The sequence below is a fragment of the Microbacterium maritypicum genome (genome assembly GCF_041529975.1).
Taxonomy (GTDB): domain Bacteria; phylum Actinomycetota; class Actinomycetes; order Actinomycetales; family Microbacteriaceae; genus Microbacterium.
Genome location: NZ_CP168030.1, coordinates 672,978 through 728,864 on the forward strand (window position 1 = coordinate 672,978; position 55,887 = coordinate 728,864).

55 protein-coding genes and 4 tRNA genes (2 of these 59 running past the window's edge) are annotated in these 55,887 nt (G+C 68.3%); 40 read left to right on the top strand and 19 right to left on the bottom strand.

Annotated elements, in window-relative coordinates; genetic code table 11:
- Positions 1–951: the 3' portion of an FG-GAP-like repeat-containing protein gene (locus ACCO44_RS03180; protein WP_372468326.1), read on the top strand. The gene continues 375 nt to the left of window position 1, outside the view; only the last 951 of its 1,326 coding nucleotides appear in the window; its start codon lies beyond the left edge, outside the window; the stop codon is at positions 949–951.
- Between the two features lie 51 nt (positions 952–1,002).
- Positions 1,003–1,848, top strand: coding sequence for a transposase (locus tag ACCO44_RS03185; RefSeq protein ID WP_372468328.1), 846 nt, complete (start codon positions 1,003–1,005; stop codon positions 1,846–1,848).
- 18 nt (positions 1,849–1,866) lie between these two features.
- Here the strand turns inward: ACCO44_RS03185 and ACCO44_RS03190 are convergent, their stop codons facing one another.
- The 4 genes from ACCO44_RS03190 to ACCO44_RS03205 all read right to left on the bottom strand — a co-directional run bounded on the left by ACCO44_RS03190 (position 1,867) and on the right by ACCO44_RS03205 (position 2,606).
- A complete protein-coding gene (locus ACCO44_RS03190) occupies positions 1,867–2,199 on the bottom strand; it encodes a hypothetical protein (protein WP_231481841.1) in 333 nt (110 codons plus the stop codon).
- 89 nt (positions 2,200–2,288) lie between these two features.
- Positions 2,289–2,361: transfer RNA gene (locus ACCO44_RS03195), tRNA-Phe, on the bottom strand.
- A gap of 69 nt (positions 2,362–2,430) precedes the next feature.
- Positions 2,431–2,504: transfer RNA gene (locus ACCO44_RS03200), tRNA-Asp, on the bottom strand.
- 29 nt (positions 2,505–2,533) lie between these two features.
- Positions 2,534–2,606 (bottom strand) — tRNA-Glu (locus tag ACCO44_RS03205).
- A 210-nt stretch (positions 2,607–2,816) separates the two neighbouring features.
- On the opposite strand from ACCO44_RS03205, the gene ACCO44_RS03210 reads away from it, so the two are divergent.
- On the top strand, positions 2,817–4,193 hold the full coding sequence (locus ACCO44_RS03210) for a peptidoglycan DD-metalloendopeptidase family protein (RefSeq protein ID WP_372468330.1): 1,377 nt from the start codon (positions 2,817–2,819) through the stop codon (positions 4,191–4,193).
- 80 nt (positions 4,194–4,273) lie between these two features.
- Here the strand turns inward: ACCO44_RS03210 and ppa are convergent, their stop codons facing one another.
- Together ppa and ACCO44_RS03220 are read right to left on the bottom strand one after the other, a co-directional pair.
- A complete protein-coding gene (gene ppa / locus ACCO44_RS03215) occupies positions 4,274–4,765 on the bottom strand; it encodes an inorganic diphosphatase (protein WP_372468332.1) in 492 nt (163 codons plus the stop codon).
- Between the two features lie 40 nt (positions 4,766–4,805).
- Positions 4,806–5,453 carry a TMEM175 family protein gene (locus ACCO44_RS03220; protein WP_372468334.1) on the bottom strand — a complete coding sequence of 216 codons (648 nt, stop codon included), beginning with the start codon at positions 5,451–5,453 and terminating at the stop codon, positions 4,806–4,808.
- 65 nt (positions 5,454–5,518) lie between these two features.
- Between ACCO44_RS03220 and tilS the strand changes: the two genes are divergently transcribed.
- Entirely contained in the window at positions 5,519–6,511 is a 993-nt protein-coding gene (gene tilS, locus ACCO44_RS03225; RefSeq protein ID WP_372468336.1) for a tRNA lysidine(34) synthetase TilS, read from the top strand.
- A gap of 51 nt (positions 6,512–6,562) precedes the next feature.
- Here the strand turns inward: tilS and ACCO44_RS03230 are convergent, their stop codons facing one another.
- Positions 6,563–7,165, bottom strand: coding sequence for a DUF937 domain-containing protein (locus tag ACCO44_RS03230; RefSeq protein WP_372468338.1), 603 nt, complete (start codon positions 7,163–7,165; stop codon positions 6,563–6,565).
- 139 nt (positions 7,166–7,304) lie between these two features.
- Here ACCO44_RS03230 and ACCO44_RS03235 point away from each other — a divergent pair, with 139 nt between their 5' ends.
- The 15 genes from ACCO44_RS03235 (at position 7,305) to ACCO44_RS03305 (ending at position 19,937) form a co-directional block, all read left to right on the top strand.
- On the top strand, positions 7,305–7,574 hold the full coding sequence (locus ACCO44_RS03235) for a hypothetical protein (RefSeq protein WP_372468340.1): 270 nt from the start codon (positions 7,305–7,307) through the stop codon (positions 7,572–7,574).
- On the top strand, positions 7,571–9,466 hold the full coding sequence (locus ACCO44_RS03240; protein WP_372468342.1) for an alpha/beta hydrolase: 1,896 nt from the start codon (positions 7,571–7,573) through the stop codon (positions 9,464–9,466). Before ACCO44_RS03235 ends, ACCO44_RS03240 begins: the two co-directional genes overlap by 4 nt.
- Before the next feature lie 62 nt (positions 9,467–9,528).
- On the top strand, positions 9,529–9,972 hold the full coding sequence (locus ACCO44_RS03245; RefSeq protein WP_136025628.1) for a hypothetical protein: 444 nt from the start codon (positions 9,529–9,531) through the stop codon (positions 9,970–9,972).
- A gap of 26 nt (positions 9,973–9,998) precedes the next feature.
- Positions 9,999–10,502 carry a hypothetical protein gene (locus ACCO44_RS03250; RefSeq protein ID WP_372468344.1) on the top strand — a complete coding sequence of 168 codons (504 nt, stop codon included), beginning with the start codon at positions 9,999–10,001 and terminating at the stop codon, positions 10,500–10,502.
- A 151-nt stretch (positions 10,503–10,653) separates the two neighbouring features.
- On the top strand, positions 10,654–11,106 hold the full coding sequence (locus ACCO44_RS03255) for a hypothetical protein (protein WP_372468346.1): 453 nt from the start codon (positions 10,654–10,656) through the stop codon (positions 11,104–11,106).
- Between the two features lie 55 nt (positions 11,107–11,161).
- Positions 11,162–11,713, top strand: a complete 552-nt coding sequence (gene hpt, locus ACCO44_RS03260; RefSeq protein ID WP_029262844.1) for a hypoxanthine phosphoribosyltransferase — start codon at positions 11,162–11,164, stop codon at positions 11,711–11,713.
- Positions 11,714–11,784: 71 nt separating this feature from the next.
- Positions 11,785–13,785, top strand: a complete 2,001-nt coding sequence (ftsH, locus tag ACCO44_RS03265) for an ATP-dependent zinc metalloprotease FtsH (RefSeq protein WP_372468348.1) — start codon at positions 11,785–11,787, stop codon at positions 13,783–13,785.
- A gap of 1 nt (position 13,786) precedes the next feature.
- Entirely contained in the window at positions 13,787–14,392 is a 606-nt protein-coding gene (gene folE, locus ACCO44_RS03270) for a GTP cyclohydrolase I (protein WP_105711034.1), read from the top strand.
- Positions 14,392–15,201, top strand: coding sequence for a dihydropteroate synthase (gene folP, locus ACCO44_RS03275; RefSeq protein ID WP_372468350.1), 810 nt, complete (start codon positions 14,392–14,394; stop codon positions 15,199–15,201). Before folE ends, folP begins: the two co-directional genes overlap by 1 nt.
- Before the next feature lie 44 nt (positions 15,202–15,245).
- On the top strand, positions 15,246–15,641 hold the full coding sequence (gene folB, locus ACCO44_RS03280) for a dihydroneopterin aldolase (protein ID WP_372468351.1): 396 nt from the start codon (positions 15,246–15,248) through the stop codon (positions 15,639–15,641).
- Positions 15,638–16,177, top strand: a complete 540-nt coding sequence (gene folK / locus ACCO44_RS03285) for a 2-amino-4-hydroxy-6-hydroxymethyldihydropteridine diphosphokinase (protein ID WP_105711036.1) — start codon at positions 15,638–15,640, stop codon at positions 16,175–16,177. The genes folB and folK overlap by 4 nt, the downstream gene beginning before the upstream one ends.
- Positions 16,174–16,656: a DUF3180 domain-containing protein gene (locus ACCO44_RS03290; RefSeq protein WP_029262838.1), complete on the top strand. Its 483-nt coding sequence runs from the start codon at positions 16,174–16,176 to the stop codon at positions 16,654–16,656. Before folK ends, ACCO44_RS03290 begins: the two co-directional genes overlap by 4 nt.
- Positions 16,607–17,188 carry a PH domain-containing protein gene (locus ACCO44_RS03295; RefSeq protein WP_029262837.1) on the top strand — a complete coding sequence of 194 codons (582 nt, stop codon included), beginning with the start codon at positions 16,607–16,609 and terminating at the stop codon, positions 17,186–17,188. The genes ACCO44_RS03290 and ACCO44_RS03295 overlap by 50 nt, the downstream gene beginning before the upstream one ends.
- Positions 17,185–19,242, top strand: coding sequence for a PH domain-containing protein (locus ACCO44_RS03300; protein WP_262002176.1), 2,058 nt, complete (start codon positions 17,185–17,187; stop codon positions 19,240–19,242). The genes ACCO44_RS03295 and ACCO44_RS03300 overlap by 4 nt, the downstream gene beginning before the upstream one ends.
- Before the next feature lie 2 nt (positions 19,243–19,244).
- Positions 19,245–19,937 (top strand): DUF2520 domain-containing protein, encoded by a 693-nt coding sequence (locus ACCO44_RS03305; protein ID WP_029263726.1) that lies wholly within the window; start codon positions 19,245–19,247, stop codon positions 19,935–19,937.
- Between the two features lie 13 nt (positions 19,938–19,950).
- Here the strand turns inward: ACCO44_RS03305 and ACCO44_RS03310 are convergent, their stop codons facing one another.
- A complete protein-coding gene (locus tag ACCO44_RS03310) occupies positions 19,951–21,819 on the bottom strand; it encodes a DUF2207 domain-containing protein (protein ID WP_372468354.1) in 1,869 nt (622 codons plus the stop codon).
- 80 nt (positions 21,820–21,899) lie between these two features.
- Between ACCO44_RS03310 and lysS the strand changes: the two genes are divergently transcribed.
- Entirely contained in the window at positions 21,900–23,432 is a 1,533-nt protein-coding gene (gene lysS, locus ACCO44_RS03315) for a lysine--tRNA ligase (RefSeq protein ID WP_105711039.1), read from the top strand.
- A gap of 16 nt (positions 23,433–23,448) precedes the next feature.
- Here the strand turns inward: lysS and ACCO44_RS03320 are convergent, their stop codons facing one another.
- Positions 23,449–24,573, bottom strand: coding sequence for a DUF4192 family protein (locus ACCO44_RS03320; protein WP_372468356.1), 1,125 nt, complete (start codon positions 24,571–24,573; stop codon positions 23,449–23,451).
- Positions 24,574–24,685: 112 nt separating this feature from the next.
- On the opposite strand from ACCO44_RS03320, the gene ACCO44_RS03325 reads away from it, so the two are divergent.
- The 3 genes from ACCO44_RS03325 to ACCO44_RS03335 all read left to right on the top strand — a co-directional run bounded on the left by ACCO44_RS03325 (position 24,686) and on the right by ACCO44_RS03335 (position 27,191).
- Positions 24,686–24,859, top strand: coding sequence for a hypothetical protein (locus tag ACCO44_RS03325; RefSeq protein WP_168380830.1), 174 nt, complete (start codon positions 24,686–24,688; stop codon positions 24,857–24,859).
- A gap of 86 nt (positions 24,860–24,945) precedes the next feature.
- The gene (cls, locus tag ACCO44_RS03330; RefSeq protein ID WP_105711041.1) at positions 24,946–26,406 is read left to right on the top strand and encodes a cardiolipin synthase; all 1,461 of its coding nucleotides are present in this window, start codon (positions 24,946–24,948) and stop codon (positions 26,404–26,406) included.
- A 56-nt stretch (positions 26,407–26,462) separates the two neighbouring features.
- Positions 26,463–27,191, top strand: a complete 729-nt coding sequence (locus ACCO44_RS03335; RefSeq protein WP_262002179.1) for a hypothetical protein — start codon at positions 26,463–26,465, stop codon at positions 27,189–27,191.
- Between the two features lie 109 nt (positions 27,192–27,300).
- Here ACCO44_RS03335 and ACCO44_RS03340 read toward each other — a convergent pair whose 3' ends face one another.
- Positions 27,301–28,299 (bottom strand): diacylglycerol kinase family protein, encoded by a 999-nt coding sequence (locus ACCO44_RS03340; RefSeq protein WP_372468358.1) that lies wholly within the window; start codon positions 28,297–28,299, stop codon positions 27,301–27,303.
- An 82-nt stretch (positions 28,300–28,381) separates the two neighbouring features.
- Between ACCO44_RS03340 and ACCO44_RS03345 the strand changes: the two genes are divergently transcribed.
- Positions 28,382–28,912 carry an RNA polymerase sigma factor gene (locus ACCO44_RS03345; RefSeq protein WP_372468359.1) on the top strand — a complete coding sequence of 177 codons (531 nt, stop codon included), beginning with the start codon at positions 28,382–28,384 and terminating at the stop codon, positions 28,910–28,912.
- Positions 28,913–28,946: 34 nt separating this feature from the next.
- Here the strand turns inward: ACCO44_RS03345 and ACCO44_RS03350 are convergent, their stop codons facing one another.
- Positions 28,947–29,327, bottom strand: coding sequence for a nuclear transport factor 2 family protein (locus tag ACCO44_RS03350; protein ID WP_029263734.1), 381 nt, complete (start codon positions 29,325–29,327; stop codon positions 28,947–28,949).
- Between the two features lie 111 nt (positions 29,328–29,438).
- Here ACCO44_RS03350 and serS point away from each other — a divergent pair, with 111 nt between their 5' ends.
- The 9 genes from serS to ACCO44_RS03395 all read left to right on the top strand — a co-directional run bounded on the left by serS (position 29,439) and on the right by ACCO44_RS03395 (position 39,210).
- Positions 29,439–30,755: a serine--tRNA ligase gene (serS, locus tag ACCO44_RS03355; protein WP_372468360.1), complete on the top strand. Its 1,317-nt coding sequence runs from the start codon at positions 29,439–29,441 to the stop codon at positions 30,753–30,755.
- Entirely contained in the window at positions 30,752–31,573 is an 822-nt protein-coding gene (locus ACCO44_RS03360) for an HAD family hydrolase (RefSeq protein WP_029263736.1), read from the top strand. The genes serS and ACCO44_RS03360 overlap by 4 nt, the downstream gene beginning before the upstream one ends.
- 43 nt (positions 31,574–31,616) lie before the next feature.
- A tRNA-Ser gene (locus ACCO44_RS03365) sits at positions 31,617–31,701 on the top strand.
- 50 nt (positions 31,702–31,751) lie between these two features.
- Positions 31,752–32,990, top strand: coding sequence for an LCP family protein (locus tag ACCO44_RS03370; RefSeq protein WP_029263737.1), 1,239 nt, complete (start codon positions 31,752–31,754; stop codon positions 32,988–32,990).
- 63 nt (positions 32,991–33,053) lie between these two features.
- The gene (locus ACCO44_RS03375; protein ID WP_372468361.1) at positions 33,054–34,058 is read left to right on the top strand and encodes a LacI family DNA-binding transcriptional regulator; all 1,005 of its coding nucleotides are present in this window, start codon (positions 33,054–33,056) and stop codon (positions 34,056–34,058) included.
- Between the two features lie 179 nt (positions 34,059–34,237).
- Complete coding sequence (locus ACCO44_RS03380) at positions 34,238–35,881, top strand: glycoside hydrolase family 13 protein (RefSeq protein WP_372469444.1); 1,644 nt, start codon at positions 34,238–34,240, stop codon at positions 35,879–35,881.
- Positions 35,882–35,923: 42 nt separating this feature from the next.
- On the top strand, positions 35,924–37,294 hold the full coding sequence (locus ACCO44_RS03385) for an ABC transporter substrate-binding protein (protein WP_372468363.1): 1,371 nt from the start codon (positions 35,924–35,926) through the stop codon (positions 37,292–37,294).
- A 6-nt stretch (positions 37,295–37,300) separates the two neighbouring features.
- Positions 37,301–38,266 (top strand): carbohydrate ABC transporter permease, encoded by a 966-nt coding sequence (locus tag ACCO44_RS03390; RefSeq protein ID WP_372468364.1) that lies wholly within the window; start codon positions 37,301–37,303, stop codon positions 38,264–38,266.
- Positions 38,263–39,210, top strand: coding sequence for a carbohydrate ABC transporter permease (locus ACCO44_RS03395; RefSeq protein ID WP_091035694.1), 948 nt, complete (start codon positions 38,263–38,265; stop codon positions 39,208–39,210). Before ACCO44_RS03390 ends, ACCO44_RS03395 begins: the two co-directional genes overlap by 4 nt.
- Before the next feature lie 5 nt (positions 39,211–39,215).
- Here ACCO44_RS03395 and ACCO44_RS03400 read toward each other — a convergent pair whose 3' ends face one another.
- On the bottom strand, positions 39,216–40,223 hold the full coding sequence (locus ACCO44_RS03400) for a LacI family DNA-binding transcriptional regulator (RefSeq protein ID WP_029263743.1): 1,008 nt from the start codon (positions 40,221–40,223) through the stop codon (positions 39,216–39,218).
- A 149-nt stretch (positions 40,224–40,372) separates the two neighbouring features.
- Here ACCO44_RS03400 and ACCO44_RS03405 point away from each other — a divergent pair, with 149 nt between their 5' ends.
- The 4 genes from ACCO44_RS03405 to rhaS are packed head-to-tail and all read left to right on the top strand — an operon-like array spanning position 40,373 to position 45,075.
- A complete protein-coding gene (locus tag ACCO44_RS03405) occupies positions 40,373–41,902 on the top strand; it encodes a sugar ABC transporter ATP-binding protein (RefSeq protein ID WP_372468366.1) in 1,530 nt (509 codons plus the stop codon).
- Positions 41,899–42,927 (top strand): ABC transporter permease, encoded by a 1,029-nt coding sequence (locus ACCO44_RS03410; protein ID WP_091035687.1) that lies wholly within the window; start codon positions 41,899–41,901, stop codon positions 42,925–42,927. Before ACCO44_RS03405 ends, ACCO44_RS03410 begins: the two co-directional genes overlap by 4 nt.
- Positions 42,924–43,976 (top strand): ABC transporter permease, encoded by a 1,053-nt coding sequence (locus ACCO44_RS03415; RefSeq protein WP_372468367.1) that lies wholly within the window; start codon positions 42,924–42,926, stop codon positions 43,974–43,976. Before ACCO44_RS03410 ends, ACCO44_RS03415 begins: the two co-directional genes overlap by 4 nt.
- A gap of 55 nt (positions 43,977–44,031) precedes the next feature.
- Complete coding sequence (gene rhaS, locus ACCO44_RS03420) at positions 44,032–45,075, top strand: rhamnose ABC transporter substrate-binding protein (protein WP_029263747.1); 1,044 nt, start codon at positions 44,032–44,034, stop codon at positions 45,073–45,075.
- A gap of 196 nt (positions 45,076–45,271) precedes the next feature.
- Here rhaS and ACCO44_RS03425 read toward each other — a convergent pair whose 3' ends face one another.
- The 6 genes from ACCO44_RS03425 to ACCO44_RS03450 all read right to left on the bottom strand — a co-directional run bounded on the left by ACCO44_RS03425 (position 45,272) and on the right by ACCO44_RS03450 (position 52,719).
- Entirely contained in the window at positions 45,272–46,669 is a 1,398-nt protein-coding gene (locus ACCO44_RS03425) for a rhamnulokinase family protein (RefSeq protein ID WP_372468370.1), read from the bottom strand.
- A 106-nt stretch (positions 46,670–46,775) separates the two neighbouring features.
- Positions 46,776–48,812: a bifunctional aldolase/short-chain dehydrogenase gene (locus ACCO44_RS03430; protein WP_372468372.1), complete on the bottom strand. Its 2,037-nt coding sequence runs from the start codon at positions 48,810–48,812 to the stop codon at positions 46,776–46,778.
- A gap of 94 nt (positions 48,813–48,906) precedes the next feature.
- Complete coding sequence (locus ACCO44_RS03435; RefSeq protein WP_372468374.1) at positions 48,907–49,668, bottom strand: DeoR/GlpR family DNA-binding transcription regulator; 762 nt, start codon at positions 49,666–49,668, stop codon at positions 48,907–48,909.
- 34 nt (positions 49,669–49,702) lie between these two features.
- On the bottom strand, positions 49,703–51,112 hold the full coding sequence (locus ACCO44_RS03440; protein ID WP_372468376.1) for a hypothetical protein: 1,410 nt from the start codon (positions 51,110–51,112) through the stop codon (positions 49,703–49,705).
- 45 nt (positions 51,113–51,157) lie between these two features.
- Complete coding sequence (rhaI, locus tag ACCO44_RS03445) at positions 51,158–52,324, bottom strand: L-rhamnose isomerase (RefSeq protein ID WP_262002198.1); 1,167 nt, start codon at positions 52,322–52,324, stop codon at positions 51,158–51,160.
- Positions 52,321–52,719: an L-rhamnose mutarotase gene (locus ACCO44_RS03450; RefSeq protein ID WP_105711058.1), complete on the bottom strand. Its 399-nt coding sequence runs from the start codon at positions 52,717–52,719 to the stop codon at positions 52,321–52,323. Before ACCO44_RS03450 ends, rhaI begins: the two co-directional genes overlap by 4 nt.
- A gap of 142 nt (positions 52,720–52,861) precedes the next feature.
- Between ACCO44_RS03450 and ACCO44_RS03455 the strand changes: the two genes are divergently transcribed.
- The 3 genes from ACCO44_RS03455 to ACCO44_RS03465 all read left to right on the top strand — a co-directional run bounded on the left by ACCO44_RS03455 (position 52,862) and on the right by ACCO44_RS03465 (position 54,708).
- On the top strand, positions 52,862–53,869 hold the full coding sequence (locus ACCO44_RS03455; protein WP_372468379.1) for a LacI family DNA-binding transcriptional regulator: 1,008 nt from the start codon (positions 52,862–52,864) through the stop codon (positions 53,867–53,869).
- A gap of 117 nt (positions 53,870–53,986) precedes the next feature.
- The gene (locus ACCO44_RS03460; protein WP_262002200.1) at positions 53,987–54,328 is read left to right on the top strand and encodes a type II toxin-antitoxin system RelE/ParE family toxin; all 342 of its coding nucleotides are present in this window, start codon (positions 53,987–53,989) and stop codon (positions 54,326–54,328) included.
- Positions 54,325–54,708: a helix-turn-helix domain-containing protein gene (locus ACCO44_RS03465; protein ID WP_105711059.1), complete on the top strand. Its 384-nt coding sequence runs from the start codon at positions 54,325–54,327 to the stop codon at positions 54,706–54,708. Before ACCO44_RS03460 ends, ACCO44_RS03465 begins: the two co-directional genes overlap by 4 nt.
- An 87-nt stretch (positions 54,709–54,795) precedes the next feature.
- On the opposite strand, the gene ACCO44_RS03470 is transcribed toward ACCO44_RS03465, so the two are convergent.
- Positions 54,796–55,887, bottom strand: the final stretch of a protein-coding gene (locus tag ACCO44_RS03470; protein WP_372468381.1) for a family 78 glycoside hydrolase catalytic domain. Its footprint extends 1,503 nt past the window's final position; the window shows 1,092 of its 2,595 coding nt (coding positions 1,504–2,595); its start codon lies beyond the right edge, outside the window; its stop codon occupies positions 54,796–54,798.

Here is a 55,887-nt window from a genome sequence, read left to right on the forward strand (position 1 = left end):
CGGGTCGCCCGCGGGCAGCAGATCGGTGTCGTCGGCAACACCGGGAACTCTCCCGCGTACCACCTGCACTTCGAGGTGCGGCTGAACGGTGCGGTGTACACCGCGATCAACAACGGGTTCACGTGCCTGTCGAACGTCACCCGCGGCGGGATTCTCCCGTTGAACTTTCCCGGACTCGGTTCCGGTCAGCCGCCGGGCGTCGCTTCGGCCGACTACTCCGGTGACAAGAAAGCCGATCTGCTGACGATCGCCGGGAACGGTGATCTTCGGCTGCGCACCGGCACCGGCTCGGGCGGCTTCTCGGCGGCGAAGACGCTCTTCGGCGGCTGGGGTGGGACCCGCAGACACCTCACCCACTCGGATTTCAACAACGATGGCAAGGCCGACATCCTCGTGACCAGATCCGATGGTGATCTGGAGTTCTACGCCGGCAACGGCGCAGGGGGATTCGCGCCGGCCGTCAGCATCGGCAAGGTCTGGTACGACCTGCTCCACGTGACGTCGGGCGCCGACTACACCGGAGACGGCAAACAGGACGTGATCGGCGTCTCCGCGACCGGTCTTCTGACGATCTACCGGGGAAACGGTGCCGGTGCCTTCAGTGGACCGCACATCACCCTCGGCGGCGGATGGCAAGGGTTCCACTTCCTCGTCGGCGGCGACTTCGACAACGACGGCAGTGGCGACATCATGGCGATCGATACCGACGGCGCTCTCCGGTTCTATTCGGGAGTGCCCGGAGGCTTCCGCGCGATGCGCGTGGTCGGATCCGGATGGGGAGAGTTCACCGCACTGACCGGAGGGGTCGACTACAACGGCGACGGTCATGCCGACCTGCTCGCTCGCACCGCGTCCGGGCAGCTCTACCTGTATCCGGGCCTCGGAAACGGCACGTTCGGCGGACGCACCCTGATCAGCGCCGATTGGGCGGACCACCTGGCCATCGAGTAGCGGCGGCCCTCCCGCAGCCCCGCCGGACGGCGCACGGCGTATCGTGGGCGCATGGCCGGCCCGACGTTCGAAGAGATCGCCGCAGCCCTGTACGCCGGTCCGCCGGAGTCGTTCGTATCGTCGCGAAAGACCCACGCGGAGAGTGTCGAGGACCGCGTGCTCGCGGCACGTATCCGCGCGTTGCGAAAGCCGTCGGTCGCCGCCTGGGTGGTGAACCTGTTCGCCCAGGAGCGCGCCGGGCAGCTGGGGGAGGCGCTGCAACTGGCCGCAGAGCTTCGCGAAGCGCAGGAGGACCTGGATGCGCCGGCGCTGGCGAAGCTCGGCAGGGAGCGCCGTGCGCTCACGAGACGCCTCGCGGAGATGGCGGCCGAGTTGGCGGGATCCCGTGGTGAGAAGATCACGTCTGCGACACGGGAGGCAGTGGAGGGCAGCATCTCGGCCGCCTTCTTCGACCCCGCAGCGGCGGGCGCCGTCGCCTCCGGGCGGCTGATGCGGGCGATCGAGGCCTCGGCGTCATCCGACGACATCCGGGATGCCGTGGTGGGGGAGATCCCGGAGCTGGAGTCGGTGCCGCAGCGGCCGCCGGATGAGCTGCAGGCGCGACGCCTCCGCCGCGACGCGCAGCGCCTGCTTGCGAGCGCGGAGAAGGAGCGCAAGGCTGCGGAGCGCGCGCTCGCCAAGCAAGACGCGGCTCTGCAGGATCTGCAGACCAAGGCGGCGGAGCTCGCCAAGGGCGTGGCCGAGCTCGAGGCTCAGCTCGCGCGCACCCGCGCGGAGGCGGAGCGCGTGGATAAGGACCTGCAGCAGGCGAAGGACCGACAGTCCGATGCGAGGCAGCAGTCGGAGGCTGCGGCGGGCGCCGTCACGCGCGCCCAGAAAGCGCTGGAGGAGCTGTAGGGCGATCGGGCGGCCCGGTCAGCCGCGGCTGTGGCCGAGGCGCCCGGGCAGGAATGGCAGCATCGGCGCCCGGTACTCCCACGCGGCGCCATCCTCCGGATCGAGGGTGGCCTCCGCTCGGCCGAAGCGCCACACGCGGTTGAAGAGGTAGACGCCGATGGCGACCGGCTGGTCGGACGGAACCTGCCACGTACCTCGACCCCACTGCGTGGGCTGCCCACGCTCGCCGATGACGAGAGTCGGCTTGATCCCCGCATAGAGCGTGAACCGCGGGCGTCGCATCGTGAGCTCGATCCGGCGGCTGTTCATCCCGGTCTGTCGCTCGGGCGCAGGTCGGGCGGAGTCATCCATGATGACCGAAGCCTAGCTGGGAAAGGCAAAACCCCCGCCATGTAGAAGCTAGGCGAGGGTTTCTGGAGTGATTGTAATGATCACTCGTGTGGCTCCGACGGGCGTCGATCCCGTGACCTCTCGATTTTCAGTCGAACGCTCTACCAACTGAGCTACAGAGCCGCGCGACCGGCGAACCTGTCGCGTCCTAGACGAAGAGCCCTCTCCGAAGAAAGAGCTCAACGCACGGAGCGACCCTGACGGGACTTGAACCCGCGACCTCCGCCGTGACAGGGCGGCACGCTAACCAACTGCGCTACAGGGCCATACTTGTTTTCAATTGTATCGGAAGGTGTGACCCCAACGGGATTCGAACCCGTGCTACCGCCGTGAAAGGGCGGCGTCCTAGGCCGCTAAACGATGGGGCCGAGTCAGTCCCGGGGGACTTCCTTGCCGACGCTCAAGCATAAGGGATGTTCTGGGCAAATCGCGAATCGAGGGCGCGGCGCCTTCCCCCGGGCGTGTTTCAGGAGGACGATGGACCCGTCAGGCGTGCGCTGGCGACCGCATGCTCGGCCTGGTGCAGATGTGACGGTTGTTGTTAGTGTGGCATTTGTGAAACCGGCGGAAGGGGCCGTGTGAACGACGACCAGAACACTCTGGACGCTGCGGTTGCCGCGGCTTCAGATGATTGCGGCTGCGCGCCCAGCCCGACCGAACGCCGTGCGTTCAGCAAAGACGGCCTCAGCCGCCGTGGTGCACTCGGTCTCGGCGTGCTCAGCGTCGTGGCGCTCAGCGCCTTCGGCATCTCGAACGGGGTCTCCGCCGCCTATGCCGCCTCGTACCCGAGCTGGGACGACGTGCAGCGCGCGAAGAACAGCGAAGCCGCCAAGGCCGCCGAGGTCACCCGCATCGAGGGACTCATCCAGTCGCTGACCCAGAAGGTCGCCGAGACGCAGGCAGTCGCGAAGGCCACCGCAGACGAGTTCTACGACGCGCAGCAGAAGTACTTCGCTGCAGCCACCGAAGCCGATTCCCTGCAGGCGAAGGCCGACGAGCAGTCGGCGAAGGCCGACGAGTCCGCGAAGAAGGCCGGGCAGGTCGCCGCGCAGCTGTACCGCAACGGCGGTGACGACACCTCTCTCGAACTCCTCTTCACCGGTTCTGCCGACAACGCAGACGAGTTGCTCGCGCGGCTCGGCACGATGGACAAGCTCTTCGAGTACAACCAGTCGGTGTACGACGATGCCGTCGCCGCCCGGAACTCCGCGCAGTCGATGAGCGACCAGGCCGTGGTCGCCCGCGACGAGCGCGATCGGCTGCAGAAGATCGCCGAAGAGAAGATGGTCGTGGCACAGCAGGCTGCCGACGCCGCTCAGGCCGCGCTCGACGAGCAGTCCGCCAACCTCGCCACCATGCAGGCGCAGCTCGCAGCGCTGAAGGACGCGACGGCGAAGACCGTCGAAGGCTACAAGGCCGGCGTCGCCCTCGAGGAGAAGAAGCGCAAGGAACGCGAGGCCCGCGAGGCCGCAGCGGCTGCCGCCGGTAACGGCGGCGGAGGCGGTGGCGGCGGAGGCGGTGGAGGATCCCAGGGCAGCGGCGGCTGGTGCCGTCCGCACGGTGGGGGCAAGCGCTCGGGCTACGGTCCGCGTTCGCAGCAGTGCGGTCCGCAGGGCTGCTCCTCGAGCTTCCACTACGGCACCGACTTCGCGAACGGCTGTGGCGCCGCGATCTACGCCGCGCAGTCCGGCACCGTCGACTACGCGGGCTACAACGGCGGCTACGGCAACTACATCCGTATCCAGCACGGCGGCGGGATCGGCACCGGCTACGCACACATCCGCAACGGCGGCATCATCGTCAGGTCCGGCCAGTGGGTCCGCTCCGGGCAGGTCATCGCCTACGCCGGCAACACGGGTCGCTCGTTCGGATGCCACCTGCACTTCGAGGTCTACGACCGCGGCAACGCCATCAACCCGGTGCAGTTCCTGGCCCGGCACGGCGTCTCCGCCTGATCGCAGGCCCACCGAAACCGAAAAGACCCCCGGGCCGCTTCTGCGGCCCGGGGGTCTTTCGTGTCTGGCGACTCAGCGAGTCAGTGACCCTGCTCGCCGAAACGGACGATCGCCTCGTCGAGGATGCGCTGCGCCTCGGCGGCGTTCCCCCACTCGTCGACCTTGACCCACTTGTTGGGCTCGAGGTCCTTGTAGTGCTCGAAGAAGTGCGAGATCTCCTTCTTCGTGTAGTCGGCGATGTCGTCGATGTCCTGGATGTGTGCCCAGCGCGGGTCCTTCGACAGCACGGCGACGAGCTTGTCGTCCCCGCCGGCCTCATCGCTCATCTTCAGCACGGCGACGGGACGCACCTCGACGACGACGCCCGGGTAGATGGGGTGGTCGAGGAGCACGAGCACGTCGAGCGGGTCGCCGTCCTCGCCGAGCGTGTTGTCGAAGTAGCCGTAGTCGGCGGGGTAGCCGAAGGTCGTGTAGAGCACGCGGTCGAGGTGCACTCGTCCGGTCTCGTGGTCGACCTCGTACTTCACGCGGCTGCCGCGCGGGATCTCGATGACGGCGTCGTGTGCGCCCATGCGTGTGCTCCTCAGGAAAAGTTCGGTTGGATGCCGCGGACTAGCCTACCTGCGGCTCGCTCCGGCGCTTTCGGAGGAGACGATTCAGCAGACGGCTCATCGGGTCGCTCAGGAGCAGCAGGAACAGCCCCGTGTATCCGTTCGGCGAAGCCGCGACGGCGATCGCGAGTGCAGCGGCGAACAGGATGATCGCGGCGACGTCGCCGATCGCCCCCAGGCGGATGGTCTCGGTCGACACGGCGCCGAGCTCGCGATGGCGCGCCAGGTAGAGCCATCCGGCGAGGGTGGTCACCTGCGTCATGATCAGCGTGCCGATGTAGACCACGGCCTGGAGCGGGTCGGTGTCCATCTGCCCGATCATCGCGGTCGGAACCGGGAGCCACACGATCGTCGCCATCCACGCGACGTTGATCCACAGCAGGGGACCGGTGACGAACTCCACGTCACGGTACTGGCGGTGGTGTCCCATCCAGAACGTCGCGATCAGGAGGAAACTCAGCCCGAAGCTCAGCAGCTGACCCGAGTGCTCGTCGAAGAACTCGGCTGTGCTCTTATGGTCGGATGCGGCCTCGGACACCGACTCCATGAGGGGAAGGATGAGCAGCGTCATGGCGATCGCGACCACGGCATCGACGAACGCCTTGAAGCGTTCGGTCCGGAAAGGCTGAGTGCGCGGGTGATCGTTCACGGCGTCAGGATAGACCCGTGGTCGTGCCGCCCGCATGGGGTGCGACCGTGCCCTACCGTGGAACCGTGCCATCACTCTCTCCCGCCATCGCCGAGATCCGCCTGGCCGTGCGCACCGCGCTCGTCGACCTTCCCGAAGGTTCGACCGTGATCGTCGCGCTCTCCGGGGGCGCCGATTCTCTCGCGCTCGCCGCGGCGACGGCCTTCGAAGCGTCGAAGCTGGGTCTCCGTGCGGCATCACTGACCGTCGACCACGGCCTGCAGGATGACTCCGCCGAGGTCGCGTCGACGGCGGCACAGGCGGCAGCGGCGCTCGGACTCGACCCGCTGATCGTGCGCGTGCAGGTGGATGGCGAAGGCGGACCTGAGGCCGCAGCGCGCGACGCGCGGTACCGTGTGCTCCGTGACGCGGCGGCGGATGTCCGCGCCGCTGCCGTGCTGCTCGGCCACACTCTCGACGATCAGGCCGAGACCGTGCTCCTGGGGCTCGCGCGGGGCTCGGGCGCCACCAGCCTGCAGGGTATGGCTCCCTCGCGGGAAGACGACGACGGGCTCCGCTGGGTCCGTCCGCTGCTCGGCGTGCGGCGGGAGACGACACGGGCGTTCTGCGCCGCATCCGATCTCGAGGTCTGGGACGACCCTCACAATGTCGATGACCGCTACGCGCGGGTGCGGGCGCGGGAGCGCGTGTTGCCGGTGCTCGAGGCCGAGCTCGGCCCGGGCATCGCCGAGGCCCTCGTCCGCACCGCGGAGCAGCTGCGGGAGGACGCCGAGGCCTTCGACGAGATGATCCACGAGACGATCGAGGACATCGTCGAGCATGCGGAGGCGGGGATCTCGGTGAGCGTCGCGGCGCTCGCCGCCAACCCCGCAGCACTGCGCAACCGCATCATCCGCCTGGTCGTCGACAGCGAGTTCGGGGTGAGCCTCACGAGGACGCAGACCATCGAGGTCGCGCGGCTCGTCACCGATTGGCGCGGTCAGGGGCCGATCGACCTGCCCGGGTGCGCGGCTGTGCGCCAGGGCGGCCGCATCGTCTTCACCGCATCCGGTCGCTGAGGACCCTCCGCCGAAGCGCCTTCGCCTCGCGACCGGAAGTGCGGGGTGTGACTACTTCTTGCCGCCGAAGAGTCCGCCGAGGATGCCGCCGAGGTCGATGCCTCCGCCGGAGCCGCCGCTCTGGCCACCGCCGAGCAGTCCCCCGATCACGTCGCCGATTCCGCCTCCGCCCGCCGAGCCGCCGCTGTTGCCACCGCCGAGGATCCCGCCGATGACGTCGCCGATGCCGCCCGAGCTCTCGGCTCCGGCATCCGCCTTCGCCGTCTTGTCCTTCGTCGCGTTCGCGATGAGGCCCATCACGATGGGGGCGAGGATCGGGAGGAGCTTGCCGAAGTCGATGCCGGGAGTCGCCTTCGACTCGGTGAGCTCCTTCGTGACCTCCGTCTTCTTGGAGCCGAGGATGTGCGCGACGATCTTGTCGCCGTCGGCCTGATCGATGTCGTCGACCTTCGAAGCGCCGGCCGTGCCCTCGTGCTTCTTCAGCGCGTTCTGGATGGCCGCGGAGCCCTCGTCGGTCTCTGCGTTCTTCGCGAGCCCGCCCAACAGCACGGCGCCGCCCTGCTCGACAGCAACCTTCGCCTCGTCTCGCGAGACACCCAGTTTCTCGGCGATGTCGTCGATCGGAACCTGCTTGAGGATGTCGTCAAGAGCCATGGTGAATCCTTCCGTCCGGGGCGTCCGCCCACATCACCGCTCACAGTAGTGCGGATGCGGTGGGCATGGGGAGATCTGCCCATCGGCAGCGTCGGAGGCGTGACGTAGGGTAGACGCGTCCGGGGGGAAAGGGGCATCGGTGACCGATATCGATGTTCAGAAAGAAGCGCTCGATGCAGCGCAGGCACGGCTCACTGCGGGGGCCGCGCCGATCATCACGTCGTGCCTGTCGTTCGGAGGCACCGGGTCGTCTTCGGTCGAAGGCGCGCTGGGCGAGGCCGAGTCGCTGGTGACGCAGATCCTGTCGGCCCTCGCGCAGACGGCGACCAACTCTGCGACCGATGCGGCATCCGTGGCATCGACCTTCACCGCCAACGACGAGGCGCTCGCGCAGCAGGCGGCGCAATGAGTCTGCCAGGCCTGATCGACGATCCGGCTCGCGGAGATGCGGGCGCCGTGAGCGGGTACGCGACCACGTTCTCCACGCGGGCGGGGGCATCGCGGGAGCGCAAGGGCGATGCGGATGCGGCTCTGGCGAGCATCACGTCGATGACGGCATCTGCCGCGGATGCCCTCGGGGCGCGGATCGTGCTCCTGTCGCAGCGCATGGGCGAGGCGGCTGAGGGGCTCGACGGCATCTCGACCGCGGTGTCGGCGTATGCGGCCGATCTGGAGGGGCTGAAGAGCGAGGCTGCCCGTCGGCTGCGGGCCGCGCAGAACGCCTATGACCACATCTTCGTGCGTCGGGCCGAGGCCTTGAGCGCGGCGAGCGAGTTCGTCACGGGCTGGGCGCTGCCGTGGGACGCGGTGCTGCCGTCGTGGATGTACGTCGACGACCCGAGCTACCTGCGTCGCTGGCAGGACGCGATCGACGACTATTACACGGCGCGGGCGTCGTACAACGCGCTGGCGGAGGAGCGCACTGCGATCGACCAGCGTGCCGTGAACGCGATCGCCGCCGTGCCGCTCATCTCCGCCGTCTCGCAGGGCGGGAAGGTCGGCGGTGCAGGGTTCGCGGCAGCCAGCCTCGCGTGGGCCGGCAACGTCAACGCGATCACGGCCGAGTCCCTGGCCGGCCTCGGGGATCCGGACATCATCCGTGAGACGTGGAACTCGATGGATCAGGCGACGCGGGATGCGCTGCTCGCCGCATCCCCGATGATCCTCGGGAACCTCAACGGCATCCCGATCCGTGACCGGGTCACCGCGAACCACACCAATATCCGCGACGAGATCGCACGCAGGGAAGCCGAGATCGCCCGGCTGCAGGAGAAGCTCGACGGGATGACGGCGCGGAACCACTGGAGCGCCCAGCGACGGAAGAGCCTGAGCGACGAGATCGCCGAGCTGCGGGAGCCGATCGGTGCGTGGAAGGATCTGCTCGATGAGCAGCCAGTCTGGTACGACGAGTCCGGCCGCGAACACAAGCACAGTGGAGCTCAGGTCGTCGTCTTCAATGCTGATGCGAATGCCATTGCGACCTATCACGGAGCAATCGACCCCGTCACCGGCGACATCCCGGTCTGGGTGCAGAACGTGGCGGTCTCCGTGCCGGGAACGACGACCACAATCAGTGAATTCGGTCACGGAACCGGAGCAAGTCTCTATTCCGCGGCTATCGATGCGAACGGCCCGGGGAGCGCAGTGTTCCAATGGGCTGGCGGTAGCTTTCCGCAGCTGGAAGTCCCCGGCCCCACGGATGCTTCGTACTCCCATGATCTCGCTCCGAAGCTGGTCGATTTCGTCGCGGGCATCGAACGCCCGGCCGATTCCACTCTCACCGTTATGGGACACAGTTACGGCGGCGCGACCGTGGGGTTGGCGGAGCAGGCCGGTTTGAAGGCCGACCGTATTCTCTACGTCTCTGCGGCCGGCATGGGGGCTGGGGTGGCCGGCGTCGAAGATTTCCCGTACACATCCGGCGTTCCGCACTACTCGATGATGGCTAGGAACGACGCCGTGGTGGGGATGATTCAGGGTGATCACGACGATTGGTATGCGATCCACGGCCAGTCCCCGTTGTTGGCCGACGACGTTACGCGTCTGGAGACTGGATGGATCGACCATGCAGATCCCGATAGCGCCGACCTCGAGGACTACGGCTTCCCGAATGGGATTGAGAGTCACAGCTCCGTGCTCAATCCGCGGTCGACCGCGTTTCACAACATCGTCGAGGTCATCACCGGCGGCGAGGCGATCAGTTGGGCTCCGAATGAGTACGTCACGGGTGGATACTCCAGCATTGCGATCGATGGGATCGATGCTTCGGACTATGAGCCGCACTATGTGAGGATCGACTGATGCGGAGATGGTGGGGAATCGTTGCACTGCTCGCGTCGGTGGGCTTGATCGGAGGGTGTGCCGTGTCGGCTGACAGTCGGTTGGATGAGTTTCGAGCTGAAGGCGAGGCGATCTCGCAGCAGGTCGTGGAGTCCATTCCCGCAGCAGTGATTGCGGATGAAGCCCCGGATAGTGCCTCCGCCGGGCGGCTGGCGCAGAGCATGGGAGACACCCCTCAAACGCCCGCCTGGTGGGAAGTGAAGACCTCGGTGGTCATGCTCGACGAGCCTGCGGCGTCCGAGACCGCGGCCACAGCAATCGAAACCGCGCTCGTTGACGACGGATGGAAGAAGGCTGAAGAGTCGGGCTCCCCGGATCCGGTCTACAAGACGGATGAGTACCGACGGGACGGATGGTATGTGCGTGTCGCATGGGTACGCTCTACTCCGAAAACGATCGAGAGCTTGAGGGTCCTCGTGGTGAGCCCTGACACGATCCGTGGCGATCACGACGAGATCCATTCCTGAGCCGAATGGTGCGAAGACTGACGGGAATGATGATCGCGCTCGTCTGCGTGCTGATTCTGGGAGGATGCGCGGTGCCACCGACACCGGAGAGTCGACTCGACGAGTACAAGGCGGAGAGTGAGACGCTCGCGATGAGTGTCGTCGAGCTCATCCCCGTTGACCTGGAGCCGGCGCTCGATACTGAGCTGGAGTCGCGGGGGCAGGCGCCGCAGAACGGTGTCACCGCCGAGAAACGTCCGGGCGATCCCGCCTGGTGGCAGGCTCGGGCCTACGTCAGCCTTGTGGAGTGGGAGGGTGCAGCGGCTGAGGCGATTGCCGCCGTCACGGAGGCCATGAAGTCGGATGGTTGGACGGTGGAGCGCGTCCGCGAGACAGGCGAAGGCCGCACGATCACGGACGGCTTCCGACGGGACGATTGGTACGTGGAGATCGCGTGGGTGAAGTCTGAACCAGGCAAGGTCGAACGGTTCGACATCTCGGTTGTCAGCCCCACGACTGTGCGTGGAGACCATGAGGGCATCTCGTCTTGACCGAGGCAGAGCAGGGAGCCAGCGCGTCCTCGTGGCGATCCCGGAGAAGGTGCGCGTCGACAACAGCGACGAGCTGTCGTCCTGACGCATGAGGCGTCTCTGGGGTGCGTTGGCGGTGCTTGCTGCGGCATGCATCGTGGGAGGGTGTGCGATGACGGCCGACAGTCAACTCGATGAGTATCAGGTGAAGGCAGAGACGCTGGCGGAGGAGATCGTGGGGATGATCCCGGCGGACCTCGCGCCGTCGACGCCGCCTGATGTGGAGTCCCGAGGGCGGATGCTCCAGAACCCGGTCTCCGCCGAACCGTCTGTCGAGGACTCGGTCTGGTGGCAGGTCGACACCTACGTCGAGCCGGTTCAGCGCGACGGGGCGTCTGAAGAGGCGGCGAAGGCGATCGCGGCGCAACTACTCGCAGACGGGTGGGAGCACACGGACGCTCGTGAGACCTCGGAAGGGCGGCGTACCGCAGACGCCTACGGCAAGAACGACTGGTATGTCGAGGTGACCTGGGTCCGCTCCGAGGAGGGTAAGTACGAGACCATCGAGATCGGCGTGCTCAGCCCGAAGACCACCCGCGGCGATCACGACGAGATCCATTCTTGATCGCAACGGAGAACCCTGAACCGGAGCACCCGGTTCCGTCACCTAAAATCGATCCATGCGCGCCGCGGAGATCCAGGACGACCTTGCTCAGATCCTCGTCACAGAGGAGGAGATCCTCGCCAAGCTCGATGAGCTGGCGACGCAGGTCGCCCAGGACTACGAGGGCAAGGACCTCGTGCTCGTCGGCGTCCTCAAGGGTGCCGTCATGGTCATGGCCGACTTCGCCCGGGCTCTGCCGTTCCACGCCCCGATGGACTGGATGGCGGTGTCGAGCTACGGCGCCAGCACCAAGTCGAGCGGTGTCGTGCAGATCCGCAAAGACCTCGACACCGACCTCAACGGCAAGCACGTCCTGATCGTCGAAGACATCATCGACTCGGGGCTGACCCTCAGCTGGCTGCTCGAGAACTTCGGATCCCGCGGTGCCGAGTCGATCGAGGTGCTCGCCCTGCTGCGCAAGCCCGAGGCCGCGAAGGTCCACATCGACTGCAAGTACGTCGGCTTCGACATCCCCACCGACTTCGTCGTCGGATACGGCCTCGACTACGACGAGCGCTACCGCAACCTGCGCGACGTCGCGGTGCTCGCCCCGCACGTGTACTCCTGACGCGCGGCACGCTACGCCGTGGGTGAACGTACAGCGACCCCCTAGGGCGCGCGCGATACGCTGATCCGATCATGGATGTGAAGAAGCTCACCCGGAATCCGCTGATCTACGTCGCGCTGATCGGCCTGCTGCTGTTCGGCGGCTTCCTGCTGATCTCGAATCTGGGTGCGCCCAAGCAGATCACGACGCAGGAGGGGCTCAAGCTCCTCTCCGGCACCACGGTCACCGAGGTCGTCAACACCGACGGCGACCAGCGCGTCGACATGACCCTCTCCAAGGCGTTCGAGGGCTCCGAGAACGTGCAGTTCTACTACGTCGACGCCCGCGCCGACGAGGTCGTCACCGCGATCAACAAAGCCGCTCCGAAGGACGGCTTCAACGACGCCGTGCCGCGTGCGACCTGGTTCGACGGCTTCCTCTCGCTCCTCCTCCCGCTCGTGCTGCTGGGCCTCCTGTTCTGGTGGCTGCTGTCGTCGATGCAGGGCGGCGGCGGCAAGGTCATGCAGTTCGGCAAGTCCAAGGCCAAGCTCGTCAACAAGGAGACGCCGACCGTCACCTTCGCCGACGTCGCCGGTGCCGACGAGGCCATCGAAGAGCTCCACGAGATCAAGGAGTTCCTGCAGGATCCCGCGAAGTTCCAGGCCATCGGCGCCCGCATCCCGAAGGGCGTGCTCCTGTACGGCCCTCCCGGAACCGGCAAGACGCTCCTCGCCCGCGCCGTCGCCGGCGAGGCAGGCGCCCCGTTCTACTCGATCTCCGGATCGGACTTCGTCGAGATGTTCGTCGGTGTCGGTGCCTCCCGCGTGCGCGACCTCTTCGGCCAGGCCAAGGAGAACGCCCCCGCCATCATCTTCATCGACGAGATCGACGCCGTCGGCCGCCACCGCGGTGCCGGCATGGGCGGCGGAAACGACGAGCGCGAGCAGACCCTCAACCAGATGCTGGTCGAGATGGACGGCTTCGACCCGAACGCGAACGTCATCGTGATCGCCGCGACCAACCGCCCCGACATCCTCGACCCGGCACTGCTGCGCCCCGGCCGCTTCGACCGCCAGATCGGCGTCGACGCCCCCGACCTCAAGGGCCGCCAGCGGATCCTCGAGGTGCACAGCAAGGGCAAGCCGCTCTCGAAGAACGTCGACCTCGAAGTCGTCGCCCGCAAGACCCCAGGGTTCACCGGTGCCGACCTGGCCAACGTCCTCAACGAGGCCGCGCTGCTCACCGCCCGCTCGAACGCGCAGTTGGTCGACAACCGCGCCCTCGACGAGGCCATCGACCGCGTGATCGCCGGACCGCAGCGCCGCACCCGTGTGATGCGCGACAAGGAGAAGCTGATCACCGCGTACCACGAGGGTGGACACGCCCTCGCGGCGGCGGCGATGAACTACACCGACCCGGTCACCAAGATCACGATCCTGCCCCGCGGCAAGGCCCTCGGATACACGATGGTGCTGCCACTGGACGACAAGTACTCGGTCACCCGCAACGAGCTCCAGGACCAACTGACCTACGCCATGGGCGGTCGCGTCGCCGAGGAGATCATCTTCCACGACCCCACCACCGGTGCATCGAACGACATCGAGAAGGCGACGTCGATCGCCCGCAAGATGGTGCTCGAGTACGGCATGACCACACAGGTCGGACCGGTCAAGCTCGGCAGCGAGGGCGGCGAACCCTTCGCCGGTCGTGACATGGGCCGTGGCCGCGAATACTCCGAGCGCGTCGCCGAGCGGGTGGATGCCGAAGTGCGCGCGCTCATCGAGCAGGCGCACAACGAGGCGTACGAGGTCATCAGCGCGAACCGCGACATCCTCGACAAGCTCGCCCTGGCGCTCCTCGAGGAGGAGACCCTCGACCACAACCAGATCGCCGAGATCTTCACCGAGGTGAAGAAGCTTCCGGAGCGTCCGCTGTGGCTGTCGAGTGAAGACCGTCCGGTGTCGGAGCGGCCCCCGATCGAGGTGCCCAAGAAGGACGTCTCGCTCGCGGCATCCGTCGAGGCACCCGCCACCGCACCCCGCGCGCAGCAGGGCTCGGCGGGAGCCGGGAACCCGCGACCCGCGACGGCGTGACGTGACCGTCGACAGGCACCGTGTCGAGCGACTCACCCGCGAGCTGCTCGAGGCCATCGGCGAAGATCCTGATCGACCGGGGCTGAAGCAGACGCCGTCGCGCATGGCCGAGCTGTACTCCGAGTTCTTCGCGGGGGTCGGGGAGGATCCCGCCGAACCGCTCGCACGCACCATCAGCGTCTCGCGCGGACCCGCTCCCGACACCCTGCCTTCCGGGGCCGTGCTGCTGCGGGACATCCGCTTCCGTTCGGTGTGCGAGCACCACCTGCTGCCCTTTGCTGGGCACGCTCACATCGCGTATCTCCCGGGCGAGCAGGTCGTCGGTCTCGGGGCGCTCGTTCGCGTGGTCGAGATCCTCGCCGCCCGTCCGCAGGTGCAGGAGCGCCTCGGCGAGCAGATCGCCGACACGATCGCGGAGCACCTCGACACCCGGGGAGTGCTCGTCGTGCTCGACGCCTCGCACGGCTGCGTCACGATGCGCGGCGGACGCCAGAGTGAGGCGTCCACCCTCACGATCGCGGCGCGCGGGGAGTACACGGATGCCGTCGCCAGGACCGAGCTCATCACGCTGATCGGCGCGTCGGCGGGATCCGGAGCAACGCGCTGATGACGAGCATCTGGGGCATCGTCAATGTGACCCCCGACTCCTTCAGCGACGGCGGTCGTTACCTCGACGTCGATCGGGCGGTCGCCCACGGTCTGCGCCTGCGGGCCGAAGGCGCCGCGGTGCTCGATGTCGGCGGCGAGTCGACCCGGCCCGGCGCCGACCGCATCGGTGCCGATATCGAACAGCAGCGGGTGATCCCGGTGATCGAGCAGCTCGCCGCGGCAGGCGTGGCGGTCAGCATCGACACGCTCAACGCGGCCACCGCCGCCGCAGCCGTGCGGGCAGGCGCGCGCATCGTGAACGACGTCTCCGGAGGGCTTGCAGACCCCGACATGCGGGCAGCCGTCGCGGAATCCGGGGCAGACTACGCGATCGGCCACTGGCGCGGATTCTCCTCCGACATGTATGCGAACGCCGAGTACCGTCGCGTCGCGCGCGAGGTGGCGGGAGAGCTGCAGGAGCGCATGGGCGAAGCCGCCGCATCCGGGATCGCACCGTCGCGACTGATCCTCGATCCGGGTATCGGGTTCGCGAAAGCCGGCGCGCAGAACTGGGACGTGCTGCGCGGACTCGACGAGATCGTCGCTCTGGGTCCTCGCGTGCTCATCGGCACCTCGCGCAAGCGCTTCCTGGCGGAGGCGCTGCGTCAGCAAGCCGGCGCGGACGACGAGGTCTCCGAGTCACGCCGCGATCTCGCGACGGCCGTCACCAGCGCCCTGGCGGCCCGCGCCGGGGCGTGGGCGGTGCGCGTGCACGACGTGGCCGGCACCCGCGATGCGCTCGCGATCGCGCACGCCTGGGCAGGCTGAACCCCCACCCAGCCGAGGGGGTGGGTCCCCCGTACGCTAGAGTCATGGATTTCCTCGATGAGATCGTCCTCACCGGTCTGACCGTCTTCGGCCGCCACGGCGTCTACACGCACGAGCGGGAAGAGGGCCAGGACTTCACGATCGACCTCCGCCTGCGCTTGTCGCTGGATCAGGCCGCGGCCTCCGACGACGTGACCGACACCGTGCACTACGGCGAGCTCGCCGAGAAGGTGGCGGCGATCGTCGCGGGCGAGCCGGTGAAGCTGATCGAGACGCTCGCGGAACGCATCGCGTCGGCGGCGCTCGAGGACGAGCGGGTGCAGAACGTGACGGTGACCGTGCACAAGCCGCACGCCCCGATCCCGCTGAACTTCGCCGATGTGGCGGTCACTGTGAACCGCAGCCGCCCGCCGCAGGCGCTCGAGGACATCACGATATGAGCCGGGACCTCGCGAAAGCGCCCGAGCTGCCCGGCCCCCGCCCGGCACGCCCGGAGACCGTGGCCGTCGTCGCCCTCGGCGCGAACCTCGGCGATCGGCACGAGACGATCCGCGCCGCGGCGCAACGGATCGCCCGCCTGCCGCTCGTGAGCGATGTGCGACTCTCCGACCTGTTCGAGACCGTCGCACTCCGCCTCGACGGACCGGATCCCGAGGCGCCGGGGTACGTGAACGCGGTCGCACTGGTCACGACGCGTCTCGCCCCGGAGATCCTCCTCGGGATGCTGCATGCCATCGAGGACGAGAACGGTCGGGAGCGCCGCGAGCGGTGGGGCGACCGCACGCTCGACCTCGACCTCATCGCGTACGGGGACGTCGTCTCGGACGAACCGCGTCTGCAGCTGCCGCACCCGCGCGCCGCGGAACGCCTCTTCGTGCTCGACCCCTGGCTCGACGTCGACCCGGATGCGGAGCTTCTCGGACGAGGGCGCGTGGCCGACCTCGCGGCCGATCTGCGCGGCCGGGGCGAACGATGAGGCGCACCTCTGCGGGGCTCCTGCTTCTGCTCGCACTGCTCGCGGCCGGTGGCGGTTTCCTGCTCGATCATCTGCTCACGGCGTCCGGCCGGGTCACGTTCACGCCGTCGCTGCTGCTCCCGGTGCTGCTTCTGCTCATCGCCGCTGCCTCCCTGGGCGTCGCCTGGCCGGTGCGCCGCAGCGTGCGCTCGGGCGTGCGCATCGATCCGTTCCGCGCGCTGAGAGCGGCGACGCTCGCCCGTGCCTCGAGCCTGCTCGGCGCCATCATGGCGGGCTTCGGAGCGGGGCTGCTGGTGTTCCTCCTCTCGCGGCCGGTCGATCCACAGGTAGGGTCGACTGTGGCCATGCTGGCCCTCATCGGTAGCGCGATCGTCCTCACGATCGCCGCGCTCGTCGCCGAACAGTTCTGCACCCTGCCGAAGGATCCTGATGACTCAGAACCCAGAGACCGCGCCCCTGAACCCGGCGGAGGGCACTGACCTCGACGCCCTCGACCAGGGCACGTACTCCGAGCTGCGGACGGCTCGGAACGAGGCCCGGCTGGAACTCGACGGTGCGTGGCACCAGATCTCGCCGCGCTACGTGGTGTCGCAGATCGTGCAGAACGTGATCTTCCTCGTGATCGTCGCCGCCGCGGCGCTCGTGCTCAGCCTCGTGCTGGACCAGCAGTGGGTGTGGATCCCCGCCGGAGTCGTCCTCCTCATCACGGTGATCGCGCTCATCATCCTCCCGCGGCAGGCGAAGGCGATCGGCTACATGCTGCGCGCTGACGACATCGTGTTCCGCAAGGGCATCCTCTGGCAGCGCATGATCGCCGTGCCTTACGGCCGTATGCAGCTGGTGGACATCACCCAGGGCCCGCTCGACCGCGGCTTCGGCATCGCGCAGCTCAAGATGGTGACGGCCGCCGCGACGACCGGCGTGCAGATCCCCGGCCTCACCCAGGAGGCGGCGGAGGCGCTGCGCGACACCCTCATCCACGTCGCCGAGACCCGCCGGACCGGCCTGTGAGCGAGCCGCAGCTCCCGCCCGCCCCGAGTACGCGGGCGACCGGCGTCGACTCGTCGACCACCCTCGCCAACGGCGAGTGGCACCGCATGCATCCGCTCACGCCGCTCTTCAAGGGCGGGCTGGTGCTGATCATCGTCGCCGGCATCGTGATCACGAACATGCGCGATCGTCTCATCACCTGGGCCGTCGCGCTCTTCGCGCCGGAAGAGGCGCACGTCGGTGACTACTCCGGCGGCGATCCCGTCGACTGGGTGCTCTCCAACAACCTGATCCTCGTCGCGCTGCTCAGTGTGCTGGGACTCGTCATCGTTCTCGTGCTGATCTTCTGGTTCGTCTGGCGCTTCCATCAGTTCCGGATCACCGGCGACCACGTCGAGGTGCGCAAGGGGTTCATCTTCCGCTCGCACCGCCGTGCTCCGCTCGATCGCGTGCAGGGCGTCAACCTGACCCGTCCGTTCCCGGCGCGCATCATCGGACTCGCGAAGCTGGAGGTCGTGGGCGCCGGAAACGATGCGAACGTCGAACTCGAGTACCTCGCGACGTCGCGCGCCGAGTCCGTGAGGTCGGACATCCTGCGCCTGGCATCGGGCGCCAGAGCGGCCCGCAACGCCGCGCTGAACCCGGGTTCCGTCTCGGCCCCGGCTGCGACCGCGCCGGGATCCGCGCGTGCGCAGCTGGTCGGATCGGTGAACGCCGGAGTCAACGACCTCCTCGCGGGCGTCGACCTCGCCGACGTCGTCCCCGAGAGCGTCGTCAAGATCCCGACCGGGCGCCTCGTCGGATCGCAGTTGATCTCGGGTCTGCTGTGGGTCGTGTTCTTCGGCGCGATCTTCGCGATCGCGTTCGGCAGCGCGCTGATCGGCCTGCTTATCGACGGCGACACCGACGGCGGCGTCGTGCTGCTCGGGCTGGGCTTCGGCATGGGAGTGCCGCTGGTGATCGCCGTGGTCGGTATCACCTGGGCGCAGATCTCGAAGTCGTTGCGCTACTCGATCGCCCCCACCCCCGACGGCGTGCGCATCACGTACGGGCTCCTCACGACCGTGACCGAGACGCTCCCGCCGGGGCGCATCTTCGCCGTCGAGGTGACGCAGTCGCTGCTGTGGCGCCCGTTCGGCTGGTGGACGATCAAGATCAACCGGATGAGCGGCAAGAGCGCCGCTCAGCAGTCCTCCGGCAGTGGACAGCAGTTCAACGTGGTGCTGCCGGTCGGCAAGCGCGCCGACGTCGAGCGCGTGCTCGCGCTGGTGCTGCCGGACGTTCCCGCCGAGAGCATCCACTCACTCTGGGAGCAGGGCGTCGTCGGCCCGGTCGAAGGCGACACGTACCGCACGATGCCGCGGCGCGCATGGTGGCGGCGTCCCTTCTCCTGGAAGCGCCACGGCTACCTCGTCGAGGAGTTCGGCCTGCTGCTGCGTCGGGGCATCGTCTGGCGCAAGCTCGCCGTGTTCCCGCTCGCGCGCCTGCAGGGCGTCTCGCTCAGTCAGGGGCCGATCGACCGGTCGCAGCGGGTCTCGGGCGCGCAGGTGCATTCGGTTCCGGGACCCATCACCGGCTACCTCTCCGGCCTCGAGCGCGCCGATGCCCTGGCGCTGCTCGACGACGTCAGCCGGGCGGCCGCCGAGGCCGCATCGCGCGACACGACCCACCGCTGGAGCGAGCATGCGGCCGCCGCATCCGAGACGCAGCCCGTGGGGCCGCCCGCGTACGCAGGTCCGCCGTCCGTGACTCCGCCGCCGCCGCCATTCGTGCCGAACCTCGCGCCCCCGGCGCCGGGGGCGCGACCGGCGCCGTTCGCCCCGCCGGCATCGTACGCCCCGCCGGCATCGTACGCGCCGCCGGCATTCACGCCGCCTGCTGCGGCACCGGCGGCACCGCCCGCCCCTGCGGCACCTCCCGCCCCTGCGGCACCTCCCGCAGCTCCGCCTTCGCCTGTGGTTCCTGCGGCAGCACAGCCCGACCCTGCTGCAGCGCCGGCTGAGCCGCCGGCTGAGCCGCAGTTGCGGCGGCGGAGGACGCCGCCGCCCGCACCGTCGGATCAGCCGGAGGAGTGACGGTGGCGCGGGACGGGCGTCTCGGCGTCGGCATCATCGGCGCGGGACGTGTCGGTCCGGTGATCGGTGCGGCGCTCGGCGGAGCGGGGCACGCGGTGATCGGGATCACGAGCGGGTCCGATGACGAGCGCGCTTCGGCCGTGCTGCCGGATGTGCCCGTGCTCGACGCGCTGGAGGTCGTGCGTCGAGCCGAGCTCGTGGTCATCGCGGTTCCCTCCGAGCAGCTGCCGTCGCTGGTCGCCGGCATCGCCGAGGTCGGGGGCTGGCAGATCGGGCAGCTCGTGCTGCACACCGATCCCGCGTACGGCATCGACGTGCTGCGGCCGGCCGCCGAGCGCGGCGCGATCCCGCTCGCCGTGCACCCCGCCATCACGTTCACGGGGACCTCGATCGACCTGCGTCAACTGCAGGCGGGGTTCGCCGCGGTGACGGCTCCCGCCGCGGTGCTGCCGATCGCCCAGGCGCTCGCGGTGGAGATCGGATGCGAGCCGGTCGTGATCGCGGAGGCAGACCGACCGGCCTACGCGGATGCGATCGCGACGGCCACCGAGTTCTCGCGATCGATCATCGGCCAGTCGACGGCCCGGTTGCGCGAGCTCGGCGTGGAGAACCCGGGCGGCTACCTGTCGGCGCTGGTGCAGTCGACGGTCGAGCGTGCGCTGCGCGAAGCATCCGACGCCCCGCCACTGATCTGACGGTGCCGGCGGCTCATCGTCCGCCCGAGAACCCTCCGCCTCCGCCACCACCGGAGAACCCGCCGCCGAACGACCCGCCGGCACTCGACGAGCCGCCGGCTGATGGTGCGGAGTAAGTCGCCGCAGATTGCGAGGACGCCATGAACGACGCCAGCTGAATGCGAAGGGCGAACGAGGTCGGGTCGCCGATCCAGGACGCTCCTCGCTGCTCGTGCGCGTAGGCACGTTCGAGCACGTCGCCCCACTCGTCCTCCATGCCGAAGAGGATCGCGTAGGGGAGGAGCCGTTCGTACACGTGGATGACGTCCGCCGTGCCGTCCTGTCGGCGCTCAGCACCGCTGTAGGACTGCAGCATACGGAGGCGGTCGGCATCCGCGACGCGGATGAACTCTTTCACCCCCTGCAGATACTCGGAGGCGCGCGCTCCTTCGGCCGTGAGGACAGTGTGCTTCGAGAACGCGTACACGCTCGACAGGAATACGAGGAAGGCCACGAACGACATCACGACGAGCGCGGGGATCGCGGAGAGGCGGCCGCTGGTGGCTGCCCAGATCCCCAGGCCCAATCCGATCAGCGCCACGCCGATCGCGCACCACTGCAGGAGCACAGCGCCACGGCTGCGCGCCCTCTCGGTGAAGCCGCGGGATGCCGCTGCGGTCGTTCCACTCTCCTGCAGCGCGGTCATGCGGGCGGCGAATGCTTCATCGGCGGCGGGCAGCTCCACCACTCCGGCCGAGTCGGCGTCGAGGAACAGTGCGTCCAGTGCCTCCGCATCCAGCTCGTCCGGTGCCGCCACCCCCGGGAGGCGGCGCAGGCGCGGCTCTTCCGCCTCCACGCCTTCTTCGATGCGCAGAGTTCCCCGTACGGCGAGGTGCACGATCTCTGCGGGGATCACGTCCTTCGCGCCGGTGATGGCCTTCGCCGCGATGAGCGGGGGCAGGGAATCCGGCACGTCGTACTGGGCCACGACGATACCGGTGGCCACGCGACGCCGGCGAGCGAACGCCCAGACGGCGAACCAGCTGCCGACCGACAAACCCGCAGCACCCGCGGCCGCGACGAAGGGGGCGACGTCGCCCACCGGGTCGGGTGTGCGTGCGAGCGGCTGCGCGACCGTGCCCGGCTCGAACCCGATGGCCACGGTGACCCCGTCGCCGGCAGGCCGCTCTCCGGACTCGACATGGAACGTCGCTGCGTCACCGTCGGTGGTCGGCCCCTGCAGATCGCACTCGTCGGTCGATCCCGGTGGCCCCGTGTAGCAGCGCGTGGATCCCGTGAGCGCGGCCGCCAGCTCGGGATCGAGCACGATGTCGGTGCGGAACCGCTCGATGGGCTGCGTGCTGTCGAGCGGCAGGAGGTTCCAGTAGAACTCGTCCACTGCCGGCGTCGAAGACCCTGCGGCCGGCTTCGTCGCAAGAACCGTGTCGCGCATCTCGTACTCGATCACGTATGTGGTGAGGCCGTGCACGTAGGTGTCGTCGTCGCCGGTGAGCACGTACAGCAGCCCGTCCTCCTCGTCGGTCTCGTACGGCACCTCCTGACCGTCGTCATCGGTCACGGAAAGCACCCGCGTCTCGGTGCTCGCCCCCTCGTACGAGGTCGCGAGCCCGCGGACGATGCCGAGATTCTGGTCCGTCTCCGGGAAGCGGGCGACCAAGGTCTCGGTCACGTGCATCCGCGCGCGGCCCTCCTCGTCGAGCCCCACCTCGTACACGGCATCCCACGATGCATACGAGAAGTCGCCCACGTCGCCTGGCTCCGCGGCGCGTACCTGCGGTGCGAGTCCAGGTCCGTCGGCGGCAGTGGCTGCGGCGGGAGCGGCGATCGCAGCGACCGCGAGCGAGAGGACGGCGAACGCGCGGAGGATCCGTGGAAGGGCCATTCTTCGAGGCTACCCAGCATGCGCCCTGAGCCGGCACGCCGCCTCGGTAAACTGGGAGGGACTTCCAAGGAGCCCCCCACATGACTGACGCGTCTGCCGCGCCCGAATCGGCCTCGACCGAACCTTCTCTCGAAGAGGACGTTCATGAGCAGAAGGCCGTGCGCCTCGCCAAGCGTGAGCGCCTGATCGAGAAGCGCACGGATGCCGGTGGGGGAGCGTTCCCGGTCGGCGTGCCGGTCACGCACACGATTCCCGCGCTGCGCGCCGAGTACGGCGAGCTCGAGGCGGGCGCCGAGACGGGTGTCGTCGTCGGTGTCGCGGGTCGCGTCGTGTTCAGCCGCAACACGGGCAAGCTCTGCTTCGCCACCCTGCAGGCCGGCGACGGCTCGCGCATCCAGGCGATGATCTCGCTCGCGAACGTCGGCGAGGAGTCGCTCGCGGACTGGAAGGAATACGTCGACCTGGGCGACCACGTCTTCGTGCATGGCGAAGTCATCTCCAGCCGCCGTGGAGAGCTGTCGGTCATGGCCGATGGCTGGGCGATCGCTTCCAAGGCGATCCTCCCGCTCCCCAATGCGTACTCCGAGCTCAGCGAGGAAGGGCGTGTGCGCAGCCGCTACCTCGACCTCATCGTCCGCGAGCAGGCACGGACGACCGTGCGTGCCCGTGCCGCGGTGAATGCGAGCCTGCGCGCGACGTTCACGAGCCACGACTACCTCGAGGTCGAGACCCCCATGCTGCAGGTGCAGCACGGCGGCGCCTCCGCACGTCCCTTCATCACGCACTCGAACGCGTTCGACACCGAGCTGTACCTGCGCATCGCGCCCGAGCTCTACCTGAAGCGTGCGGTCGTCGGCGGTATCGAGCGTGTGTACGAGATCAACCGGAACTTCCGCAACGAGGGAGCCGACTCCACGCACAGCCCCGAGTTCGCGATGCTCGAGGCCTACCAAGCGTACGGCGACTACAGCCAGATGGCCGCGCTCACGCAGGAGCTCGTGCAGAAGGCGGCGATCGCGGTTGCCGGTTCGACGACCGTGACCTGGGCCGACGGCACCGAGTACGACCTCGGCGGGGACTGGGACCGCATCTCGATGTACGAGTCCCTCTCGGCGGCATCCGGTCGCACGGTCACACCGCAGGACTCGGTCGAGGACCTCATCGCGTTCGCCGAGGCGAACGACGTCGATCTTCCTCCGCAGGCCACCCACGGCAAGCTCGTCGAAGAGCTGTGGGAGCACTTCGTGAAGGGCGACCTGGTCCGCCCGACCTTCGTGATGGACTTCCCCGTCGACACGTCGCCCCTCGTGCGCGAGCACCGCTCGATCGCCGGCGTCGTGGAGAAGTGGGACCTGTACATCCGGGGGTTCGAGCTGGCGACCGGATACTCCGAGCTCGTCGACCCGGTGATCCAGCGGGAACGGTTCGAAGCGCAGGCCAAGCTCGCCGCGCGCGGCGATGTCGAGGCGATGCCGGTCGATGAGGAGTTCCTGCGGGCGCTCGAGCACGGCATGCCGCCGTCCGGCGGAATGGGAATGGGGATCGATCGTCTGCTGATGGCGATCACCGGCCTCGGCATCCGCGAGACGATCCTCTTCCCGCTCGTCAAGTAGTCTCCGAAGCCTGCGGTCATGCCGCCGAGCGTCGACGGAACGCCCATTCCGGAAGCATCGCGCCGGCGATCATGGTCTCCAGCAGGGCGGCCAGCGAGTATCGCGGGTCGATCTCGCGGACCAGTCCCAGATAGCGGGCGGCGTGGGTGGCTCGCCCCAGCGCCCACGACAGCCAGGCCGCCGCGGTGAGAGGTGCTGGTCGGGCCTCGCGGGGTGCCCGCGCTGCTGCCTCGCGTACGACGGACAGTGCGAGGCGGAGCCGATCGAGGTCCGGGGCGGGACCCTGCCCCAGGAACAACCGTCCGAGCTCGTCGGGGACCATCTCGCCGGACTTCGCGAACGCGGTCTGCGCGTCGAGCGCGCGGACGCCTCCCGCGAGGTCGCTCGCCCACTGCGCGATCGCGACATCTCGGAGCAGTGGACGTTCCAGGCACCACAGCAGCGTCGCGGTCGCATAGGGCGGAAGAGCATCGGGGGCCGCGAGCACCGATTCGAAGAACGCCGGCACGTCTTCGAGCAGCACGAGCGCGGCGATCAGCTGCGGATTCTCCCGTCCGGTCAGCCGGCCCTTTCCGTTGCCCTCTCCATCGAGCAGTGCCGCGAGTTCGAGTGCCGCTCTCCCCACTCGTTCTTTCTCGGCACGATCCACCTCGGGCAGTCGAGCCCCCGCAGCCTGGTCCTCCGAGACGCCAGGCGCGGTCGGTCCCTCGGTGGGACTGCAGATCTCTGCCAGCGAGTGGAGGTCGGGGTCGCTCTCCACATAGCTCGACCACCCGGAGGGGGTCACGCAGAGCGCATCGACGACGCGGAGTCCCGCGTCCTCCGCGCAGCCGAGAAGTTCGTCGACGGCCACGGCATGGGGGAGGACGAGGCCGTCGCGGGTAGCGTGCGAAGGCTCGTCCGTGTACACGACCACGGCGACGGCATCGGTCCCTTGGACGCGGGCGACGAGGCCGACCGCAGCGTCGGCGTACAACGCGAGGTCGGTCCCGTCAGAGGGCAGATCGAGTCGCATGGCCCCGTCGGTGCGTGTGCCGCGGAAGGGCAGCAGCACGATGCTTCGACGAGGGGTGAAGCCAGCGAGAGTGGGGACGATGCCGAGGAAGGCGGCGGAATCGGTGGCGCGCAGCAGTGTTGTCATGTCGAGAGTGTTTCGGAGCAGCGATCTCACGGGGGCGGAAAAGCCGGGTTGTGGACGCGGAACCTGAATGCGCGGCGGTGTGCACGAGGAGTGGCTCGCGTACCATGGGGTGATGGACAACTTCTGGCTCGCCGCGGCATGGTCGCTTCTGCCGACCATCGGAGTGAGCATCGTGTTCGTCTTCGTGCTCCGCGGCATCCTCCGCTTCGACCGCACGGAGCGCAAGGTCCACGCGCAGATCGAGGCGGAGGAGCGCGCGGCACGGGGCCTTCCGCCGCGCGTCTGAGTCCCACCCATCCGCTACTGTGAAGCCAGCGCGCCGACCTCGGCGCGCACCCGAGGTGATCGTCACCGCGGTGGGGAAGGTGCACGATGACCGCGGAGACCTGGGGCTGGTGGATCGCCGCCTTCCTGCTGGTGCTCGACATCGCGATCCGTGTCACGGCGATCATCGTCATCCCGCGCAATCGGCGTCCGACCGCCGCGATGGCCTGGCTCCTCGCGGTGTTCTTCATCCCGTTCGTCGGAGTCTTCCTCTTCCTGCTGATCGGAAACCCGCGCCTGCCGCGCGCACGTCGGCGCAAGCAGGACCAGATCAACGAGTACATCGCCGAGACGAGCGAGCACCTGCACTTCGGAACACTGCGCCCGAACGCTCCCGCGTGGTTCGGTCCGATCGTCCAGATGAATCAGAAGCTCGGAGCGCTGCCGCTCTCCGGTGACAACGGCGCGCACCTGATCTCCGATTACCAGGAGTCGCTCGACGAGATGGCCGAGGCCATCCGCACCGCAGAGGAATACGTGCATGTCGAGTTCTACATCCTCCAGTCGGACACGGCGACGGACAACTTCTTCCGCGCACTCGAAGAGGTGTGCGCCCGTGGCGTAGAGGTGCGGGTGCTTCTCGATCACTGGGCCAACCAGGGCAAGCCCCGGTATCGGCAGACGATCGCCCGACTCAACGCGATGGGGGCGGACTGGCACCTGATGTTGCCGGTGCAGCCACTCAAGGGCAAGATGCAGCGCCCTGATCTGCGCAATCACCGCAAGCTCCTCGTCGTCGACGGCAACATCGCGTTCCTCGGGTCGCAGAACATCACGGATTCGACATACAACCTGCCGAAGAACATCAAGCGCGGGCTGCACTGGGTCGATCTCATGGTCCGCCTCGACGGGCCGGTGGTGCTGAGCGTGAACGCGATCTTCGTCGCCGACTGGTACAGCGAGACCGACACGGTGCTCGAGGGGATCGACATCGCCCACGCGAACATCGGCTCCGGCGACCTCGACTGCCAGGTCGTGCCGTCAGGCCCCGGGTTCGAGGTCGAGAACAACCTGCGCCTCTTCCTCGGGCTGCTGTATGCCGCGAAGAAGAAGATCATGATCGTCAGCCCCTACTTCGTCCCCGACGAGGCGCTGCTGCTCGCCGTCACCGCGGCCGTCGATCGTGGCGTCCACGTCGAGCTCTTCGTCTCGGAAGAGGGCGACCAGGCGATGGTCTACCACGCCCAGCGGAGTTACTACGAGGTGCTGCTCAAGGCCGGTGTCCGCATCTGGATGTACCGCAAGCCGTACATCCTGCACACCAAGACGCTCACCATCGACGACGAGGTCGCCGTCATCGGCTCCAGCAACATGGACATGCGCTCGTTCGGTCTGAACCTCGAGGTCTCGATGCTGGTGCGCGGCGAGGAGTTCGTCACGGAGATGCGCGAGGTCGAGGACAAGTACCGCTCCCTCAGCCGTGAGCTGACACTCGAGGAGTGGATGCAGCAGCCGCTGCGCTCGACCGTGCTCGACAACCTCGCCCGCCTGACCTCCGCTCTGCAGTAGTCGTCGCAGGCCATCCGGGCTTTCCGGGGGATCTGCCCGCGGGCTACCCTGTGAGCATGACCTCTGCGCTTCGTCCCCTCGCTTCTGTCGTCGGCCTCGTCGCCGCAGCACTCCTCGTCGCGGGATGCACCGCCGGCCCCGGTTCCGACGCCCCGTCGAGTTCGCCGGCTCCGGGCACGGGAGACGTGGATGACCAGAACGACTTCGAGGGCGCCCTGCTCGACGATGGACGCATGTTCGCCGTGATCACGGTGGGCTCATCGACGTGCGTGCCGCAGGTCGATCAGGTCGCGGCCGAGGGTCAGACCGTCACCGTGACGCTCGTCGACCCCGAGGGCGAATCGCCGAAGCCGTGCACGAAGGATCTCGCTCCACGGGCGAGCCTCGGCGCACTGCCGGAGGGCGTCGACCCGAAGTCGGACATCACCCTGAACGTGACCTACGGTGACCTCACCGACGACGTCGACATCGACGGTGACCCGGCCGCCACCGGCACACCGGGAAGCACGACCGAGTTCCAGCCGTCCGCCGCTTGGCTCGACGACGACGGCCTCGTGCTGCTCACCTGGGGATCGTCGAGCTGCCTGCCGCAGATCGAGTCTCTCGAGGGCGCGGGAAACACCGGAACCGCGTACTTCGTGACCGACGAGAACCAGGTCTGCACCATGGACATGGCACCCCGAGCGACCTTGCTCGCGTTCGGGGAGGACACGGTTGACGACGACGGCACCTTCACGCTGACGCTGGTCGGCGGTGGACTCGACGGCACGGTCGAGGTCCGCTGACCCCTACGGGTAACCGTGGAGATCTTCTGGGCCACGCTCGTCTTCTTGGCCGGGATCAGCGTGATCATCGTGAACAAGCGACGCAAGCGCTGACGGGCGCCGCTCCGCCTCAGAGCATGTGAACCGGGTGGCCGGGCGGCAGCGCGAGCAGCAGCGCACCGGGGTCGGCCCAGCACGTGATGCGCACGGCGGCGCCGAACTCGTCCCCGTCGAGCTCGATCGGAATCGGAGTCGGAGCGGCGGCTTCGGCCGCGGCCCCGTGGAAGAAGTGCACCGACGCGTTCTTGCCGCGACGTTCGAGCACACGGCGCCCCGCGCGGAAGCGCCGCAGTACGGAGTTGTCCCACCAGATCTTGCGCCACACGGCGAACCAGCCGAGCACTCCGGTGGGTTGGATGACGGCGATGTCGAGGGCGGCATCCGTGATCGATGCGTCCGGGATGAGGGCGATGCCGGCGGGAAGGGTGCCGCAGTTCGCGAAGAGCAGACTGTACGCACGGTGCGAATGCAGTCGGCCCTCATCGACCTGGTACACGGCGCGGAACGGCTTCGCGCGGGGGAGGGAGCGGGCGGCACCGTCGACGTAGGCGATCCATCCCACGGACTTCTTCAGATCCGAGCGGGTGTTGGCGATCATGTCGGCGTCCAGCCCCATGCCGGCCAGCACCACGAACGCGTGCTCCTCCTCGTCGCCGTTCTCACGGGTCAGTCGCGCCCGGCCGATGTCGATCGGATGGCGGAAGTCGCCGAGCGCCGCACGGATCATCTCCGCCGGATCGGCGAGCGGCAGGCCGAGATTGCGCGCGAGCAGGTTGCCCGTGCCGCTCGGCAGGATCGCCAGGGCGACTCCTGAGTTCGCGATCGCCTCCGAGACCGCGCGCACGGTGCCGTCGCCGCCGGCGACCAGCACGACATCCACGTTGCGTGCGAGCGCATGAGCCGTCGCACCCTGCCCGGCATCCTCGATGGTCGTCGGGTAGAAGGCGGGGTGATCCCATCCGGCCTCGCGGGACATATCACGCACCGTCGCACGCAGATGCTTGCCGTCGACCTTGATCGGGTTGTAGATGAGCGCCGCCTGTCGTTGAACGGGGGCGCTGGTGGTCATGGCGCTACTCTAAACCGGGACGCGCCCGGGTCGGTCACAAACGGACCGCGCCATTCCGGTCGCGAGGACGAGGAGCATCCGGATGCACGATGGTTCCGACGACGCGACCCGCGCGGTGCTCTCCGGACTGATCACGGCGGAACCCGACCGACTCCGTCGCCGCAGCATCTCGTTGGGGGTACCCGCTGCGGATGCCGAAGACGCTGCGCAGACCTCCCTGCTGCGCGCCTGGCGCTCGGTCGCGCATCTCGAGACACCGGAACCCGGCCGCGTATGTTCCTGGCTCGACGCCATCGCGCGGAACGTCGCCATCGACCTGGCTCGGCAGCGTGCGCGCCGGCCGGAGGCCGTTCTCGACGACGACACCGCCGGCGAGCAGACGGGCGTGGATGCCGCGGTGGAGATCCGCGTGTTCCTCGACGGCGCGCTCGAGGCTCTGCATTCGCTGCCGGAGACCATCTGTGAGCCCCTGCTGCTGGCCGTCGTCGACGGTCTCTCCGCGGACGAGGTGGCAGCACGCCTCGGGATCGAGCCCGCAGCCGCGCGGCAACGGATCTCGCGGGCACGCAAGGCGCTGCGGGCCTGCCGCACGACAGGCATGGGTGACGGCTGAGGGAGGCCCGATCGTCGGACCTCCCCCGAAAGGTTCAGGCCGTGCCGAAGGGGTTGTCGACGGCGTACCGCCAGCCGTGCACCTCGTCGTGCACCGCGACATCGGCCGTGGTGCCCGCGAGGGCGATCTCGGAACCGTCGGGACCGGTGCCGGTGATGGTCCAGTCCGCGATCGCGAGTCCGGTACCGGCACTCTCGAAGACGTGACGGACACGCATCGAGATGGGCAGGTTCAGCCCGAGGAACTGCTCGAGCGCGCCGCGCACGGCGGCCGTGCCCGTGACGGCCGTTCCCGGCGCAGGGACGAAGACGACGTCCGACGTGTTCAAGGCCATCAGGCCGTCGAGGTCGCGGGCGTTGAACCGGTCGGCGAACGCCAGGTTCAGCTGGTCGAGGGAGGTCACGGGGATGGTCATGGGGTTCCTTTCCTGGGTCGACCGAATGCCGACCTCTGCAGAGGAAGACGACGCAGCGGCGAGGGCGTGACATCCGGATTCGCCGTCGGCACGGCACCGTAGACTTGGGAGATGATCGACCTCGCACTCCTCCGCGAAAACCCGGAGATCGTCCGCCGTTCGCAGGCTGCCCGTGGAAACGACCAGAGCACCGTCGACGTCGCACTCGAGGCCGATCGATCGCGCCGGGCCGCACTCTCCGCTTTCGAGGAGCTGCGCGCCAAGCAGAACGCGTTCGGCAAGCAGGTCGCGAAGGCTCCCAAAGACGAGAAGGCCGCCCTCGTCGCGCAGGCGAAGGACCTCGCCGAGCGAGTGAAGCAGGCGCAGCATGCGGCGAACGAGGCGGCGGAGGCGGCATCCGCAGCCCTCGCCCGGATCGAGAACGTCGTCATCGACGGCGTCCCCGCCGGCGGCGAGGCCGACTTCGTCGAACTGCGTCGGGTGGGCGAGGTGCCCGCCTTCGACTTCGAGCCGCGCGACCACCTCGAGCTCGGCGAGCTCCTCGGCGCGATCGACATGGAGCGCGGAGCGAAGGTCTCCGGCGCGCGCTTCTACTTCCTGCGCGGCATCGGGGCTCGCCTCGAGATCGCCCTCATGAACCTCGCTCTCGACAAGGCTCTGCAGAACGGGTTCGTGCCGCTGATCACGCCCACCCTCGTGCGCCCCGAGATCATGCAGGGCACCGGGTTCCTCGGCGAGCACGCCGACGAGGTCTACCACCTCGACAAGGACGACGACCTGTACCTCGTCGGCACCAGCGAGGTCGCGCTCGCCGGGTACCACAAGGATGAGATCGTCGACCTCGCCGACGGCGCCCTCCGCTATGCGGGCTGGTCGACCTGCTACCGCCGCGAAGCGGGTTCGCACGGCAAGGACACCCGCGGCATCATCCGGGTGCATCAGTTCAACAAGCTCGAGATGTTCGTCTACACGACTGCGGAGGAGTCCGAGGCGGAGCACCTGCGCCTTGTCGCGCTGCAGGAGGAGATGCTCACCTCCCTCGGGCTCTCCTACCGTGTGATCGATGTCGCCGCGGGCGATCTCGGTTCGAGCGCGGCGCGCAAGTACGACATCGAGGCGTGGGTGCCGACGCAGGGAGCGTTCCGCGAGCTCACGTCGACGTCGAACTGCACGACCTTCCAGGCACGCCGACTCGACGTCCGGCACCGTCCGGTCGTCGATGCGACGGATACTGCCGCTCCAGGTGCGGCGAAGACGCAGCACGTGGCCACCCTCAACGGCACGCTCGCCACCACGCGCTGGATCGTCGCCCTGCTCGAGACGCATCAGCAGGCCGACGGATCGGTGCGTGTGCCCGAGGTGCTGCGCCCCTACCTCGGCGGGCTCGAAGTGATGCTGCCGCTCGGTGACGGGCGGGCTGCTCGATGACGGGGCACTGGCTGGTCGGACTCGACGTCGACGGCACCATCCTGCTGCAGGACGAGACCATGAGCCCCGGTGTGCCCGAGGCGGTCGCGCGCGTGCGCGATGCCGGACACGTGGTGACCATCGCGACCGGACGAAGCTGGATGGCCACGCGACGCTATGTCGAGGAGCTCGGTCTCACCGCCGACTACGTCGTGTGCTCCAACGGTGCCGTGACGATGCGCCGCGACGGTGACGACTGGGAGCGTTGGAACGTCGAGACCTTCGACCCGACTCCCGTGCTCGGACTGCTGCGCGACCGTCTTCCGGACGCCCGGTACATGGTCGAACTCGCCTCGGGGCAGAGGTTGTTCACCGAGCAGCTCGACGACTGGACGCTCGACGGCGGCCGACAGGTCGACTTCGACGAACTCGGCGCGCTGCCGGTCTCCCGCATCGTGGTCGTCTCTCCCGGGCATGACGAAGACGATTTCCATCGCCTGGTGGCGGATGCCGGCCTCAACGAGGTCTCCTACGCGATCGGGTGGACCGCGTGGTTGGACATCGCCCCGCAGGGCGTGGACAAGGGCACTGCGCTGGAGCAGGTGCGCACCGAGCTCGGTCTCGACGGCGGACGCATCCTGGTGGCCGGCGACGGGCGCAACGACATCGGCATGTTCGGCTGGGCACGCTCCCTCGAGGGACGGGCCGTGGCGATGGGGCAGGCTCCGGACGAGGTGAAGGAAGCCGCGAGCGAGGTCACCGCCGACGTCGAGGACGGCGGGCTGGCGCAGGCGCTCGACACGCTTCCAGCGCCCGCCCAGGTCAGCGCGGGAGAATAGAACTCGGCTAGACTCACGCCTTGTCGACAGATGCGTCTGTCGAGGAGGGTTGTCCGAGCGGCCGATGGAGCTGGTCTTGAAAACCAGTGGGCAGAGATGTCTCGTGGGTTCGAATCCCACACCCTCCGCATAGTGAGCACGGTGACCCCGCACCGGCGCTGAATCCGAAAGGGTCCGAGTGAGCGACAACACCCGACGCCGCCGTACCATCGCGCGACACGGTCAACTCGAGACCCCGAGCCCGCTCGGCCAGCTGCTGAGGTTCATCGCGATCGGTCTGGCCGTGGTGCTCGTCAGCGGTCTCGGCGTCGGCTTCTACATTGCGTACGACTTCTCGAGCACCGTCGCGGCGAACGCCGTCGACCTGGACGGCCAGGAAGTCATCCCGCCGGACATCGGCGAGTACGAGAGCGGCTTCAATCTCGTCCTCACCGGTGTCGACACCTGTGAAGAGAAGTACAAAGATCTGTTCGGTGACCGGTGCACCGGGGGAGACGCCGAGGGCACACTCAACGACGTGAACCTTCTGGTGCACGTGTCGCAGGAGCCCCGCCGGATCACCGTCGTCAGCTTCCCGCGCGATCTGATGCTCCCCATCCCGGAGTGCACGGACGAAGACGGCAACGTGCACTCGGCGATGAGCAAGCAGCCTCTCAACACGGCCTACACGGACGGCGGCCTGAACTGTGTCGTCCAGACGATCTCCCAACTCACCGACCAAGAGGTCCAGTTCGCGGCATCCGTGACCTTCGGCGGCGTGATCGAGATCACCAACGCCATCGGCGGCGTCGACGTGTGCCTGGCGAACCCGATCAAGGACCGCTACACCGGTCTGGACATGGCCGCGGGAACGCACACCGTGGAGGGCCTTCAGGCGCTGCAGTTCCTTCGCACCCGACACGGTGTCGGTGATGGCAGCGACCTCGGCCGCATCGGCAACCAGCAGCAGTACATGTCGAGCCTCGCCCGCAAGATGATCAGCGGCGAGGTGCTGGGCAACGTGCCCGTCATGCTCAAGCTGGCGAACACGGCGCTGAGCAACCTCGAGGCCAGCACGTCGTTGGCGAACAACCCGATGACGCTCGTCCAGATCGCGCTCGCCGTGAAGTCGGTCCCGTTCGAGGACATCGTCTTCGTGCAGTACCCGACCGGTGCCGACTATGCCGACCCGAACAAGGTCGTGCCCAACGAGGAAGCGGCCGCGGCGCTCTGGGATGCGATCGAGGCGAACGCGCAGCTGCAGATCACCCACCAGAACAACAGCAACGACGGTGTGGTCGTGCAGGAGCCGACGGCGCCGGTCGAAGAAGCGACGCCGGATCCCTCGGCGACGCCGGACAACGTCGTGGCGCTGCCGGACTCGATCAAGGGCAATTCTGCGGCTCAGGAGACCTGCTCCAACGGCAACGTCCGCTGAGTCGAGACAGCATCAGCGCAATCCGTTTGCGCGTTCTTGCAAGAACTTGCGTACACTGACCCCATGTCGAAGCGACTCGCCGAGGTGGCGCGCAAGGTCGGAGTGAGCGAGGCCACGGTCAGCCGTGTGCTCAACGACAAGCCGGGCGTCTCGGATGCCACGCGCCAAGCGGTGCTGACGGCACTCGACGTACTCGGCTATGAGCGCCCGACGAAGCTGCGCGGCGAGCGCGCGCGTCTGGTCGGCCTGGTGCTGCCCGAACTGCAGAACCCGATCTTCCCCGCCTTCGCCGAGATCGTCGGCGGCGCACTCACGCAGAACGGGTACACCCCGCTGCTGTGCACCCAGAACGCCGGCGGGGTGACCGAATCGGACTACGTCGACCTGCTCCTCGCGCAGCAGGTGTCCGGGGTGATCTTCCTCGGTGGTAACTACACGCAGGCGGATGCCGCCCACCAGCATTACGAGCGGCTGCGCCAGGTGAATCTGCCGACCGTGCTCGTCAACGCCCGCGTCCCCGAGCTGCAGTTCGCGACCGTCTCCACCGACGATGCGGCTGCGGCCGAGCAGGCGGTCCTGCACGTGCACCAGCTGGGGCATCGCCGCATCGGGTTGCTGCTGGGGCCGGAGGATCATGTGCCGTCGCAGCGCAAGCTCGACTCCGCGCGCCGTCTGCTCGAGAAGCTCGGAGCGTCGCTCTCGGACGACCTCATCGTGCGCGGCATGTACTCGCTCGAGTCGGGGCAGGCCGGGGCGGCGCGACTCTTCGCCGCCGGCGCCACGGCCATCGTGTGCGCGAGCGATCCGATGGCACTCGGGGCGGTGCGTGCTGCACGTCGCGCGGGGCTGTCGGTGCCGGGAGAGGTGAGCATCGTCGGGTTCGACGACTCGGCGCTGATGAGCTGCACCGAACCGCCGCTGACCACGGTGCGGCAGCCGATCGAGTCGATGGGGCGCGCGATCATCGCGCTGCTGCTCGCGCAGATCGCCGGCACCTCCCAGCCGAGCGACGAGTTGCTGTTCGAGCCCGAGCTGGTGCTGCGCGCTTCGACGGGGCCACTGGTCTGACCGACACCCGGAAGGTGCGGTCTTCTGTGCGCCTGCAAGGCATTGCAAAATTCCAACAATCTGTTTAGTTCTTGCGTGGAACGTTAGAGAAAGCTACATTCGACTCATCGCCACCGACGACGAGGAGTTCCGTGGACACCGACGTTCTGCGCACGGCCGCACCCGCACGCACGCTGACCATGCCCGCGGGCGAGGGATGGTGGCGCACTGCGGTGATCTACCAGGTGTACGTGCGCAGCTTCGCCGACGGCAACGGCGATGGGATCGGCGACCTCGCCGGCGTGCGCTCACGGCTGCCCTACCTGAAGAGCCTCGGCGTCGACGCCCTGTGGTTCACGCCGTGGTACCGGAGCCCGCTCGCCGACGGCGGCTACGACGTGCAGGACTACCGGCTCATCGATCCGCGCTTCGGCACGCTCGAGGAGGCGGAGCAGCTGATCGCCGAAGCGCTCGAGTACGGCATCCGCACGATCGTCGACATCGTGCCGAACCACATCTCCGACCGGCACGCGTGGTTCCAGCAGGCGCTGGCGGCGCAGCCGGGGAGCCCGGAGCGCGAGCGCTTCTGGTTCCATCCCGGTCGAGGCGCAGACGGCGAGGAGATGCCGACGAACTGGGTGTCGAGCTTTCAAGGCGAGACGTGGACGCGCACGCGGAACCCCGACGGCACGCCGGGGGAGTGGTACCTGCACCTGTTCACGCCGCAGCAGCCCGACCTCAACTGGAACCACCCCGATGTGCGGCGCGAGCATGAAGACGTCCTGCGCTTCTGGTTCGACCGTGGTGTCGCCGGGGTGCGCATCGACTCGGCGGCCCTCCCGGTCAAGGACCCGGCGCTGCCGGACCTCCCCGCCGGCACGGCACCGGCCTCGGGGCATCCGCACATCGACCGCGACGAACTGCACGACATCTACCGCGACTGGCGTGCCGTCGCCGACGAATACGACGGCGAGCGCGTGCTCGTCGGAGAGGTCTGGCTCGACGACGCGGAGCGCTTCGCCCGTTACCTGCGCCCTGGCGAGATGCACACCGCCTTCAACTTCGGGTTCATGACGCAGCCGTGGAACGCTCAGGCGATGCGTGACTCCATCACGCGCACCCTCGCCGAGCACGCGCCCGTCGGTGCCCCCGCGACCTGGGTGCTCTCGAATCACGACGTCACGCGGCCGGTCACCCGCTACGGGCAGGCCGATTCGTCGTTCGCGTTCGAGCGCAAGAGGTTCGGCACCCCGACGGACGCGGTTCGAGGCGCGCGTCGGGCCCGCGCGGCATCGCTGCTCGTCGCCGCGCTCCCCGGCAGCCTCTACATCTACCAGGGCGACGAGCTCGGATTGCCCGAGGTGGAGCTGCCGCTCGACGCGATCGAGGACCCCATGCACTTCCGTTCCCGGGGTGTAGATCCGGGACGCGATGGATGCCGGGTTCCGCTGCCCTGGGCGGGGACGGCGACTCCTTACGGCTTCGGGGGCGCCCCGTGGCTTCCGCAGCCGGACGACTGGGCGACGCTCACCGTCGAGACGCAGGACGCCGACCCCGCCTCGACCCTGAACCTGTACCGCGCGGCGATCGCCCTGCGGAAGCGGATCGCGGATCTCGCCGGCAGCGCCCTGGAGTGGTTGGAGCTCGGAGCAGACATCCTCGCGTTCCGCCGCGGCGACGGCACCGTCAGCATCACGAATCTGGGTGCCGTGCCGGTGCCTCTCCCCGCGCATCACGAGGTGCTTCTCGCCAGCGCCCCGCTCGACGGTGAGCTGCCCCCGGATTCCACCGCCTGGCTCGCGCTCCGAGCCGTCCCCGGGCGCTCGTCGCGAGCGACCGACTAGCCCTGCACCACCCGATCAGCACCACATGGAAGGACACAGACAATGAAGTCACCGATGAAAGCCCTCGTCGCCGGCGTCGCCGTGCTCACGACGGTCGGCGCGCTCGCCGGCTGCACGTCGAGCGGGGGCGACGACAGTGCCGACGGCAAGACCGAGCTGCGGGTCGCGACGTTCCCCCCGGGAGCGGATGCTGCCGCCTATGAGGCGTTCGCCGAACAGGAGAAGCAGTTCGAGAAGGAACATCCCGACATCGACATCGTGGGTGTCGAGTACGAGTGGGAGGGGCCGACCTTCGCCGTGCAGCTCGCCGGCGGAAGCCTGCCCGACGTCTTCACCGTGCCGTTCACCGACTCCAAGACGCTGCTCGAGAACGGCCAGCTGATGGATGTCACCGACGCCATCGACGAGCTCGGCTACACCGACAAGTTCAACCCGATCATCCTCGACGGCGTCACGGGCGACGACGGCAAGATCTACGGCTTCCCGCGCCAGGCCTATGCGGCAGCCCTGCACTACAACCGCGACCTGTTCGACCAGGCCGGACTCGACCCCGACAGCCCGCCGGAGACGTGGGACGAGATCCGCGAAGCGGCCAAGAAGATCACGGATGCCACGGGCAAGGCCGGCTACGCGCAGATGGCGATCAACAACACCGGCGGCTGGCAGCTCACCTCGCAGACGGTGGCGCGCGGCGGCCGCACGCAGACCGACAACGGCGACGGCACGGCGGAGTCGACGATCGACAACGACGCCACCAAGGCCGCGCTGCAGTTCCTGCACGACGTGAAGTGGGAGGACAACGCCTTCGGTTCCAAGGTCGACCTCGACTGGGGAACCATCAACCAGGAGTTCGCGGCCGGCAACATCGGCATGTACACCTCGGGTTCCGACATCTACACCGCGCTCGTGCGGGACTTCGGCATGGACTCGGCGATCTACGGCATGACGGTCGTGCCGATGGAGGGCGATGACCCCGGTACTCTCGGCGGCGGCGACATCGCCGTGATCAGCCCTACGGTCGACGACACGACGAAGGCCGCAGCGGTGACCTGGATCGACTGGTACTACATGCAGAAGCTCATGGACGAGGACGCGGCTGTCCTCGACGCGAAGACCCTGAACGAGTCCGGTCAGGCCGTCGGCACGCCGCTGCTGCCGGTGCTGAGCCGCGAGCTGTACGACGAGTCGCAGGAGTGGATCGCCGACTACATCAACGTGCCGGTCGACCAGATGGCACCGTTCAGCGACCGCATCTGGGACCAGACGCCGGTCGGTGAGCCGAAGGTGAAGACGCAGGAGGTCTACGCGCTCCTCGACACCGCGGTGCAGACCGTCCTGACCGATCAGAACGCCGACATCGACGCGCTGCTCGCCCAGGTGCAGGCCGATGCGCAGGCGAAGCTCGACGAGTAACGCTCCATGACGATGACGCTCTCCGAGCAGCGGGCGGCGGTGGAGGACTCTCCGCCGCCCGCTGTGCGCCGTTCCCGCCGCCGCTCACCGCTCACGTGGTTCCGCGGCGGCGGGCTCGCGAACCTCCTGTTCGTGCTTCCCATGCTGTTCGTGTTCATCTTCTTCTCGTGGTCGCCGATCGTGCAGTCGGTGATCATGAGCCTGCAGAAGACGAACCTGATCGTCTCCGAGTGGGTCGGAATCGACAACTACCTCGCCGTGATCGGCGACCCCGAACTCGGTCGGGCCGTGATCAACACCCTGTGGTTCGCCGTGCTCGCTCTGCTCTTCGGCTTCCCTCTGCCGCTGCTCATGGCCGTGCTGATGAGCGAGGTACGCCGCGGCAAGGGCATCTACTCGGCGCTCGCGTATCTCCCCGTCGTGATCCCGCCCGTGGTGGCGGTGCTGCTGTGGAAGTTCTTCTACAGCGCCGACCCGTCCGGTGTCTTCAACACGGTGCTCGGGTTCGTCGGCATCCCTCCGCAGCCGTGGATCCAGGACGCCGTGCAGGCCATGCCCTCGCTCGTGCTCGAGGCGACATGGGCGGGAGCCGGAGGATCGATCATCATCTACCTGGCCGCGCTCCTGGGCGTGCCGCCCGAGCTGTACGACGCAGCCGAGGTCGACGGCGCCGGCATCTGGAAGAAGATCTGGCACGTCACGCTGCCGCAGCTGCGCGGCATCCTCTTCATCATGCTGATCCTGCAGGTGATCGCGACCGCCCAGGTCTTCCTCGAACCGTTCCTGTTCACCGGCGGTGGCCCCGCCGGAGCGACCAAGACCGTGCTGCTGTACATCTACGACAAGGCCTTCCGCAACAGCCTGGGCGGCGACTACGGAGAGGCGACGGCCGTCTCGGTGCTGCTCGCCATCGTCCTCGCCCTGCTCTCCTGGCTGTACTTCACGCTGACCGACCGTTGGAGCACGACGTGAGCCTCACCACCCGCCTCTCGACCCGTGCCGCGGAGAAGGCGGCGGAGAAGGCCGCCGATCGCGTCGGGGACCGCACGGTCATCTCCGACTCGGAGCGCCGGCGCCCCGGCATCCGCGTCGGAATGTCGATCACGCACGTGTTCCTCACCGTCGGGCTGGTCGTCGCCGGCCTCGGCCCGATCCTGTGGCTCGCGAAGTCGGCCATCACGCCGACGCAGGACACCCTGCAGCAGCCGTTCGCGCTGTGGCCGAACGGCATGGACTGGGAGAACCTGTCGACCGCGTGGAACGACATCCACATCGACCAGTACTTCTTCAACACGGTGATCATCGCGCTCGGCGCCTGGTTCGTGCAGCTGTTCATCGCGACCACCGCAGGCTATGCGCTCTCGGTGCTGCAGCCGAAGTACGCGCCGATCCTGAACGCGCTCGTGCTGGCGACGCTGTTCATCCCCGGCATCGTGCTGCTCGTGCCGCTGTATCTGACGATCGTGCACCCGCCGCTGCTGGGGGATGTGAGCCTGCTCAACAACTACCTCGCCGTGTGGTTGCCGATGGGGGCGAACGCCTTCAACATCCTGCTGGTCAAGCGGTTCTTCGACAGCCTGCCGCGTGAGGTCTTCGAGGCCGCGCGCACTGACGGCGCCGGTCCCTTCCGGCTGTTCTGGTCGATCGTGCTGCCGATGTCGAAGCCCATCCTCGGTGTGGTCTCGGTGTTCGCGATCATCGCCGCGTGGAAGGACTACCTCTGGCCGATGCTCGTGCTGCCCGATCCATCGGTGCAGCCGCTGTCGGTGCGACTTCCCGCCGTGCAGTCGCAGACCGAGCTCGACGTGTTCCTCGCGGCCCTCGCGATCGCGACGCTGATCCCGATCGCGATGTTCCTGATCTTCCAGTCGGTGTTCCTGCGCTCGGCCGGACTCGGGGGTGCCGTGAAGGGCTAGTCGGGTCAGCCGGTGGTCGAGCGCCGCACGATCAGTTCGGGCGGGAACACGGTCTGCCGGGGGATGCTCTCCGGGTCGGAGGCCTCTTCGAGCACGATGCGCAGGGCCGTGCGCCCGATCATCCGGCTGGGCTGTCGGATCGATGAGAGCGGCACCGCGGCGGCGGCGGCGAAGGGGATGTCGTCGAACCCGATCAGCGCGATCTCGTCGGGGACGAGCACCCGTCCCCCGGCGACGAGTGACTGCAGCAGACCGAGCGCCAGCAGGTCGTTCGCGGCGAACAGGGCGTCGGGCCACTCTCGGCGCGGCCGGGTGAGCAGCTTCGCGCCCGCGGTGGCTCCCTCCTCCACCGTCATGGCCGAGGTGGGGACCACTTCGAGGTCGACGTGCACCGAGGCGTTCTCGGCAGCTGCGCGTGCACCGGCGAGCCGATCGGTGACCTGGCGCATGTCGAACGGGCCGCCGACGAAGGCGATGCGTCGTCGCCCCGCCTCGATGAGGTGCTCGACCGCGAGACGTCCGCCCGCGACGCTGTCGACGGAGACCGATGAGAATCCGCTGTCGGCGCTGAACCTGTCGACGAGCACGGTGGCGATGCCGCTGGCCCGGAATCGGCGGAGCTGCGTCATGACGTCGCCGTACGGGGCGATCAGGAGGCCGCGCACCTGCTGCTCGCGGAAGAGGTCGAGATACACCTTCTCGCGGGACGGGTCGTCGTCGGTGTTGCCGTAGAGGATCGCGATGCCGTGACTGGAGGCTTCGTCTTCGGCGCCGCGCACCACATCGCTGTAGAAGGGGTTCTGTCCGTCGAGGACCACGAAGCCGACGGTCGTGCTGATGCCGGCGCGCAGTTTGCGGGCGGCATCGTTTCGCACGTACCCGAGTTCCTCGATGGCGCGGCTCACGCGCGCCACCGAATCGCTGGAGACCTCTTCCGGACGGTTGAGGACGTTCGAGACGGTGCCGACGGACACCCCGGCGCGGAGGGCGACATCACGGATGCTGACCGGCACGGCTCTCCTCTCGACGTCGGGCGGATCACGGTTCGGGCATCAGGGGTTGACCTGCGGCCCGCATCACATACACTAGCCTGAAACCCACCTGAATCGATTCAGGTAGATTCATTCCGCACAATCATCCCCCTCAACGGAGAGGAAAGCCCGTGGTCGACGAAGCACCCGCCCGCAGTGCTCCCCCCACCGCGCTCGAGCTGCACCGTGTCGTGAAGTCCTTCGGGCCCGTCATCGCGCTGCGCTCCGGAAGCCTCACGCTGCAGTCGCGGTCCATCCACGCCCTCATCGGCGAGAACGGCGCCGGCAAGTCGACGCTCGTGAAGATCATGGCCGGGCTCTACCGCCGCGATTCGGGCGACTTCCGTCTGCACGGCGAAGACGTCGACTTCACGAGCACCGCCCAGTCGAAGGCCGCGGGTATCGCGGTGATCTACCAGGAGCCGACGCTCTTCCCCGACCTCTCGGTCACCGAGAACATCTTCATGGGTCGCCAGCCGACGGGTGCTCTCGGACGTATCGACCGCAAGGCCATGCGCACCGAGGTCGACCAGATCTTCCGTCGCCTCGGCGTCGCACTCGATCCCGACCGCATCACCGAGGGACTCTCGATCGCCGACCAGCAGATCATCGAGATCGCCAAGGCCATCTCGCTCGACGCCAGTGTGCTGATCATGGACGAGCCGACCGCGGCGCTCAGCGGCGTCGAGGTCGATCGGCTTTTCGCGGTCGCGCGGAGCCTGCGCGACGAGGGCCGCGCGATCCTGTTCATCTCGCACCGCTTCGACGAGGTGTTCGACCTGTGCGACACGGTCACCGTGATGCGCGACGGCGCCTACATCGACACGACACCCATCGCCGAGACCACGGTCGACGACCTCGTGCGGCAGATGGTCGGCCGCGACGTCACTGAGCTCTTCCCGAAGCAGGCGGCCGAGATCGGCGAACCGCTCCTCGAGGTGCGCGGACTCACCAGCCCCGGCATCTTCCACGACATCTCCTTCACGGTGCGCGCGGGCGAGATCGTCGCGCTCGCCGGCCTCGTCGGCGCCGGCCGCAGTGAGGTCGCCCGCGCCGTGTTCGGTGTGGACGGCTACCGCGAGGGCGAAGTGCGGATGCTCGGCGCCGGTGTGCCGCGCCGCAACCCCACCGCCGCCATGCGCAACGGCCTCGCCCTCGTGCCGGAGGATCGTCGCAAGCAGGGCCTCGTGATCGATGCGAGCGTCGGCGGCAACATCACCCTCGCCATCCGTCGCAATCTCGCCAAGTGGGGCCTGATCACCACGGGCATGGAGAACCGTGCGGCGAAGATCTGGGCGTCCCGCCTCGAGGTCAAGACGCACGCGCTCGACACCGTGGCGGCCACCCTCTCCGGCGGCAACCAGCAGAAGGTCGTGCTGGCCAAATGGCTGGCCACCGACCCGCGAGTGCTCATCATCGACGAGCCGACCCGAGGTATCGACGTCGGCACCAAGTCCGAGGTGCACCGGCTGCTCTCGCAGCTGGCGGGCGAGGGCATGGGGATCCTGATGATCTCGTCCGAGCTCCCCGAGGTGCTCGGAATGGCCGACCGCGTGCTCGTCATGCGCGAGGGTCGGATCACCGCCGAGCTCGACCGTGAGGACGCCACCAGCGAGAACGTCATGTTCGCCGCCACGCACGCATCGGAGCAGCACGCATGAGCACCACGGCACTGGCCGCACCGGCACCCGCGTTCGCCAAGAAACCCGGCGGCATCGGCCGCGCGCGCGAACTCGGCATCTTCGCCGCCCTCGTCCTGGTGGTCGTCGCGGCCACCGTGAAGAACCCGAACTTCCTGTTCAGCGCCGACGGGTGGCGCGACCTGCTGCTGACGCCGTCGATCCTCGTGCTCGTGGCCGTCGGACAGGCGATCGTCATCATCACCCGCAACGTCGACCTCTCGGTCGGCTCCGTGATGGGGCTCACCGCCTTCCTGACCGGACGGCTCTTCATCGACGTGCCCGGCATCCCGATCCCGATCGTCGTCATCGCCGCCGTGATCTTCGGCGCTCTCCTGGGGCTGGTGAACGGCGCGCTGGTGGCCTTCGCCAAGGTGCCGGCGATGGTGATCACGCTGGGCACGCTGTATGCCTACCGCGGCATCAACGTGCTCTGGACCGGCAGTGACCAGGTGCACCCCTCCGATCTCCCGAAGGACTTCCTGCGCCTGGGAACCCAGCAGATCCTCACGATCCCGGTGCTCTCCATCGTCGCGATCATCGTGCTGGCGCTCGCTGCCTGGTACATGCGCAACACCCGCGGCGGCCGCGAGTACTACGCGATCGGATCCGACCCGGGAGCCGCCGAACTCTACGGCCTCAAGACCACCCGCCGGGTGCTCAGCGCGTTCGTGCTCTCGGGGGCCCTGGCCGGACTCGCGGGTGTGTTCTATGTGACGCGGTACGGATCGGTGAGCTCGCAGGTCGGCTCGGGCTGGGAGCTGGATGCCGTGGGTGCGGCCGTCATCGGCGGCATCGCGATCACCGGCGGCGTCGGCTCCGTGTGGGGTGCGGCCATCGGCGCGATGCTGCTGATGACCATCAACCGGGCGCTGCCCATCCTCGGCATCCCCGACTTCTGGCAGCGCGCCGTGGTGGGCGTGCTCATCATCGGCGCGATCGTGCTCGACCGGCTGCTCGCCGTACGACAGAAACGGCAGCTCATCGAGGCAAGGGACGAATCATGACCACGACGACCACCACCTCCGGGGTCCGGGTGATCCGGGACTACGACCGGCCCCTGTGGCGGCGCATCCTCATCAACCGCGAGTTCGCGATCATCGGCCTGCTCGTGCTGGTCGTGATCGTGTCCGCCGTGTCGATCCGCGGGTTCGCGCAGCCCATCACCGTCAACTACCTGCTGCTCGACGTCGCCCCGATCCTGCTGATCGCCCTGCCGATGACCCTCGTCATGATCACCGGCGAGATCGACCTCTCGGTCGGTTCGATGGTGGGTCTCGCGAGCGTCGTCACGGGGGTGCTCACCGAGTCGGGTGCGCCGTTCGAGGTCGCCGCCCTGGCCGCCCTCGCGGTCGGTGTCATCGGCGGAGCGTTCAACGGCTTCCTCGTCACGGTCGTCGGGCTGCCGTCACTCGCCGTCACGATCGGAACGCTGGCGCTGTTCCGCGGACTCGCGGTCGGCCTGCTCGGGACCACTGCGGTGACCGATTTCCCGGAGATGTGGACGGCACTGGCGAAGGCGAAGATCGCCGGCACCACCATCCCCTACATCGTGATCCCGTTCCTGATCCTGCTCGCGATCTTCGTCGTGGTGCTGCATTTCACCCCGTTCGGTCGCGGCATCTACGCGATCGGGCTCTCGAAAGACGCCGCCCGTTTCTCGGGCGTGAACGTCGAGCGGACGAAGTTCATCCTCTTCATGCTGTCGGGGGTGGTCGCCGCGTTCGCCGGCATCTTCTACACGCTCCGCTTCGGCAGTGCCCGCGGCGACAACGCCACCGGGCTCGAGCTCCAGGTCATCGCGGCCGTGGTCCTCGGCGGGGTGTCGGTGTTCGGCGGGCGCGGGCACCTGCACGGCGTCGTCGCCGCCGTGCTCCTGATCGGGGTGCTCGGCAGCGGGCTCCGTCTCGCCGGCGTCACCTCTGACGTCATCAACATCATCACCGGTGGCCTGCTGATCTTCTCGGTTGTCGCAGCCAGCATCCTCGCCTGGGCGCAGCGCATCCGCGCCAAGGCCGGGCCACCGCTCCGCGTCGCAGCCTCTCCCGCACCATGAGGCAGCCTCTCGCCGTCGGCATCCGCCCGCGGTGATCATCACGAAAGGAAGAACAATGACGTTTGCACGCAAGAGGGTCTCGGCGTTCGCCGCCGTGGCCGTCGCCGCAGCGCTCGTGCTGACAGGCTGCGCCGACACCGGCAGCGGGTCGGGCGACGCAGGCTCCGGCGAGGGCGGCGGATCCGACAACCTGTCGATCACGTTCCTGCCCAAGAACCTCGGCAACCCCTACTTCGACACCTCCAGCGAGGGCGGCAAGAAGGCCGTCGAGGAGTTCGGCGGCACGTTCGCCGAGGTCGGACCGGCCGAGGCCACTCCCGACGCCCAGGTGAGCTACATCAACACCGCCACGCAGCAGGCGGTCGGCGCGCTCGTCGTCTCGGCGAACGACCCGAAGGCCATCTGCGACGCACTCAACGAGGCGCGGGACGCCGGTGTGAAGGTCGTCACCTTCGACTCCGACACCAACCCCGAGTGCCGCGACCTGTTCATCAACCAGGCCGACTCCGAGGGAATCGCCAAGGTGCAGATCGATCAGATCGCCGAGCAGATCGGCGGAGCGGGCGAGATCGCCGTGCTGTCGGCATCGGCCAACGCCACGAACCAGAACGCCTGGATCGAGCTGATGAAGGAGTACGTCGCGAGCGACTACCCCGACATCACGATCGTCGAGACCGTCTACGGCGACGACGAAGACCAGACCTCGTTCGACAAGACGGCGGCCCTGCTGCAGAGCCACCCGCAGCTGAAGGGCATCGTCTCACCGACCACGGTCGGTATCGCGGCAGCGGCGCGCTACCTCTCCACGTCGGACTACAAGGGCAAGGTCGCGCTGACCGGACTCGGCACGCCGAACCAGATGCGTGAATACGTGGAGGACGGCACCGTCACCTCGTTCGCGCTGTGGAACCCGGCCGACCTCGGCTACCTCTCGGCCTTCGCGGCCAAGGCGCTCGTCGAGGGCGACATCACCGGCAAGGAGGGCGACACCTTCGAGGCGGGCGACCTCGGCGAGTACGAGGTCGGCGCCGACGGCGTGGTCCTGCTGGGAGACCCGTTCGTGTTCAACGCGGACAACATCGGCGACTTCGACTTCTGAGTCGCCTCGCGAGAGGGCGTCGGGGCTTCGGCTCCGGCGCCCTCTCGCGTACGCCTCGGGGTCTCTTCGCATGAGCCCCGGCGTCGGGAGGGTTTCTCGGCGATGGGCGGATGCCTGTCCCGCGATCGTCCGCCCGACGGCGAGAACTCCGCCTGAGGCGTGGACCCCGCGACGCGCGAGCGCGGGTCAGCGCGGATCAGCGCGGGTCGAAGCGCGTTGGAGCGTGCGTCGCGGCGACCACGGCGCGCAGCTCCTCGAGTGTTGCGGGCGCGGCGCCGAGGGCCCGGGCCTGGACGAGCACGTTGCCGAGAGCCGTCGCCTCGACCGGACCCGCGAGCACCGGCAACCCTGTGCGGTCGGCTGTGGCCTGGCACAGGAGCCGGTTGAGCGATCCGCCGCCCACGAGATGGATGCTGTCGAGCTCGCGGCCGGAGAGATCCGCGGCCGTTTGCACGGCGTCCGCGAAGGCCGCGGCGATCGACTCCACGATCGAACGGGCGAATGCCGGTCGGGAGCTCGGGGCACGGTCGCCGAGGAGCGCCGCGATCCGTCCCGGCATGTCGCCGGGTGCGCTCAACGACGAGTCGTTCGCATCGAACACGGGCACCTCGCCGGTGACCTCGGATGCCGCAGCGAGCAGCTCGGGCAGATCGATGCGGGCACCGTCTTCGGCCTCCCAGGCGCGCACGGTCTCGCTGAGGAGCCAGAGCCCCGTGACGTTGTGCAGGAACCGATAGCGACCATCCACGCCGAGTTCGTGGGTGAAGTTCGCGGTGCGAGCGGCATCCGTCAGCACCGGTTGCGCGAGTTCCACGCCGACCAGGCCCCACGTTCCGCAGGAGATGTACGCGGATCGCGGCGAGGAGAGGGGAGCGGCGACGACGGCAGATGCGGTGTCGTGCGAGCCCACCGCGAGCACAGGAAGCTCCTTGCCGATGGTCGCCACGAGCTCGGGCCGAAGGCGGCCGATGGTCGTGCCGGGATCGACGAGCGGCGGGAGGATGCGCGACGGGATGCTGAGGCGATCGGCCAGCTCGTCGTCCCAGTCGCCGGATTCGACGCCCAGTAGCCCGGTGGTCGAGGCGTTCGTGCGCTCGGCCACCGCGACACCGGTGAGCAGGAAGGCGATGAGGTCGGGGATCAGGAGCGCGGTATCGGCCTCGGCGAGGCGTTCGTCGACGCGGTACTGGTACAGCGTGTTGAACGGCAGGAACTGCAGGCCGTTGCGCTGATACAGCTCGGAGAACGGCGCGATCGCGTGCACCTCGTCGACGCCACGAGCGGAGCGCTCATCGCGGTAGTGGAAAGGCTCGGCGAGCAGCTCGCCGTCTTTCAGCACGCCGTAGTCGACGGCCCACGAGTCCATGCCGATGCTCTCGATGCGCGGTTCCCGGCGGACGGCTTCGGTGAGCCCTGCCACGACGTGCTCGTACAGGGCGCCGAAGTCCCAGTGCAGTCCGTCTGCGCGCTCGACGGGTCCGTTCGGGAACCGCGACACGAGCTCGAGGTCGAGTTTCCCGTCGCCGATGCGCCCGATCATCACGCGCCCGCTGGTCGCGCCGAGGTCGACCGCCGCGACGGCCCGGACGCTCATCGGGGTTCTCCGTTCGTCGAGTGCACGGCATCCGCCCGAGTGCACGGCCGGTCGACGTGAACAGGGCGTGCACTCGGCGCGAAGCCGTGCACTCGACGGATGGGAGTCATCGCAGGAACGCCGCGGCGACGCCGGAGTCGACGGGAATGTGCAGGCCCGTGGTGCGGCTGAGCTCGGGGCCCGTGAGCACGTAGACCGCGTCTGCCACGTTCTCGGGAACGACCTCGCGCTTGAGGATCGTGCGGTTGGCGTAGTACTGGCCGAGGTCCTCTTCCGCGACACCGTAGGTCGCTGCGCGGTTGGCGCCCCAGCCCGAGGCGAAGATGCCGGAGCCGCGCACGACGCCGTCGGGGTTGATGCCGTTCACGCGGATGCCGAACTCACCGAGCTCGACGGCGAGCAGTCGCACCTGGTGGGCCTGGTCGGCCTTGGTTGCGGAGTAGGCGATGTTGTTCGGGCCGGCGAAGACCGAGTTCTTCGAGGAGATGTAGATGATGTCGCCGCCGAGCTTCTGGTCGATGAGCACGCGTGCGGCGGCCTTCGACACGAGGAACGAGCCCTTGGCCATGACGTCGTGCTGCAGATCCCAGTCCTTCTCCGTGGTCTCCAGGAGCGGCTTCGAGAGCGAGAGCCCGGCGTTGTTCACGACGAGGTCGACGCCGCCGAACGCGAGCACCGCCTCGTTCAGCGCGGCCTGCACGGCATCGGCATCCGCGACGTTCGCGGCGACACCGATCGCGACATCCGTGTTCCCGAGTTCCGCGGCGGCGGCCTGGGCCTTCTCGAGGTCGAGGTCGGCGATCACGACGCAGGCGCCCTCGGCGGCGAGACGGGTGGCGATGGCCTTGCCGATGCCGGAGGCGGCACCGGTGACGAATGCGATACGGCCCTGGTGCGTCTTCGGCTTCGGCAGGCGCTGCAGCTTGGCCTCTTCCAGCGCCCAGTACTCGATGCGGAACTTCTCGGCATCCGAGATCGGCGCGTAGGTCGACAGCGCCTCGGCGCCGCGCATCACGTTGATCGCGTTGACGTAGAACTCGCCAGCGACCCGGGCGGTCTGCTTGTTCGCGCCGTACGAGAACATGCCCACACCGGGGATCAGCACGATGAGCGGGTCGGCTCCGCGGATCGCGGGCGACTCGGCGGTGGCGTGCGCGTCGTAGTAGGCCTGGTAGTCGGCGCGGTACTGGTCGTGCAGCTCGTGCAGACGGGCGATCTGCTCCTCTGCGGAAGCCGTGGCCGGCAGGTCGAGGATCAGCGGCTTGACCTTGGTGCGGAGGAAGTGATCGGGGCAGCTGGTGCCGAGGGCGGCCAGCTCGGGCGCCTTCTCGGATGCCAGGAAGTCGAGGACCACATCGGCGTCGGTGAAGTGTCCGACCATCGGCTTGTCAGTCGATGCGATGCCGCGGACGGTCCCGGCGAGGGCGGCTGCGCGCTCCCGGCGCTCGTTCGCAGCCAGGGCCTCGAATCCGGCGCGGACGCCGCCGAACGGCTGGTCCTTGCCATGCGCGGCGATGTACTCGGCGGCGGTGTCGATGATCCACAGCGAGTTCGCCTCGGCCTCTTCCGAGGTGTCGCCCCACGCCGTGATGCCGTGGCCGCCGAGGATGGTGCCGATCGCCTGCGGATTCTGGGCCTTGATCGCGGCGATGTCGAGACCGAGCTGGAAGCCGGGGCGACGCCAGGGAACCCACACGACCTTGTCGCCGAAGATGGTCGCCGTCAGCGCCTCGCCGTCGGCGGCCGTCGCGATCGCGATGCCGGAGTCGGGGTGGAGGTGGTCGACGTGTGCGGCGTCGACGAGCCCGTGCATGGCGGTGTCGATCGAGGGAGCCGCTCCGCCCTTGCCGTGCAGGCAGTAGTCGAACGCGGCGACCATCTCGTCTTCACGATCGAGGCCGGGGTACACGTCGACCAGCGCGCGCATGCGGTCGAGTCGCAGCACGGCGAGGCCGCTCTCCTTCAGAGTGCCCAGGTCGCCGCCGGAGCCCTTGACCCACATCAGCTCGACCGGCTGCCCCGTCACGGGGTCGGTCTCGGTGCCCTTGGCGGAGGTGTTCCCGCCGGCGTAGTTCGTGTTCTTCGGGTCGGCGCCGAGGCGGTTCGACCGGGCTATCAGGGCGGCGGCGGTGGGGTTCGTCATGACTCTCCAAGACAGGGGCGATGCACACGACCATGTGCACTCATGCTGTTACTTCTTGTGAAAGATAACATGAAACTACGTCAAGATGAAGCGGTCAGAGGATGTCGGTGGTCTGCCGAAAGGGGTTGAGCCGCTCGTCTCCCGGGTCGAGTTCCGTGATGAGCACCGAGATCTCGTCGCGCTCCAGCGCGCGGGCCACGGAACGGCGCTCGAGCTTGCTGGAGTCGACGCACACCACCGTTGTGCCGGCGTTCGCGGCCATCGCCTGCTTCAGCTCGGCCTCATCGACCGACACCTCCGAGGTGCCGTCCGCGCTGTCGAGTGCATCCGCCGACGAGAAGAAGATGTCGAAGTACACCGACCGCATGCTCCTGCGAGCGATCGGCCCGACGAGGCTGCCCGTGGTCGGCTCGGCGGTCCCGCCGGAGATCACCGCCGTGACGCCGTCGAGCGGCTGCAGCAGTTGGAACGACTCGAACGAGTTGGTGTACGCCGTGAGCCCCGTTCTCGGCCCGACGATCGAGGCGAGCATGTTGACCGTCGAGGAGGCATCGAGCGCGATGCTGCCCTGTTCTGGGACGAGCCGGAGCGCCTTCTCGGCGATCGTCCGCTTCGCGCTCGCCCGGATGGCCCGCCGCGCATCGAACGGGCGGGCTCGCGGAGCCGCGGTCGCCCCGCCGCGCACGCGACGCACGCGCCCCTCGGCCTCGAGCTCGAGGAGGTCGCGCCGGATCGTCATCGACGACACGGAGAAGAGGTCGGCGGCCGCCTCGATCATGACGCCCTGGGGGCCGTTCGCGAGTTCGACGAGTTCGTCTCTGCGGCGCTGCGCTTCGAGATTGCCGGAAAGAGCCATGGGAGGAATCTATCCGGTGCGCCCGAGTCCGACGCTATCGGGTGCGTCGTCGACGTGCCGCGACGGAGAGCTGGATGAGGACGCCTCCGAGCACCACCGCGAGCACGCCGGTGAGCAGCACCGGGAGGGGGTCGGACCCGCTGTCCGCCAGAACCGGGCCGCTCCCCGGCGACGGTTCGGGCGGCCCGGGCGCGAAGGCGAAGCGAGCCGATGTCGCTGCGGGCGCGAGGAGCCCGGTGAGTTCGTATGCGGCCGGATCGAGGACGTACTCGCCTCCGGACGAGACGAGGTCCAGCGCGAGCGAGCACGAGACGTCCGTCGGTCCGAGGCTCCCGCGACCGACGATGCCCGCCGACGTCACGTCGAGCGCGCCGTTCGGGCAATCCGTTTCGATGGCCGGGCTCTCGGCGGGAACGAGACCGGCGGGCAGAGCGAGGTCGAAGCTCCATTCCGGCTTCGCGCCGCTGGGCACCGCCGGCGATCCCGCGAGGTGCGTGTTGGTGACGGTGAGAAGGAATCGGGCCGGCTGGTCGGAGGCGTAGGAGTCGCCGCTCGGGGGAGCCGCGATCACCGCATCGAGTTGCGGAGTCGTGTCGATGAGGGCGAGATTGTCGAAGGCGTTGTCGTCGCCACCGCCCCCACCCAGGTTGTTGAGCAGCGCGACCTCGACGCTCGGCGACTGCGCCAGCAGCGACGTGAATCCTCGGAAGGTGCCCACGTTGTTCCCGTTGATCTGGTGGACGGGCAGGTCGCACGCGGCGATCGGTCCGGGAAAGGCGGCGACCGGAGGGGAAACGCCGTCGTCGAGCTGCACCGCCAGGTCGACGGGGTTCGTGGTCCAGCAGTTCGCCTGGGCCACATCGACCGTCGCGGTGTAGTAGTGCCCGGCGATCACCGGCACCGCGGTCGCGGCCATCACTCCGGCGGGCGAGTCTCCCTGGGTGTAGGAACTCACCGCGTGATTCGCGGTGGGCTCGGCGCGGGGCACGGACGGATACGGGTAGTCGGGGTCGGCGGCCCAGGATCCCAGGGTCCTCGCGAGGCTGCGCGACTGATTCCAGCCGTCCTGCAGGCAGTCCGCCGCCTGGGAGGCGGTGGGAACGGTCGAGACGTCATCCCCGGCGACGATGAGCCCGTTGCAGAACTGCCCGTTCCAGGCCGGGTCCGCCCGATAGAGCTCGCCCTCGCGGCCGACGTATCCCGGCACCGGTGGGGCGACACCGTCGTCGTAGTCCGCGATCGTCTGCACGAACTCCGGTGTCGCCGGAGGAACGGGGCCCTCGAATCCCTCGTACAGCACCACGGTCGGCGCTGCCATGACGCCAGGCGACCCCGGTGCGGCAGCAGCAGACGAGGCGCCCGACGCGATGATCACGCCGAGCGCTGCGGTCGCTCCCACGAGGGGGAGCGACCGACGCACGCGTGACCTGCGAAGGGCCGGCATGTCTTGAAGGTACGCCCCGGGCCCCCCGCTGTCGATGGGTTGCGGTCAGGCGCCCCAGCCGGCCTGCACGCCACCCACGCGGTCGGCAGCGATCTTCTGCTGGTAGCCGGATGCGGCGTAGGCGGCCATGGGGTCGGCGGCCAGGCCGCGCGACTCGCGCCATTCGGCCAGCGCCGGGCGCACGTCGGTGTAGAACGCATCCATGAAGACGGCGTTCGCGGCGAGCACGTCGCCCGACTTCTGCGCGGCGGTGAGCGCATCGTGGTCGACGAGCAGCGCGCGGGCGGTCATCTCCTGCACGTTGAGCACGGAGCGGATCTGGCCGGGGATCTTGTCCTCGACGTTGTGGCACTGATCGAGCATGAATGCCACGTCGGGGTTGTTGAGGCCGCCACCGCGGATCACCTCGAACAGGATGCGGAACAGCTGGAACGGATCGGCCGCGCCGACGATCAGGTCGTCGTCGGCGTAGAAGCGCGAGTTGAAGTCGAACGAGCCGAGCTTGCCGAGGCGCAGCAGCTGCATCACGATGAACTCGATGTTGGTTCCGGGGGCGTGGTGACCGGTGTCGAGGCAGACCATGGCCTTCTCGCCGAGGGCGCTGACCTGGGCGTAGGACGTGCCCCAGTCGGGAACGTCGGTGTGGTAGAACGCCGGCTCGAAGAACTTGTACTCGAGCACGAGGCGCTGGTCGTCGCCGAGGCGCGCGTAGATCTTCTGCAGCGACTCCTGCAGCCGGTCCTGCCGGCCGCGGAGGTCTGCCTGGCCCGGGTAGTTCGAGCCCTCGGCCAGCCAGATCTTGAGGTCACGGCTGCCGGTGGCGTCCATCACGTCGATGCAGGCGAGGTGGTGGTCGATGGCCTTCTGGCGGACACCTGCGTCTTCGTGCGTGAGGGCGCCGAACTTGTAGTCGTCGTCCTGGAAGGTGTTCGAGTTGATGGTGCCGAGCGTGACGCCCAGGTCTTCGGCGTGCTTGCGCAGATCGTCGTACGAGTCGACGAGGTCCCACGGGATGTGCAGTGCGACCGAGGGGGCGAGAGCGGTGTACTTGTGGACCTGCGCCGCATCGGCGATCTTCTCGAACGGGTCGCGCGGGGTGCCGGGGGTGCCGAACACCTTGAACCGGGTGCCGGAGTTGCCGAACGCCCAGCTGGGCAGCTCGATGCCCTGCTTCTCGAGGGTTGCGAGGTGGTCGGGGGAGAGGATGCTCACGATGCACTGCTTTCTGAGTCGTTGCCGGATCTGGAGTCGTCGTCGGATGCTGCGTGCCCGCCGGCGGCGGCGAGCTGGTCTTCGAGGTGGAAGACCTCGGTGAGCGCAGTGGCGGCCTGGTCGGGCCGACCGTCGAGGCCGTGGAAGAACCGGCTCATCTCGGCCTCCCAACGCGCAGCGACCGGAGAAGCCGAGAGGTACGCCTGAGCGGCGGCATCGTCATCGGTCTCGTAGTAGCCGATGAGCGTGCCGTGGTCGCCGAGGAACAGCGTGTAGTTGCGGCGTCCGGCGGCGGCGATCTCGGCGAGCATCTCCGGCCACACCGGGGAATGCCGTGCGAGGTACTCGTCGAGCAGCTCGGCACGGATCTGGAGCTGGAAGGCGACGCGCGTCATGGGGCTCCTCTGCCGAGTGACGTAGTTTCTGAATCGTTTCAATCATCATCGTAAGACGAGCCGATGACACCCGTCAAGCGGAGGGTGGCTCGAACGATTGCCGTACACTCTCGCACAGCATCCGAAGCGACGAGGAGCAGCAGTGGCAGTGAGTGTGCGCGACGTCGCAGCGGCGGCAGGTGTGTCGGTCGGTACGGTGTCGAACGTCCTGAACCAGCCGGACAAGGTCGCGGCGACGACGGTCGAGCGGGTGCAGGCGGTGATCGCCGAGCTCGGTTTCGTGCGCAACGACGCCGCCCGTCAACTCCGTGCCGGTCGCAGCCGGAGCATCGGCCTGGTCGTGCCCGACGCGGGCAACCCGTTCTTCGCCGACGTCGCCCGTGGCGCCGAGGCGCGCGCGGACGAAGACGCGCTCGCCGTTCTGCTCGGCAACAGCGATGAGAACCCCTCGCGGGAGGACAACTACCTCGATCTGTTCCGCGAACAGCGGGTCAACGGGGTGCTCATCACACCGGCATCCGACGACATCGACAAGCTGCTGCGCGTGCAGGCGGCGGGCACGCCCGTGGTGCTCGTCGACCACGAGGCGCCTGGAGCGGTGTTCTGCTCGGTGTCGGTCGACGACGACGAGGGTGGCTTCCTGGCCGCTCAGCATCTGCTGCGGATCGGACGGCGACGTCTGGCATTCGTGGGGGGACCGGAGTCGATCGCGCAGGTGATGAACCGCCTCCGGGGTGCGCAGCGCGCCGTCGACGAGGTGCCCGACGCGACGCTCGAAGTGCTCCGGATGCCGGCGCTCACAGTGCTGCATGGGCGCGCGGCCGGCGAGGAGATCGCCGCGCGCCGGGAGGTGGATCGACCGGACGCGATCTTCGCCGCGAACGATCTGCTCGCGGTGGGCCTGCTCCAGGCCCTGACGATGTTCCACTCGCTGCGAGTGCCGGATGACATCGCACTGGTCGGCTATGACGACATCGACTTCGCGACGGCCACCGTCGTGCCGTTGACGTCGGTGCGCCAGCCTGCCCAGCTCATCGGACGCACCGCGGTCGAGCTGCTGCTGCGGTCGATCAGTGATCCCGACGGCGAGTATGAGCGCCGGGTGCGGTTCCGCCCCGAGCTGATCGTGCGGCAGTCGACCGCCGGCTGACCTTCAGGCAGCCCCGGCGGTCAGCCGACTGGGGAGTGGATCGCGCACGTGCTTCTGCTACCTCGCGAACATCGTCAACAATGATCGAACCTATAACGTCCGTGTTATACTTCGAGTGTGTGGAAAGTTGTCGATCATCCAGAGGCGACCTCGGAGTATTCGGCTTTGAACGCCCGAGAGGCCGTCGCCATCGATAACGCCGTGGCAAAGCTCCGCGTCGTGGGGGCCAGCCTCGGATATCCGCATACCAGCGATGTCAAGAACACTCAGAAACTCCGAGAACTCCGTCCCCGCGCTGGACGAAGCCCTGTGCGGGCGTTCTACCGGCAAATCGGCGACACCTTCGTCATAGGGGCGTACGGGCCGGAAGCCGAGAGCAACCCCAAAGGCTTCAAGAGGGCCTGCGAGGACGCCGTGAGAAGACTCAACCAGATCACCGTGACGAAGGGATCATCATGAACTTGTCGGACCTTCAGGACCACCAGGCTGTCCGCGATGCTCGCCGAGCATCGGATCCGGAGTACGCCGCCGAAGCGGCCCGCACCAAGCTCGCCGACGACGTCAGCGTCGCTGTCGTTCGCTACCGTGAGGAGCACCGCCTGTCGCAGACGGAGTTTGCGCGCCGGCTCGGCTGGAAGCAGCCCCACGTCGCCCGTCTGGAGCGCGGCGACGTCACCCCCTCTCTGGAGTCCCTCCAGCGGTTGGCTCGCGCCGGCGTGATCGAAGTGCAGGTCAAGCGGCAGGGCACGATCGTGAAGAACGCTGACTCAGCCGGTTCGGTGATCCGCAAGCATAATCCGGAGAATCATGTGAAGCGGCTCGCCAGCTCGACCGCCTGAGCAGGTATGAGCGCCGGGTGCGGTTCCGCCCCGAGCTGATCGTGCGGCAGTCGACCGCCGGCTGACCCGCCTGTCGGCGACCGGTGGTCACCCCGACAGCGGCACCGAGCGCGTATGTGCTCCGTGCCCGAGCTTCTCCGTGTCCTGGCCCGGAAGGTCGAGTTCGGCGGTCGCTCCGACGGGAACGACGAGGTCGACCTGCAGCTCGTCCTGCGCGATGCGCCAGGAGATGGATGCTTCGCCGTATGGCGTGCGCTGCGTCGCTGAGGCATGCGTCAGCCCGCCGCCCGGCCGAGGCGCGAACCGGATGCGGCGGTAGCCGGGGTCGGCGGGGGCGAGCCCGGCGACACTGCGGTGCAGCCAGTCGGCGACCGCTCCCAGCGCGTAGTGGTTGAACGAGGTCATGCTCCCCGGGTTGACGGTGCCGTTCGGAAGCAGTGCATCCCACCGCTCCCAGATCGTCGTCGCGCCGTGCACGACCTGATACAGCCAGGACGGGCAGTCCTTCTCGAGCAGCAGGTCGTATGCGGTGTCGACGTGGCCGGTCAGGGTGAGGGCATCGCAGACGAGGGGAGTGCCGACGAAGCCCGTCGCGATGCGGTTGCCGTCGGCATGGACGAGGTCGGCGAGACGATCACCCGCTTTCGCGCGCTGGGCAGGGTCGGGAAGCAGGTCGAACGCGATCGCGAGGGCGTACGCGGTCTGCGCATCCGAGGTCATCGTGCCGTCGGGCTTCACATACGCGGCACGGAAGGCTGCCGCGACCTCCGCGGCGAGAGCGGCGTACCGGTCCGCATCCGCTGAGCGGTCGAGCACGCGAGCCATGTCGGCGACGGCGCGCGCCGATCGCGCGAAATAGGCGGTCGCCACCAGGTAGCGGTCCGTACGCCCCGCGCCCGGATCCTGCGGAGGAGCTGCGGGGTCGAGCCAATCGCCCAGCTGGAAGCCTTCGTTCCACAGCCGATCAGGACCGGCGGTGGACTCCACCTTGTCGACCCATCGCCGGGCACTCTCGAACTGGGCGGCGAGCACGCCGACGTCGCCGAACCGCTGATGGAGCGTCCAGGGCAGCAGCGTCGCGACATCACCCCAGGCGGCGCCGGGCCGGATCGGATCCCACACCTTGTGTGTGGGGACGACGGGGACGAACCAGGGGACGGTGCCGTCGGGCAACTGGTC

Excerpts from the sequence above, each read along its gene's own strand:
- ACCO44_RS03185 (WP_372468328.1), top strand. The coding sequence starts at position 1,003 with ATGGCCGGCCCGACGTTCGAAGAGATCGCCGCAGCCCTGTACGCCGGT.
- ACCO44_RS03190 (WP_231481841.1), bottom strand. The coding sequence starts at position 2,199 with ATGGATGACTCCGCCCGACCTGCGCCCGAGCGACAGACCGGGATGAAC.
- ppa (WP_372468332.1), bottom strand. The coding sequence starts at position 4,765 with ATGGGCGCACACGACGCCGTCATCGAGATCCCGCGCGGCAGCCGCGTG.
- ACCO44_RS03230 (WP_372468338.1), bottom strand. The coding sequence starts at position 7,165 with ATGGCTCTTGACGACATCCTCAAGCAGGTTCCGATCGACGACATCGCC.
- ACCO44_RS03240 (WP_372468342.1), top strand. The coding sequence starts at position 7,571 with ATGAGTCTGCCAGGCCTGATCGACGATCCGGCTCGCGGAGATGCGGGC.
- ACCO44_RS03250 (WP_372468344.1), top strand. The coding sequence starts at position 9,999 with ATGATGATCGCGCTCGTCTGCGTGCTGATTCTGGGAGGATGCGCGGTG.
- ACCO44_RS03255 (WP_372468346.1), top strand. The coding sequence starts at position 10,654 with ATGACGGCCGACAGTCAACTCGATGAGTATCAGGTGAAGGCAGAGACG.
- hpt (WP_029262844.1), top strand. The coding sequence starts at position 11,162 with ATGCGCGCCGCGGAGATCCAGGACGACCTTGCTCAGATCCTCGTCACA.
- ftsH (WP_372468348.1), top strand. The coding sequence starts at position 11,785 with ATGGATGTGAAGAAGCTCACCCGGAATCCGCTGATCTACGTCGCGCTG.
- folP (WP_372468350.1), top strand. The coding sequence starts at position 14,392 with ATGACGAGCATCTGGGGCATCGTCAATGTGACCCCCGACTCCTTCAGC.
- folB (WP_372468351.1), top strand. The coding sequence starts at position 15,246 with ATGGATTTCCTCGATGAGATCGTCCTCACCGGTCTGACCGTCTTCGGC.
- folK (WP_105711036.1), top strand. The coding sequence starts at position 15,638 with ATGAGCCGGGACCTCGCGAAAGCGCCCGAGCTGCCCGGCCCCCGCCCG.
- ACCO44_RS03290 (WP_029262838.1), top strand. The coding sequence starts at position 16,174 with ATGAGGCGCACCTCTGCGGGGCTCCTGCTTCTGCTCGCACTGCTCGCG.
- ACCO44_RS03295 (WP_029262837.1), top strand. The coding sequence starts at position 16,607 with ATGACTCAGAACCCAGAGACCGCGCCCCTGAACCCGGCGGAGGGCACT.
- ACCO44_RS03310 (WP_372468354.1), bottom strand. The coding sequence starts at position 21,819 with ATGGCCCTTCCACGGATCCTCCGCGCGTTCGCCGTCCTCTCGCTCGCG.
- lysS (WP_105711039.1), top strand. The coding sequence starts at position 21,900 with ATGACTGACGCGTCTGCCGCGCCCGAATCGGCCTCGACCGAACCTTCT.
- ACCO44_RS03320 (WP_372468356.1), bottom strand. The coding sequence starts at position 24,573 with ATGACAACACTGCTGCGCGCCACCGATTCCGCCGCCTTCCTCGGCATC.
- ACCO44_RS03325 (WP_168380830.1), top strand. The coding sequence starts at position 24,686 with ATGGACAACTTCTGGCTCGCCGCGGCATGGTCGCTTCTGCCGACCATC.
- cls (WP_105711041.1), top strand. The coding sequence starts at position 24,946 with ATGACCGCGGAGACCTGGGGCTGGTGGATCGCCGCCTTCCTGCTGGTG.
- ACCO44_RS03335 (WP_262002179.1), top strand. The coding sequence starts at position 26,463 with ATGACCTCTGCGCTTCGTCCCCTCGCTTCTGTCGTCGGCCTCGTCGCC.
- ACCO44_RS03340 (WP_372468358.1), bottom strand. The coding sequence starts at position 28,299 with ATGACCACCAGCGCCCCCGTTCAACGACAGGCGGCGCTCATCTACAAC.
- ACCO44_RS03345 (WP_372468359.1), top strand. The coding sequence starts at position 28,382 with ATGCACGATGGTTCCGACGACGCGACCCGCGCGGTGCTCTCCGGACTG.
- ACCO44_RS03350 (WP_029263734.1), bottom strand. The coding sequence starts at position 29,327 with ATGACCATCCCCGTGACCTCCCTCGACCAGCTGAACCTGGCGTTCGCC.
- serS (WP_372468360.1), top strand. The coding sequence starts at position 29,439 with ATGATCGACCTCGCACTCCTCCGCGAAAACCCGGAGATCGTCCGCCGT.
- ACCO44_RS03360 (WP_029263736.1), top strand. The coding sequence starts at position 30,752 with ATGACGGGGCACTGGCTGGTCGGACTCGACGTCGACGGCACCATCCTG.
- ACCO44_RS03375 (WP_372468361.1), top strand. The coding sequence starts at position 33,054 with ATGTCGAAGCGACTCGCCGAGGTGGCGCGCAAGGTCGGAGTGAGCGAG.
- ACCO44_RS03380 (WP_372469444.1), top strand. The coding sequence starts at position 34,238 with ATGCCCGCGGGCGAGGGATGGTGGCGCACTGCGGTGATCTACCAGGTG.
- ACCO44_RS03385 (WP_372468363.1), top strand. The coding sequence starts at position 35,924 with ATGAAGTCACCGATGAAAGCCCTCGTCGCCGGCGTCGCCGTGCTCACG.
- ACCO44_RS03390 (WP_372468364.1), top strand. The coding sequence starts at position 37,301 with ATGACGATGACGCTCTCCGAGCAGCGGGCGGCGGTGGAGGACTCTCCG.
- ACCO44_RS03410 (WP_091035687.1), top strand. The coding sequence starts at position 41,899 with ATGAGCACCACGGCACTGGCCGCACCGGCACCCGCGTTCGCCAAGAAA.
- ACCO44_RS03415 (WP_372468367.1), top strand. The coding sequence starts at position 42,924 with ATGACCACGACGACCACCACCTCCGGGGTCCGGGTGATCCGGGACTAC.
- rhaS (WP_029263747.1), top strand. The coding sequence starts at position 44,032 with ATGACGTTTGCACGCAAGAGGGTCTCGGCGTTCGCCGCCGTGGCCGTC.
- ACCO44_RS03425 (WP_372468370.1), bottom strand. The coding sequence starts at position 46,669 with ATGAGCGTCCGGGCCGTCGCGGCGGTCGACCTCGGCGCGACCAGCGGG.
- ACCO44_RS03430 (WP_372468372.1), bottom strand. The coding sequence starts at position 48,812 with ATGACGAACCCCACCGCCGCCGCCCTGATAGCCCGGTCGAACCGCCTC.
- ACCO44_RS03435 (WP_372468374.1), bottom strand. The coding sequence starts at position 49,668 with ATGGCTCTTTCCGGCAATCTCGAAGCGCAGCGCCGCAGAGACGAACTC.
- ACCO44_RS03440 (WP_372468376.1), bottom strand. The coding sequence starts at position 51,112 with ATGCCGGCCCTTCGCAGGTCACGCGTGCGTCGGTCGCTCCCCCTCGTG.
- ACCO44_RS03450 (WP_105711058.1), bottom strand. The coding sequence starts at position 52,719 with ATGACGCGCGTCGCCTTCCAGCTCCAGATCCGTGCCGAGCTGCTCGAC.
- ACCO44_RS03465 (WP_105711059.1), top strand. The coding sequence starts at position 54,325 with ATGAACTTGTCGGACCTTCAGGACCACCAGGCTGTCCGCGATGCTCGC.